Genomic DNA, 57,671 nt, shown 5'->3' on the forward strand with positions numbered 1-57,671 from the left:
ACCGTCAGCCGCATCCCGGACGCCCATTCGACCAGCGCCAACCGAGGACCGGCGTACTCGAGAACCATCGCCTCGTGCACCATGGTCAGTTCCAGATGCGTTGCCGGGTTGTCGACCGGCAGCCGTCCCGTCTCGGCGACGATGACGATCACCAGCGCGACGAAGGCGAGCACCGCGGTCAAGGACAGGACGTGATCGGGGTGGGTGACCGTACTTGTCACCAGGGCACCCAGATTGGACGATCCGGCCGGAATGGACAGCGCGAACACCGCCAGCAGAATCGTCGGCTCGACCAGCGCGGCGATGGTGATTTCGCGGCTTGCGCCCATACCACCGAACGAGGTCCCCGTGTCGATGCCGGCCAGGGTAAGCGCGACGGTGCCCAGGAAAAGCAGGCCGACCACGGCGAACAGGTCGGCGCTGAAATCCAGGGGCGACCCGGTCGCGACAATCGGCGCGATCGCCGCGATCAGCAGGGCGGTGCCGGCGACGACCGCGGGCGCGGCGGCGAACACGATTGTCGTACCGATTGGCCTGACGTGTTGCTTACCAAGCTGTTTGATCAGATCGCGGCACGGCTGCAGCAATCCGCCGCCCGCGCGGCCCTCCCAGTGGGCGCGCACTTGACGCGTCACACCGACCACCAGCGGCGCGCCGGCCATCACCACGCCGAGCTGAGCCGCCCCGGCGACGTAGGACATCGCGTTCACTTGGCCGCCACCAACACGATCAGCACGCCCAGCGCACCGTAGGCCAAGTACAGGTGCACGCTTCCGGTGTGGGCCCGCCGCATCAGGCCGGCCACGGCGCCGACGGCGGCGACCACCGGGGTGTACAAACGCTGTTCGATCGCGTCGGTGATCGCGGTCCGGTAGGCGATCCTGTCGACCATGTACCGTGACTCGGCCGTCGGGGTGACTTCGATATCGGTGTCGGGGCGCAGCACGTCGGCGAAAACTCGCTGCAACGGCTCGGCGAAGGACGTGGCCGTGTATTGCATGCGCTCGGTGAGATCGTCTGCGCCACAAGCCCATAACGGCCGCACGACCGGTGCCGGTCGGCGCCGCGAACGCAGCCGGGCCAACCCGGACGCCAACAGCGCGGCGCCGACCACGCCCGCGACGATCACGCCGGGCGCGATCGAGCCGGGCAGGCCGGGTAGTCGCACCACGGTGCCGAAGTCGGTGAACCCGACGGCCTTTCCGAACGGCAAGGTTGCGACGGTCGTCCGCACCACCGGAGCGAGGACGCCCGGCGCCACCGCGAGTATCAGGCAGGCGCCCGCCGCGGCCGCCATGCCGGCACGCATGCTGATCGGCGCCTCGGCCGCGGCGGCGGCCTGGCTGGAGCGGGGGCGGGCCAAGAATCCGATTCCGAATGCTTTTGCCATGGCGGCGACGCTCAAGCCGGTGGCGAGTGCGACCACGCCGACCGCCAATGGTGTCGTCAAAGCCACCATCGGGTCGTGTGCGGGCGGGGCGTGAACCAGGGACTGCACCAGTAGCCACTCGCCGACGAAGCCGGCGCCGAGCGGCAGCCCGCACGCACCCAGCGCAGCCACCCCGAAGCACACGGTCGTGCTCGGCATCCGGCGGACCAGTCCGCCAAGCAGGTCGAGGTCTCGCAGGTGTGTCGCGGCCAGCACCGATCCGGCCGCGAGGAATCCCAGGCTCTTGAACGCCGCGTGCGCCATCAGATGCACCACCGCGGCGGCCGCGGCGATGGTCGCCGGACCGTAGTCACCGCTGTCCGCGAAAAGCGTTGCGGCACCAAGTGCCAACGTCACCAGGCCCATGTTCTCCGTCGTCGAATACGCCAGCAGCCGTTTGATGTCGGTGGCCACCGAGGCCTGCAGCACCCCGTAGAGCGCGGAGATCCCGCCGACGGCCATCAGCGCTAGCCCCCACCAGCGCGGGCCCGGTCCGAGCAAGCGCAGGTCGAAGCGCACGATGCCGTAGATCCCCAGGTTGACCATCGCCGCACTCATCAGTGCCGACACCGGGCTGGGCGCTTCGGGATGGGCCCGTGGCAGCCAGGCATGCAGCGGCACCAAGCCCGCCTTGGACCCGAAGCCGACGAACGTCAGCACGAACACGGCGGCGCGGACCCCGCCGGATGCCCCGGTGAGTTGGGTGAGCCGGTCGGATCCGCCGGACGCCGCGAGCACGATCAGCCCGACCAGAATGGCGACGAACCCGAGCTGAGTCATCACCGCGTAGGACAGACCAGCCGAACGGACCTGTGCGCGGGTGTATTCGGACAGCACCAGGATCAGCGACGTGATCGCCATCAACTCCCACGCCACCAGAAAGGTCGGTACCGATCCCGCGGCCGGCACCAGCTCCATCGCGGCGACGAACACCGGCAGCACCGCGAGCGTGACCCCGCCCAGCTGCTCACGTCTGGCGTACCCGATCAGGTAGCAGCCCACCGGTACGGCGACCGCGCCCGTCAGCGCGAGAAAGAAACCGCCCAGTGGGTCGAGTTCGATCCGCACCCCGGACAGCGGCAGCAGCCAGTCGAGTTGTACCGGGCGTAGCAAGCCGAACATGGCCTGCAGGCCCAGCCACAGCCCGACCAGGCCCACCGCCGACGTCGCCAGCCCGCCGGCGGGCGCACCGAAACCCAGGCGTGGCAACATGTTTGGCGTCGAGGCGGGAACGACGGTCGGTGTGGTAATCGTCACTTCCCGGTCACCGATCGCAGGGCCGCCACGATTTCGGCGGGGGTGGGCGGGCAGCCCGCAATCTCGACGTCGACGGGCACCACCTCGCCCACCGAACCGGCGACGGCGTACGCATCCTTGAACACCCCTCGGTTCAAGGCGCAATCGCCGCACGCGATCACCACCCGTGGGTGTGGCGTCGCCGCAAGGGTGTTGCGCAGCGGCTCGGCCATGTTGCGCGTGACCACCCCGGTCACCAGCAGCGCATCGGCGTGGCGGGGCGAGGCCACCAGCCGGGCCCCGAATCGTTCCGCGTCGTACACCGGGCCGAACGCGCCCGAAACCTCCACCTCACACCCATTGCACGACCCCGCGTCCACGTGCCGGATCTGCAATGAACCTTTCACTCCCGCAGGCGGTTCGGTTGCCGATGGCGGTGCCGCCGGCGCGGGTTCCACGATCCGGCCGACACGACGGATTTTGGCGAGCCAACCCATGGCGCTAATGGGCCGCGGGGCCGGTGCGCAAATCCTCGAGCACCGCGATCCGATCGGTAAGCACCCGCGCCAGTACCTGGCGAGCCACCGCGAGCAACTCGGCGATATCGGGTGAGGCGATCGAGTAGGTCACGACATTGCCGTCGCGGTCCGCGACGACGACTCCCGCGCGCCGCAACACCGCCAGCTGTTGGGATAGATTCGATGCCTCGAGTCCGACATCGGACACCAACAACTCGCCGACCGAGCGGTCCCGCTCCACCAGCAGCTCGAGAATCCTGATGCGCGCCGGGTGCCCGAGGGTCTTGAAGAAGTCGGCTTTGAGCTTGTAAAGGGGCTTCGATTCCAGCGTCGCTCCTGAAGACTTCAATACTTGTGCAATTGATCAGTTGAAGAACTCATCATACGGCCTGGCCGTTGGCGGTGTGGCCCGGGGCCGACGCGACCGGGGCACCGCGATCCCAGCCGGCCCGCGCCGGTCTCGCTAACCTGTCCCAATGCGATGCAGGCAGGCCGCCCGGGCATGATCCGGTACCTCGCCCGACGGTTCCTCAACTACGTCGTCCTGCTGGTGCTGGCGTCCTTCCTGACTTTTCTGTTGACCTCCCAGACGTTTCATCCGCTCGACAGTTTCGTGCAGCGCCATCCGACGCCGCCACCGGAGGCCATTCACGCCAAGGCCGTCGCGCTGGGCTTGGACAAACCGGTGGTGCTTCGCTACGCCCACTGGATCGGGGGTGTGATCCGCGGTGATTTCGGGATGACGGTCAGCGGCCATCCGGTCTCCGAGGAGCTATGGCGCCGGGTCGGGGTGAGCCTGCGGTTGGTGGTGACGGGTTCGGTGCTGGGCACCCTGATCGGCGTCGTCGCGGGCGCCTGGGGCGCGGTGCGGCAATACCGGCTCAGCGACCGGGTAATCACGGTGTTGTCGCTGATCATCTTGAGCATCCCGTCGTTCGTGCTGGCCAGCCTGCTCATCCTGGGCGCACTGCGGGTCAACATGCTCGCCGGCGTCGGGATCTTTCAATACACGGGTGAGACCTCGCCGCTGCCGCCCAGCGGAACCGTGGACGAGCTGATCGGGCGGTTGCAGCACATGGTGCTGCCGACGCTGACGCTGGCGTTGGGCGCGATCGCGGGTTTCAGCCGCTACCAACGCAATGCGATGCTCGACGTGCTCGGCGAGGACTTCATCCGCACCGCGCGGGCCAAGGGTTTGACCCGTCGGCGCGCGCTGTTCAAGCACGGCCTGCGTACCGCGCTCATCCCAATGGCCACGTTGTTCGCCTATGGCGTGAGCGGGCTGGTCGTCGGCGCGGTGTTCGTCGAGAAAATCTTCGGCTGGCACGGCATGGGCGAATGGGTGGTGTCGGGAATCGCGACCCAGGACGCGAACGTCGTCGCGGCGATCACGCTGTTCTCCGGCGCGGCAGTGCTTTTGGCGGGCCTGCTGTCCGACGTCATCTACGCGGCACTGGATCCGAGGGTGCGGGTGTCATGACCACGCGCACCGGCGTCGACCCGGCCGCGACGTTCACGTCGCGCCGAAACTTGTTGGTTCGCCGCTTTCTTCGCAATAGGCCGGCCGCGGCCGCACTGGTCCTGCTGGCGCTGGCATTCGTCGGTTGCTACGCATTGCCGCCGCTGTTGCCCTACAGCTATCTCGATCTGGACCTGCACGCGCTGCTGCAGCCGCCGTCGACGCGGCACTGGTTCGGCACCAATGCCCTGGGACAGGATCTGCTGGCCCGCACCCTGACCGGGATGCAGAAATCGCTACTGATCGGCGTATGCGTTGCCGTGATCTCGACCACCATCGCCGCGACCGTCGGATCGATCGCCGGTTATTTCGGGGGCTGGCGGGATCGCACGCTGATGTGGCTGGTGGATCTGCTGCTGGTGGTGCCCAGTTTCCTGCTGATCGCCATCGTCACGCCGCGCACCAAGCAGTCGAACAGCGTTCTGTGGCTCATCGTGTTGCTCGCCGCCTTCGGCTGGATGGTCAGCTCACGGATGGTGCGCGGCCTGACCATGAGCTTGCGAGAGCGCGAATTCGTCCGCGCGGCACGGTATATGGGCGTTTCAAGTCGGCGGGTGATCGTTCACCACATCGTGCCGAACGTGGCCTCGATCCTGATCATCGACGCCACCCTGAACGTAGGTTTCGCGATTCTCGCGGAGACCGGGTTGAGCTTTTTGGGGTTCGGCGTTCAGCCGCCGGACGTCTCACTGGGCACCCTGATCGCCGAAGGCACGCCCTCGGCGACCACGTTCCCCTGGGTTTTCCTGTTCCCGGGCGCGGCGTTGGTCGCGATTGTGTTGTGCGCGAACCTCGCCGGTGACGGACTGCGCGACGCCGTCGATCCGTCCGCGCGGCCCGTCCCCCGCAAGCCACGCAAGAAACGAAAGACGGCGGGGCGGCCGCGGTGAGCGCCCTGCTGCAGGTGACCGATCTCGGGGTCACGTTCGACACCGGGGACGTGCGGGTGCCCGCCGTGCGCGGCGCGACGTACCACATCGATCCCGGCGAAGTGCTGGCCATCGTCGGCGAATCCGGCTCGGGCAAAAGCACCGCGGCCATGGCCGTGGTCGGGCTGCTGCCGGAGTACGGACAGGTTTCGGGATCGGTGCGGTTGCAGGGCCGGGAGCTACTCGGGCTTCCCGACCAGGCGATGTCGCAGATCCGCGGCAAGACGATCGGCACCGTGTTCCAGGACCCGATGTCGGCGCTGACGCCGGTCTACACCGTCGGGGACCAAATCGCCGAAGCCATCACCGTCCACCACCGCGACGTCGGCCGGGCAGCCGCGCGCAAGCGGGCGGTGGAGCTGCTCGAGCTTGTCGGCATCGCGCAGCCGGACCGCCGGGCGAAAGCATTCCCGCACGAGTTGTCCGGTGGCGAGCGGCAGCGGGTGGTCATCGCGATCGCGATCGCCAACGATCCGGATCTGCTGATCTGTGACGAGCCGACCACCGCGCTCGACGTGACGGTGCAGGCGCAGATTCTCGACGTGCTGCGGACGGCCCGCGACGTCACCGGCGCCGGTGTGCTGATCATCACCCACGATCTGGGGGTGGTCTCGGAGTTCGCCGACCGCGCGATGGTCATGTACGCCGGGCGTGCCGTCGAGATCGCGACGGTCGACGCGCTGTACCGAGACCGCCGCATGCCCTACACGGTTGGGCTGCTCGGGTCGGTACCGCGGTTGGATGCCGCGCAGGGCACCCGGCTGATCCCGATTCCGGGCGCACCGCCCACCGTCGCCGAGCCGGTGCCCGACGCCTGCCCGTTCGCGCCGCGCTGTCCGCTGGTGATCGAAGAGTGCCGTGCTGCCGAACCGCCGTTGCTTCCCGTCGCGGACGGGCACCGGGCGGCCTGCATTCGCACCGACGACGTCGCGGGTCGCAGTGCCGCCGAAATCTTCGCCGTGTCAACGCATCCGAGCGGCGCGGCCGCGGCGGACGGCGAACGCGACGTGGTGCTACGGGTCACCGACCTCGCCAAGACCTACCCCCTGACCAAGGGCGTCATCTTCCGCCGGAGGATGGGCGAAGTACGGGCCGTAGACGGCATCAGCTTCACCTTGGAGCGCGGCCGCACGTTGGCGATCGTCGGGGAGTCCGGGTCGGGCAAATCGACCACGTTGCAACAGATCCTGGAACTGGCACCTCCGCAGTCGGGCGCTGTCGAGGTGCTGGGCGCCGACGTGGCGGGGCTGAGCCCGCAGCGCCGCCGCGCGCTGCGACGCGACATCCAGGTGGTGTTCCAAGATCCGGTAGCGTCGCTGGATCCCCGGCTTCCCGTTTCCGAGGTCATCGCCGAGCCCCTGCAGGCGAACGGGTTTCGTAAGAGCGAGGCCGACGCGCGAGTCGCGGAGCTGCTGGACATCGTCGGCCTGCGGCACGCCGACGCCGCGCGCTACCCGGCCGAGTTCTCCGGCGGCCAGAAGCAGCGGATCGGCATCGCGCGGGCGCTGGCGTTGCGGCCCAAGATATTGGCGCTCGACGAGCCGGTATCGGCGCTGGACGTGTCGATCCAAGCCGGGATCATCAACCTGCTGCTCGACCTGCAGGACCGCTTCGAGTTGTCATATCTGTTTGTCTCGCATGATCTTTCGGTCGTCAGGCATCTGGCACATCGCGTTGTGGTGCTCTATCGCGGCGCTATCGTCGAGCAGGGCGACAGCGACGAGGTTTTCACCGATCCACAGCACGAGTACACCCAGCGGCTGCTGGCCGCGGTTCCGCGAGCGCATCGGTGATGTCGCGGCTGGTTAGCATCGGCAGGGTGACGGTGATGCCGAGGACCCGCAAGATCGCGGCGCTGGCGATGGCGTCGGTGCTGCTGGTCGCCGGATGCTCCACCGGTTACCAGGACCTGCCCGAGACCCGGGCCGCGCAGCTCGGCGCGGACAGCGACATCAACCCGCAAGATCCCGCCACGCTGCGGGAGGGTGGCGACCTGCGACTACCGCTGACGGCCTTCCCGGACAACTTCAACCAGTTGAACATCGACGGCAACACCTCCGACACCGCCGCGGTGCTCGGGGCCACGCTGCCGGGGGCGTTCATGACCCAGCCCGACGGGACGCTGCGGCTCAACACCGACTACTTCCTCGGTGCCGAACTGACCGGCACCAACCCCCAAACCGTCACATACACAATCAATCCCAAGGCGACCTGGAGCGACGGCACCCCGATCACCTGGGAAGACCTCAAGTCCGAAGTCGAGGCGTGCAACGGTCACGACAAGCGGTACCTGATCGCCAGCCGGGCCGGCTTCGAACGCGTGCGGTCGGTGACCCGCGGAGTCGACGACCGGCAGGCGGTGGTCACCTTCTCCGTTCCATATTCCGAATGGCGGGGGATGTTCGCCGGGGGGATACAGCCCCACCGCATGACGGCCAATCCGGAGGTCTTCAACACCGGTCAGCTCGAGCGTCCGGGGCCGTCGGCCGGCCCGTTCATCGTGTCCACCATCGACCGGACCGCCCAGCGCATCGTGCTGACCCGCAACCCCCGCTGGTGGGGCCGCAAGCCACGGCTGAACTCGATCACCTTCCTGGTGCTCGACGTGTCGGCGATCATCCCCGCGTTGCAGAACAAGGCGATCGACACGGCGGGCATCACCACGCTCGACGATATGGTGACCGCCCAACGCACACCGGGCATCGTGATCCGCCGCGCGCCGGCCCCCACCTGGTTCCACTTGACCTTCAACGGCGCCGCGGGGTCGATCATGGCCGACGAGCGGTTGCGGCTGGCGATTTGTCAGGGCATCGACCGCCAGGCCATCGTCGACGTCGTCCAGCACGGGCTGACCACCCATCCCACGCCGCTGAACAACCACATCTATGTGGCCGGCCAGGTCGGATACCAAAACAACAGCGCACCAGGCGATTACAATCCGGACAAGGCCCGCCGCGACCTAGATGCCATGGGCTGGAAGCTGCACGACGGGGTGCGGGAGAAGGACGGCAAGCAGCTGATCGTGCGCGACGTGCTGTTCGACGCGCCGGCCAACCGCCAGGTCGCGATGGTCGCGCAGAACAGCCTGGCGCAGATCGGCGTGAAGCTGGTCCTCGACGTCAAAGCCGGCAACGGTTTCTTCAGCCAGTACATTGGCGTCGGCGATTTCGATATCGCCCAGTTCGGGTGGGCGGGCAATGCGTTCCCGCTGTCGGCGCTTCCGCAGATCTACACCTCGGACGGCGACAGTAATTTCGGCAAGATCGGCGACGCCGCGATCGATGCAAAGATCGCCGAGACGCTCTCGGAGCTGGACCAGGACAAGGCCCGGGCGCTCGCGAATCAAGTGGACTCGATGATCTGGCGGGAGGGGTTCAACCTGCCGCTGTTCCAGTCGCCCGGCAACCACGCGGTGCGCAGCGATCTGGCCAACTTCGGTGCACCGGGGCTTGCCGACATCGACTACACCGCAATCGGATTCATGCGGACTTGACCCGCCGCTGCAGCGGCAGGGCCGGTAATGCACCCTCGACGATGGCCGCCGCCCGCACCGCCTTCCACAACACCCGCAGGGCGGGACGCGCCGGCAGCATATCCAGCGCGGGTCCCCGTCCGGGTAGCGTGTCGATGTCGCCGCGGCACACCGCCGCGGCGACGGCCAGCGCGGCCGGCTCACGAAAATCCAGCACGCTGTGCGCCGTGGCGGGCAACGCCAGCAGCACCGCGCCGGGTACCAGCGACGCCACCCGCTCGGCCACCGCGCGCGGCGTCACCAGATCTCGGCCGCCGGATATCACGACCGTGGGCCAGTTGAATTTCGGCATCTCGCTTACCAGATCATAGGGTTCACTCTCGAAAGCCTCTGTTACATCCATGATTTCGCGCATCGCAGCGGCGGGATCGAACGGCAGGCCATCCGGTTCGGCCGCATAGTCGAGTTCGCGGAACGCGATGCGGCTGACCAGGTCGACCTCGTGGCGGTAGGCCACGTTGAGGCTGACGATTGCGGACATACGAGACAGGGCCCACCACAGGAGTTTTCGGCCGCTCAACAACAGGTCCAGTTCACGGTCCAGCAGCGACGCCCCACCGTAGGCGTAACTGGTGGTGGCGATCTCTGCCGCCGATCCGGCCAACAGTCCCGCGTCGACCAGCTTGCGGACTTTTGGCACCAGCGCGGCGGTTTCCGGTGTACCGCCGTCGAAGAGCAGGCCGCGAACCGCGTCGCGGACCAGCACGATGTCGTGGCGCGACAGCAGTGGCGAATCGAGAATCATCGCGTGCACCCGGCCGGGGTGACGCACGCCCAGACCGGCCGCGATGTAGCTGCCGTAGGACGTGCCGTAGGTGACGGTGGAGTCGACCCTGGCGTCGTCGAGTACGGCGGCGATGTCGTCCACCACTTGGTCGACGGTGATCGCTTCGGGCGGTAGGTCGGCGCCGGAGTCGTCCTGCCGCGACATTCCGATGCCGCGATGTTCGATCATGATGACGTCGAGCCCGGCGTTGGCCGCGCGGCGGCGCAACCCCTTGTAGACCTGTAGCGAGGCCACACCCGGACCACCGGGGACGATGACCAGCGGATGGGCGGACTTGCGTCCGGTGCGCACGTAGTACAGATCGAACTCGTCGGGGCTGCCCGGAAAGATCGGCCGCCGGACCGGGCGGACGCCGGGCATTCCGGCAAGCTTCTGCCGCACCCGACGCCGTTTCGCGTGTATTGCCATCGCCGCTTATTCTGCCTAGCCCGACGGCGATCAGCAGCACGGCGCTCGGCGCCGCTCGGGTTGTCGTCCTAGACCGTCAAGTCGATGCGGTGCGCACCCTTCACGCCGTCGTAGCGGTCGGGGCTGCAGGTCAATACGATCACCTGCCCGTGCGCGCCGACGGTGTCGAACACCTCGCCCATCTTGGCGAGCCGGTCGGGGTCGGTGAAGCCGAGCGCGTCGTCGACCACCACCGGGACCGCGTCTTCCTTGGCGACCAGGGCGGCACCGGCGAGTCGCGCCAGGATCCCGAGTTGCTCCTTGGCCCCACCCGACAGCGAGTCGTAGGGCACCGTGACGCCGTCGAGGGTTCGGCTGCGGATGCAGAGGTCGCTGTCGATGTCGACTTCGAAAGTCGGCCCGAACACCGGACGACCGAGCCGCTGCAACTCCGTGCGATACGGCTCGACATAGCCCAACCGCGTGGTGTCGCGGTGGCGCGACATCACCGACCGCAGCAGCTGTGCGGCCCGGGCCCGGCTGCCGATCCGTGCGTGCTGGCTGGCCGCATGCTCACGCTCCGTCTGCGCGGCATCGAGCTGGCCCTGCCGGCCTTCACTGCCGAAAACCGAGAGCTCGATGGCCAATTCGCGCAGCTGCACGGTCGCCTCATCGTGGCGGCGGCGCAGCGATTCGGCGGCCTCGGTGGCCGCGGCCAGTTCGGCCGTCACGGCTTCCGGCGCCGCGGCGGCCAGTTGCCGGTCCAGTTCGTCGGCCCGCTGCTGCGCCGCCGCTGCGGCGCGTTGGCCGGTCTGTGCCGACGCGGCCAGGTCCTCGTCGCTCACCGAGGAGCGCTCGTGAACGAGCTGGTCGGCGGCCCTGCTGAATTCGGCTTGCTGGGTCGCCACGTCGTTGCGTAACACCGTTGCGGTGGTGGAGGTTTCGGTGAGTCGGGTGTCGGAGGCCACGGCGTCGCGACGGCGGGCCTCGCAGTCGGCGGTCGCGGTGAGCAGGGCTGCTTGCGCGGCGTCGAGTTCGGCGCGGGCGGTGTCGATATCGACGGCGAAAAGGTCGGGCTCGGCCGGTTGATCGGCACGCAGCCGGGCCAGCCGTTCCCGTAGCAGGTCGATGTCGTCGTCGCCACACACCCCGGACAGGGTCGCGGTCAGTTGATCGCGGCTGCTCTGCAATTCACGGCGACGCTGGTCGGCCGATCGCGCGGCGGCCAGATCAGCGACCCCACCGGCCGCCAACGCGGCAGCCAATTCATGTTGTGCCGCAGCGTGTTTCGCCTGAACGTCGAGCGCGGTCGCGCCGGGGGTGATCCGCGCGGTCAGCACACCGGGAATCTCGATCTCGGTGGGACCGGTGCAAGTGGTGGACCAGGTCTTTCCGGCCGCCAACGATACGTGGTGTTGCCCGACGATGAGTTCGGTCGCGGCGACGGCGGTGAAGTCGATTGCCGCAGAGATTAACTCGAGCTGGTCGCCGGTCCGGTCGACGGCCGCGGCGGCACTTTCGATCCGCCCAAGCAGCTCCTCGGTGACGACGATCCGGTCCAGCTCGGCGGTGATGCGGTCGCGGTCGCGCTGGATCGTGTCGATCTTGGCCAGTCGTGCGGCCAGGCGATCGATCTCGTCGCGGCCGCACAGTTGATCGACGGTGTGCCGTGCAACATCGGCCCGGGCCTGCAGGTCGGCCACGACCTGGGTGGCCTGCCGCAGCGCGGCCCCGGCCGCGTCGGCCTCGGCACGCGCCGCGGACTCGGCCTCCACGGCTTGCTGTGCGGCGGCCTCCGCGGCGGCGACGGCCGCTGCGCGGGCGTCGATGTCGGCCACCAGTCGCAGCCGCCCGGTGTGTGCGGCGGTGGCGGCGTTGCTGGTGGCGGCCGCGGCGGACGCGACCAACGTGGCTTCCCGCGCTTGGCGGGTGAGGTCGGCGATCTTGTCTGCCGCGGCCCGTGCGCAGGCCAGTCGCGGCCCCGTCGCGACTTGCAGCTGCGACAACTCGGCGACCTGCGCGGTCAGCGCGGCGTGGCGACGCACCCGGTCGTCGACCTCGTCGACCGCCGCCTGGCACTCGGCAACGGCGGCCTCCACCTGGTCCAGCCGGGAGATGGCCGTGGCCCACTCGCCGGTGGGCCGTCCGGTGCCGGTGAAATAACGGGCATATTCCGCGTCGATCCGCTCGATCAGCAGTGGCTCGTTGCCCGACAGCGCGGCCTGGTCGCCGGCCGCGACGTCGAGTGCGCGCGACAGCGCATCGCAACCGGACAGGTCGACCGGGGAGGTCGAGGTGGCCTGCAGGACGCGCTGCGCATGCCACAGATCGTTGTCCACCGTCTCCGCGAGCATCACACGTACCCGGTCGTGCGCTTCATCACCGGTCAGTTGCTCGCGGCGCGGCGCCAGCACGGTCAACTCCGTCTCACACTTTTTGTGGAAACGCTTGCGGTACACGAATCGGTATGTACCGCAGCTGATTTCAGCCGTGACCTCGGAACCGACATCGCTGTTGGTTGGCTTGACCTGCTTGACTTCCTTTTTGGTCGAGCGGTCCCTTGACTCCAGAAGCAGGTCCAGCGCCTCGATCATGGACGACTTGCCGATCTCGTTGGCGCCGCTGACCACGACCACCCCGCGGTCGGGGAATTCGATCTCGCGGTGCCGGATTCCCCGGTAGTTCGTCAGGACCAGCCGGTGCAGCTTCATGCCGCGCCCCGATCGGTCAGCCGCAGCAAAAGCGCCAGCGCGGCCTGGGCGTCGCCGGCCGAATCGGGATCCTCGCCGCGGGCCGTGGCGACCAGCTCTTCGACCGCCGCTGCGGCGAACCCGCCGATGCCGAGATCGGTGAACTCGCCGTCGGCGGGGATGACGGCCAGCTCCGTGTGCCGTTCCCACATGCCCAGGTACGCGAACAGCCGCCCATAACGGTCCAGGCAGGCATCCAGCGCGGCTCGGTCCGTCACCGTCAGCGACCCCGTCAGTGCCAGCCGCACCACGGTGCGGTCCTTCTCGGTCATCAGGTCGAGATTCATGTCGAGATCGGCGATGTCGCGGCTGTTGTCGACCTGACGGTGCAGCGTGACGAACCGCCAGTGCCCTACTCGATGCGGTGTCACCGACACGGCGTTGGCTTCATCGATGTCGACGACCAGCACGTGCCCGGGGTTGGATTCCACGTCGTCGAAGTTGGTGACTTCTGGCGACCCGGAGTACCAGATGCGGCCGCTGTCGCCGACCTGGGTGAGCGAATGCTTGTCCCCGAGCGCGGCGTAGTGCACCACGCCGTGCGTGAGTGCGTGCTGCAGCGCGGCCAGCCGGATCAGCGACGGCTTGTCGCGGTCGGGATCGAGGACGTCGACGCCGCCGTGCGCGACGAGCACGCGGGTGGTTGGACTCTGGCCGGCCTCGATGCCGTCGAGGACCTCGGCGACCAGGTCGGTGGTCGGCGCCTTGGACCGCCATGGCGCCGCGACGATCTCGACACCGGGCCGCACGTGATGGATGCCGGGCCGGTCGAGCACGATGACGTTATCCGGGCATTCGGCCTTGAACAAGGCACCGGTGAACACCGACGACGCGTCGAGGGGATCGTGGTTGCCGGGCAACAGATAGACCGGAATCCCGATGGCGCGCATGGCTTCCAGCGATTGACCGATCACCTGGGGAGCGAGTTGGTTGTGTTCGAAAACGTCGCCGGCAACCACGACGAACTCCGCGCCCACCTCGGCGGCCAGGGCGCCCAGGCCGGCCACCGCATCGCGGCGGGCGGCCGAGTACCGCGGCTGGGCGTCCCCGGCAAGGAAGTGCCGGGTCATGCCCAGCTGCCAGTCGGCGGTGTGCAGGAATCGCATCCCGGCGCTCCCTTCGGAATTGGCGTGGCTATCAGGGCACCGCGAAGTCTAAGTGGGTTCACCGACAACTCCGGGGACGCGCACCGGCATGCCTCGACGCAGTATCGGCGGGTGTGTCGTTGTGCCCGGCTTTGAGCGACTTTCGCCGTGGTTGCACACTGGTGAAATTTCTCGTGTCACTTTCGTTTCTGCAGTCACAACGCGCGGTTTTGTGTCGGTGACCCGGCCTAGCTTCGGGGTATGAGTACAGCCCTGGTCGATGGTGCTGGCGCTGGCGGAGTTGACGCCGGCGTCGATGATGAGGCGGACGCCGGCGTCGATGATGAGGCGGATGCGTTCGATGCGTTGGAGGCTGCCCTGCACGGGGTGCTCGGCTTGGACACGACCCGGCTGAACACCCGGCAGCGGCTGCAGCGGTTGGGGCGCTACGAACGGATCCGCCGCATGTTGCCCGCCGGGGAGCATGCGCTGATCAACCAGCTGGCCCGCGAGGCCACCCCGGCGGAGTTGGGCTGCCCTTTATCGCAGGCGGTCGCCGACTGGACCCAGATCAGCCGCGCCGAAGCTGGCCGCCGCGTGCGCGAGGCCGCCGACCTGGGCCCGCGGTGCGCGTTGACCGGCGCGCCGTTGGCCCCGGTGCTGCCCGCCACCGCCAGGGCCCAAGCCGAGGGACGGTTGGGGCCTGAGCATGTGGCGGTGATCCGCCGCTTTTATCACCGCCTGCCCGGCTGGATCGACGACGACACCCGCAGCCACGCCGAAACTCACCTCGCCACCCTGGGCACTCAGTACCGCCCCGATCAACTGGCCCGGCTCGCCGACAAGCTCGCTGACTGTCTCAACCCCGACGGCAGCCACAGCGACGACGACCGCGCCCACCGCCGCGCCCTGACCCTGGGTAAACAGCAACCCGACGGGATGTCGGCGGTCAGCGGCTGGTTGACCCCGGAGCTACGCGCCACCCTGGAAGCCGTCCTGGCGAAGTTGGCCGCCCCCGGCATGTGCAACCCCACCGACGAGCAACCCACGGTGGACGGATCGCCGGGTCAGGATGCCATCGACGGCGACGTCCGCAGCGCGGCGCAACGCCACCACGACGGTCTCAACGCCGCCCTGCGCGCGGTCCTGGCCAGCGGGGAGCTCGGCCAGCACAACGGGCTGCCGGCCACCATCATCGTGTCGACCACCCTGACCGAATTACAGGCCGTGCAGGGCCACGGCAGCACCGGTGCGGGGACCCGGCTGCCGATCAGCGACGTGATCCGGCTGGCCCGCCATGCGTACCACTACCTGGCCGTCTTCGACGGCGCCAAGCCCGTGGCGCTGTATCACACCAAACGCTTGGCCTCACCCGGCCAACGCATCGTGCTCTACGCCAAAGACCGCGGCTGCTCGGCGCCCGGCTGCGACGTCGGCGGCTACTACTGCGAGGTGCACCATGTCACCGACTACGCCACCTGCCGAGAAACCGACATCGACAACCTCACCCTGGCCTGCGGACCACACCACCGCCTCCTGCAACCCCAAGGCTGGACCACCCGCCGAAACACCAACGGCCACACCGAATGGATCCCACCACCCCACCAGGACCGCGGCCAACCCCGCACCAACACCTATCACCACCCCGAACGACAGCTCACCGACGACACCGACACCGGCGGCGTCACCTAACGTGATGCGGGTGAGCGAATCTCGGCGGACCCTGTTGTTGATGCGGCACGCGAAATCCGGCTACCCGCCCGGAGTCGCGGACCACGACCGGCCATTGGCGCCGCGCGGGATACGGGAAGCGGGGCTGGGCGGTGACTGGCTGCGGGTCAACCAGCCGAGGATCGATCTCGTGTTGTGCTCCACGGCGACCCGCGCCCGGCAGACGCTGTCCCACACGGGCGTTGACGCCCCGGTGCAGTACCGCGACCGCCTCTACGACACCACACCGGGGACGGTGATCGACGAGATCAACGCGGTCGCCGACACGGTCGGTACCCTGCTCGTCGTCGGGCACGAACCGACCATGTCCGCGCTGGCACTGGGGCTGACAACCGATGACGACGCGAACAACGCCGCGAGGCAACGCATTTCAGAAAAGTACCCGACGTCGGGCATCGCGGTACTTGGGCTGATCGGCGAGTGGGGCGACTTACAACCGGGCCGGGCCGCTTTGAACTGCTTCTACGTTCCGCGCTGAAGCCGCTACGAGTTCGTCGACAACGTCAGCTCCATCAGCTTGATGGCCTGACCGCACGCATCGATACCGGGCGCCTGCGGGTTGACCCACCAGCCGACCACTCCGGCGGCGTCGCTGGCCACTCCACACGCGCCGTTCGGATCGTCCGGACGCATCACGATCGAATTCACGCCCGCGATCGCCCGGCTTTCCACCTTGTACTTGAGGAACTCGGCCACCTTGCGCTCTTCGCTCAGGCTGCCCTGCTCGAACCAAAACCGGGTGATGTCGATCAGGCCGGCGGGATTGGCCGCCTGCCAGCGGCAGATCGCGCCGACGAACGTGCTCTGGATGTCCAGCGGGTCCGCACCCACGGTCTTGGCCAGGATGTCACTGGTCAACACCTCGCACTCCTTGAGCAGGTTGGGATATTGCTGCTGCGAGTTGTTGTTGCGGGGCACACTGCCCGAACCCGCCTTGACGGCGTTACCGCCGATCGACCTCGAGCAACCGGTCAACACAATCAGCGCGCTGAGCACAACGACGGCCGCCGTTCGGATGCGTCTTGTCATCATTTCGCGTTCGCAATCGATTGGCGAGTCAGTTCGCGGGCAATGTCACACGGCGGCGGGAAGGGCTTTTGGCTGAAGCTGATTGACCACTCGATGAAGTCGTCCTGGAACTGGATCCCGACCTCGCACAGCGAATCGCCCAGGTTCGGCTCGTTGCCGACCGCGATGAAGCCGCTGTGCCCGTTGATGGTGATGTCGTCGACGGTGGCACGCGACAACTCCTCGGTCTTGCGTTCCCGCCCGATCGGGCTGCCGCGATACCAGGAGAACGAGAAATGCGGCCCGAGAATGCCGCCCCCGGCCAGCCACTGGCAGCCCACCGAATTGCGCGCGGTGTTGATCAGGCCGCTCACCTTGGTCAGTTCCGCCACCGTCTGATCGCTGACGCCGCCGCACTGCGGAAACATCGGCCCGTGATGCCCCTCGGCGTCGCCCGGCGCCGACGACGACGTGCCTGGCGGTTTGTTGTCGCCGGAACCGGAGCAGCCCGCCAGCGACGGGACCAGGATCGTCACGGCCGTCATGGCCAGCGCCGCGAGGTTACGACGCACCGCTACCCTGCTTCCGCTCAGCTTGCTGCTGGTCCACACGATGCACTGTAGCGGCAGCCCAGCGGGTCAACCACCGACACGCCACCTGATCAGGCATTTTCGGTGCGCTCGGCGGATGGCGCACCCGCACGCAACCGTCCGGCGGTGCGCACCACCGCGCCGCGCGCCATATGCGACAGTTACCAAATGCTTCTGGCACTGCTGCGCCAGTACATCCGGCCGTACCGCCGGCTGGTGGCGGCGCTGCTGGTGCTCCAAACGATCAGCACCCTGGCAACGCTGTACCTGCCGACACTCAACGCCGCGATCATCGATGACGGCGTCGCCAAGAGTGACACCGCGACGATCGTCAGGCTCGGCATCCTGATGCTGGCAGTCACCGGGCTGCAGGTGCTGTGTTCGGTCGGCGCCACCTACTTCGGGTCGCGGACCGGAATGGGGTTCGGCCGCGACCTGCGCATGGCCATGTTCGAACACGTCACCACGTTCTCCGAACACGAGACCGCCCGATTCGGCGCCCCGACGCTACTCACCCGCAGCACCAACGACGTCCGGCAGATCCAGTACCTGGTGCAGATGGCCGGCACGGTGCTGGTGACGGCGCCGATCATGTGCATCGGCGGAATCTTCATGGCCATCCACCAGGAGGCCACGCTGACGTGGCTGCTGCTGGTCAGCGTCCCGATTTTGGGCGTGGCCAACTACTGGATCATGTCGCACATGCTGCCGCTGTTCCGCAGCATGCAGGCCCTGATCGACGGCATCAACCGGGTGGTGCGCGACCAGCTGTCCGGGGTGCGGGTGGTTCGGGCGTTCACCCGTGAAGACTTTGAGCGCGACCGGTTTTCGCGCGCCAACGCCGCCCTGTCCAACGCGGCCCTGACGGCGGGCAACTGGCAAGCGTTGATGCTGCCGGTGACGACGCTGACCATCAACCTGTCCAGCGTCGCGCTGATCTGGTTCGGCGGACTGCGCATCGATCGCGGTCAGATGCAGGTCGGTTCGCTGACCGCGTTCCTGGCCTACTTCACCCAGATCCTGATGGCGGTGCTGGTCGCGACGATGACACTGGTGGTGTTGCCGCGAGCGTCGGTGTGCGCCGAGCGAATCACCGAAGTGATGTCGACCCGCGCCGCGGTCGCCAGCCCGCAGCACCCGAAGCTTCCGGCGCACCCACTCACCGGCGTGGTGCGTCTGGACGCAGCGACATTCACCTACCCGGGGGCCGAGCGGCCGGTGCTGCACGATATTTCGCTGACCGCCCGGCCCGGCACCACCACCGCGATCGTCGGCAGCACCGGCTCGGGCAAATCGACATTGGTGTCGCTGATCTGCCGGCTTTACGACGTGACCGCCGGCGCGGTGCTGCTCGATGACCTCGACGTCCGCGACTACGACACCGAACGGCTTTGGGCAGCAATCGGATTGGTGCCACAGCGCGGCTACCTCTTCTCCGGCACACTGGCAGAGAATCTGCGAATGGGCGCGGTGCCGGGTAGGGCCGTGACCGACGACGACATGTGGGAAGCGTTGCGCGTGGCGGCGGCCGACGATTTCGTCCGTGCACATCCCGACGGGCTGCACCTGCGCGTCGCCCAGGCCGGCATGAACTTCTCCGGCGGACAACGGCAGCGGCTGGCGATCGCCCGGGCCGTGATCCGCCGCCCGGCAATCTATCTTTTCGACGACGCGTTCTCCGCGCTGGATGTGCATACCGAGGCGCGGGTCCGCGCCGCGTTGCGCGAGGTTTCCGGTGACGCCACCACCATCGTTGTCACGCAGCGGATTTCGACCGCCTCGCGGGCCGACCACATCGTCGTCATCGACGATGGGGAGCTGGTGGGCTCGGGCACTCACGAGTCGTTGCTCGACTCCTGCCCGACCTACGCGGAATTCGCGGACTCCCAGTCGGTGGACGCGGTGCGATCCGACCACGTCGGGGGCACCCCGTGACCACGGCGACCACTCCACGCACGCCGGCGACCCGTTCGCGCGACTTTTGGGGTACCGCCGCGCGACTGGTGCAACGCCTTGCGCCACAACGGAACCTGAGCATCGCCGTGATTGCCCTGGGCCTGGCCGGCACCGCCATCGGGGTCGTCGTGCCGCGGATCCTCGGCCACGCCACGGATCTACTCTTCAACGGCGTAATCGGCCGCGGCCTGCCGGCGGGACTCACCAAGTACCAGGCCGTTGCCCAGGCCCGCGGCCGCGGTGAAAGCACCTTCGCCGACCTGTTGTCCGGGATGAACGTGGTCCCCGGCCGCGGGGTGGAATTCGGAGCCGTCGCACGAACATTGGCCATCGCGTTGGCCCTGTACCTCATTGCCGCACTGCTGATTTGGGCCCAATCGCGGCTGCTCAACCTGACCCTGCAACGCACCATGGTCGCGCTGCGCAACGACGTCGAAGACAAAGTTCACCGGCTGCCACTGTCCTACTTCGACGGGCGGCTGCGCGGCGAACTGCTGAGCCGGATGACCAACGACATCGACAACGTCCAATCGTCGCTGTCGATGACGATCAACCAACTGCTCACGGCGATCCTGACCGTCGTGGCGGTGCTGGCGATGATGCTGTCGATCTCCCCGCTGCTGACCCTGATCGTGCTGCTGGCCGTGCCGCTCTCGCTGCTGGCGACCCGGGCGATCACCCGCCGCTCGCACCGGCTCTTCGCGGCCCAGTGGACCAGCATCGGCCGCCTCAATGCCCACATCGAGGAGACCTACAGCGGGTTCACCGTCGTCAAGACGTTCGGTCACCGGGCCGCGGCGCGCGAACAATTCCGCGCCCTCAACGACGACGTCTACGACGCAAGCTTCGGATCCCAGTTCTTCTCCGGACTGGTGGCGCCCGCCACGACATTCATCGGCAACCTGGGATACGTCGCGGTCGCGGTGCTCGGCGGGCTGCAGGTGGCGACCGGACAGCTCACCCTCGGCAGCATCCAGGCGTTCATTCAGTACGTCCGCCAGTTCAACACGCCGTTGAGTCAGGTGGCCGGAATGTACAACACCCTGCAATCCGGGGTGGCCAGCGCGGAGCGGGTGTTCGCCCTGCTCGACGAGCCCGAGGAAACACCCGACCCGCCGATCGCCGGTGAGCCGGAGCGACCCAACGGGCAGGCATTCGCCGGACGGGTGGAGTTTGCGCACGTCAGCTTCGCCTATCAACCCGGCATCCCGGTCATCCACGACGTGTCGATGACGGTGGTGCCGGGCAGCACCGTCGCGATCGTCGGGCCGACCGGGGCCGGAAAAACCACACTGGTGAACCTGCTGATGCGGTTCTACGAACCCGATTCCGGACGGATCCTCGTCGACGGCATCGACATCGCCTCGATGAGCAGACAAGCCCTGCGCTCGCGCATCGGCATGGTGCTGCAGGACAGTTGGCTGTTCGACGGGACCATCGCCGAGAACATCGCCTACGGACGGCCCGACGCCACCCCCGACGAAGTGATCGAGGCGGCCACCGCGTCCTACGTGGACCGCTTCGTGCACACGCTGCCGAACGGCTACCAGACCCGGGTCAGCGGGGGCGGCGAGAACATCAGCGCCGGCGAAAAGCAGCTGATCACGATCGCACGCGCGTTTCTCGCCCGCCCGCAACTGCTGATCCTCGACGAAGCCACCAGCTCGGTGGACACCCGCACCGAGGCGCTGATTCAGCGCGCCATGCGCGAACTTCGCCGTGATCGCACCAGTTTCGTTATTGCACACCGACTTTCGACGATACGCGATGCAGATCTGATCGTGGTTCTCGAGGCCGGACGCATCGTCGAGCAGGGCAACCACGGCGACCTCATGGCGCGGCGAGGCGCCTACTATGCGATGAGCCGGGCGTAGTTCGGCCTACCTGAGGCGTTACTGAAACGACGCCAAGAAGTTATTGAGGATCCATTTAGGCGCGGTGCTGACCCTAGTCGCATCAGCACCCCAACCGAACCTGAAAAGGATCACCGCAATGTTGACTCACCGCGTCGAGACCATCAAAACCGTCAAGACCATTGCTAGCACCATGATCGGCGCCGCCGCCGTCGGGCTTGTCGCACTAAGCACCGCCGGCACCGCCGCGGCCACCACCGCGGACGACGCGTTCATCTCCCAGATGGACGGCCTTGGCATCTCCTTCAGCTCCCCCGCCGAAGCGGTCCGGGAAGGCCACCCGGTGTGCCGGGAACTGGCTTCCGGCAAGACCGGGACCGACGTCGCCACCGAGGTCCTCAAGCAGACGAACCTGACCAGTCACCAGGCGGCCTACTTCGTGGTCGACGCGACCAAGGCCTACTGCCCGCAGTACGCCTGGCAACTCACCTAAGCGCCCACCAACCCGAATGGGGGGATCTCGGTAACCGGGATCCCCCCATTCACCCCCCGGTCACGGTTGCCGGTGACCCGGGGCAAGCCGGTCGCGGCGCAAATTTTTGAAAACGCGCGGCTGAAATTCCGCCTCAACCAGAGGAATTCGCTGCCACGATCCTTAGCCCGCGCTGTTGCTTTGCTGCACCGCGATTTGCTATTCAAGAAGCAGCCGTGGCCGATCCCAAGGAGATGTCGATGAAGCTCTCGCCTCGCACCGTCACCGCCACCGCGGCCACCGCGCTCGCCCTCGTCCTGGTTATCGGTGGCTGTTCGGGCAATTCCAACGGCGGTAAGCCGCCCGCGACGACGGCCACCACGTCCAGCCGCGAAGCGGCCACGTTGCTCAAGCAGGCCGCCGACGCCATGGCCAAGGTCACCGGGATGCACGTGACCGTGACCGTGCAAGGCGACGTGCCAAACCTGCGGGTGACCAAGCTCGAGGGCGACATCTCCAGCACCCCGCAGACCGTGGCCACCGGCAACGCATCGCTGATCGTCGGCAAGACAGCCCAACAGGCAAAGTTCGTCTACGTCGACGGGCACTTGTATTCCGACCTGGGACAACCCGGCACCTACACCGACTTCGGCAACGGTGCCTCGATCTACAACGTGTCGGTGCTGCTCGACCCCAACAAGGGTCTGGCCAACGTGTTGGCCAAGCTGCAGGGCGGCTCGGTGGCGGGCACCGAACAGGTCAGTGGCGTGGCGACCACCAAGATCAGCGGCAACTCCTCCGCCGACGACATCGCCACGCTGGCCGGATCCAAGCTGACCGCCGAAAGCGTCACGACGGTGCCGACCACGGTCTGGATCGCCGCGGACGGCTCCGCGCATCTGGTGCAGCTGCAGATCCGCCCGACGAATGACACCTCGGTGACGCTGACCATGTCCGATTGGGGCAAGACCGTCACCGCAACCAAGCCCAGCTGACACACCGCCCCGGTGCGACACCGTGAATCGCAATCCGCTGCAACCGCCGGACCGCCGGCCTTCGGAAAGGAATCACCAATGGGGATGATTACTCGTCGACGGCGGTTCACGTTGGCCGCTGCTGGTTTCGTCGCCGCCGCCGCGGTCGGCGTCGGGTTGGCGCCCGCGGCCGGTGCAGCCGACGAACATGGCGCAATCGCCTACTCCAGCAACGGTTCCTGGGGCCGCGCCTGGGACTACCCGACCCGAGCGGCCGCCGAGGCCACCGCGGTCAAGAACTGCGCCTACCGGGATTGCAAAGTGCTCACCAGCTTCACCGAGTGCGGCGCCGTCGCGACCAACGGCAGAGCCTTCAGGGCGGTGTCGGACCCACCCTGGCCTCGGCGATGCGCGACGCGCTGACTAAACTCGGTGGGGGCGTTATCGACACGTGGGCCTGCAACTAGCCGATCACCGACCGGCACCGACCTCCGATACGCCGAGAACCCAAACTCTTGCCGTTGTCCCGACGCTGCTGAAGCTGACGGGAGATCCACGCCGAGCTGGCTGCACCTCAACGACGGCGGCACCCGCAGGCCGCGACGAGCACGCCATACCCGCGGATACGTTGGGTTCTGCTGGCGGAAAAGACATTTCAGTGCCGGATCCGGCCGCACGGTTGTCGTGGCGCGGCACACCGAGCATTCGGTTTTGACCGAATCGACGGAATTGTGGCGCCGGCATCGATCCCCGGGTGGCCCTGGCCGCGGCGCCCCCGGGTTATCGGCTCAGCGTCGCCGAAAACAATTGCGACATAGGGCGGTTCATCACCGAGAAGACCGCGGGCGTGCATGCCGCCGCCTCCGGCCGGTTCGAGCAAGCCAGTCAGCACCTGTCGGTGGCGCTGGCACAATGGCGGGGACCGGTACTCGAGGATCTGCGCGATTTCCAGTTCGTCGACAGCTTCGCCACCTCCTTGGTGGAGGAGAAAATCTTGGTCCACACCGCCAAGGCCGAGGCCGAAATCGCTTGCGGACGTGCCGCCACCGTGATCACCGAACTGGAAGCGCTGACCGCGGAGCACCCCTACCGGGAGCCGCTGTGGGCCCAGTTGATCACGGCCTACTACTTGACCGACCGCCAGTCCGACGCGCTGGCCGCCTACCGCCGGGTGAAAACGACCCTCGCCGAGGAACTGGGCATCGATCCCGGCCCCACACTTCGCGACCTCAACGAACGGATCCTGCGTCAAGAGCCGCTGGACGCCAAGAAATCCGCGCGAACGACGGCCGTCGGAACCGTCACCCTGCTGGACCAACGCACCAAAGTGCCCATCGGAAAACCGCTCGCCTATCTGCGCGAACCGTCCGGCCGCAGCTACCCGCTGCGCGCGGCCGAGACCAGGATCGGACGCCTCAGCGACAACGACATCATCCTGGCCAGCGCCAACGTGAGCCGCCATCACGCCGTCATCGTCGACACCGGCACCAGCTTCGTCATCAACGACCTACGGTCCTCCAACGGAGTGCATGTGCAACACCAGCGGATCCGGTCTGCCGCCACCGTCAAAGACGGCGATCACATCCGGATCTGCGACCACGAATTCATCTTCGAGATCCCCCACGACACTGACTCCAAATAGCCTAAACCAACTGTCGCACAAGTAATTTCACCGATTTGACGGCCGCACACACCAGACCTACTGGGCGCCAACGGCATGAGGTGCCCGCCCGTCACATTTCGCTCTCGCAATTTCGCTGCCCGCAAGTCGCTTACGGCTTACCGTGATGGTTGCTGGTCGCGGTGGTTACGGGACGGGGATCCGGCGAAAATTGTTGATATGGTCGGCGGGTCCGCGGTTGGTTTGGAGGATCAACGATGAGCGACGCGCAGGACTCACGGGTGGGGGCGATGTTCGGCCCCTACCACCTGAAACGGCTGCTCGGACGCGGTGGCATGGGCGAGGTCTACGAGGCCGAACACACCGTCAAGGAGTGGACGGTCGCGGTCAAGGTGATGGCCACAGAATTCAGCAAGGACCCCGTCTTTCGGGAGCGGATGCGCCGTGAAGCGCGCACCGCCGGCCGTTTGCAGGAACCGCACGTCGTTCCCATCCACGACTACGGCGAAATCGACGGGCAGATGTTCATGGAGATGCACCTGATCGAGGGCATCGATCTGGACGACATGCTCAAAAGGTTCGGGCCGCTGGCGCCGCCCCGGGCGGTGGCCATCATCACCCAGATCGCCTCGGCCCTCGACGCCGCCCACGCCGCCGGCGTCATGCACCGTGACATCAAGCCACCCAACATCCTGATCACCCGCGACGACTTCGCCTACCTGGTCGATTTCGGCATCGCCAGCGCGACCACCGACGAGAAACTCACCCAGCTCGGCACCGCGGTGGGCACCTGGAAATACATGGCGCCCGAACGGTTTTCCAACGGCGAGGTGACCTACCGGGCCGACATCTACGCGCTGGCGTGCGTGCTGTACGAATGCCTGACGGGCACGCCACCGTATCGCGCGAGCACCGCCGGTGAGTTGGTCAGGGCGCATACCAGCGACGCCATCCCGCGGGCCAGCGACGAGCGTTCGGGAATTCCCAAGGCCTTCGACGCGGTGATCGCGCGCGGCATGGCCAAGAAACCCGAGGACCGCTACGCCAGCGCCGGCGACCTCGCCCTGGCCGCGCACGAGGCCCTCAGCACGCCGGACCAAGACCACGCCGACAACATCTTGCGCCGCAGCCGCGAGGCCACCCTGGCCGCCGGCACCGCACTGGACCCGCCACCCACCGCGCCGGCCACGGCCCAGCCGCCGATCAATACGCCCCAGCCGCCGCGTCCGAGGCTAGGTCCGGTGGCACCGCACCACGCCCCCAGCCCGTGGCCGGGTGCCGGCTCGGGGGCGCCCGACAACGGCCCCGTCCCCGCCCCGGCCCAGCACGTCTCCCGCCCGCAGTACTACCAAGGCGGCGGCGGCAACTGGACCCCCACACCGCCGGGCGGTCCCGCGCACTGGGGCCCGACCCAGCAGCCCCGCACACCCAAACGCAATCCCTGGCCGATCGTGGTCGGGGTGTGCGCGCTGGTCATGGTCCTCGTGCTGGCCGTCGTCGGCATCTACATCGCGACGCAGCACGAGGACAACCCGGCACCGCAACCCACCGCCGCGCCGACAACCACGGTGACGCCCAAGACGTCCAGCGCGCCCAGCACTTCCAGCACGATTTCCACCCCGCCCGGGGACGTGGAAAGCCAGCTGCTGTCGATCGTGCCGCCGGGCTACCCGAGCGGCGTGTGCACCCCGGCCACGCCCAAACCGAACAGCGTCTGGTCGGAGGCGTTGGCGATCGTGGACTGCGATCAGAACACCAACCCCGGCGGGCCGTCCAAGGCTCGCTACGCCCTGTTCCCCAATCCGGCCGTTCTCAAAGACGCTTTCGATGCCGATGTCAAATTGCTGCAGATGGTGACGTGTCCCGGCGGAACCACGAATCCCGAACCGTGGCAACATCCCAGCGCCCCCAAGGTGGACGTCGGGATGATTGCGTGCGGCACCTATGAAAACCACCCGAACATGGTCTGGAGCAATCAGCAACGGCTGCTGCTGTGCGACGTCTTCGGCGACCCCCCGACCATCGAGGAACTGCACACCTGGTGGACGAAGTACGGTGGTTGACCTGAACCGCATCGCATGACGCTAAAGATCAACGAGCCCAACAACATTGGCTAGCTAACGCAGCGGAGGCTACCCGTGGACGACAGGACCGAATTGGTCACCACCATTCCCCGGCTGGAACTGCGGTCCGGTGCCCGCGCCTGGCAGGCCACCGGTAACAGGTCCTGGAACATCGGCCGCGCCTACGAGTCCGACATCCAACTGGAAAACCCCCGGGTGTCGCGCCACCACGCGGTGCTGCAACCGACGCCCGCGGGCTGGGTGCTGGTCAATCGCAGCCGCAACGGGATGTTCGTGAACGGCCGACGTGTCGAGAGCCTGACGATCGACCGGCCCGTCACCGTGCGGCTCGGGTCGGCGTCGTCCGGGGCGGCGCTCGAGGTCTACCCGATCGCCCAACCGCCCGCCCCCGCGCGCACGCAAACCGTTGCGCCGCCGACCCAACCGGTCGGTGAGACGACGGTCGCCCGGCCACCGACCGCGGTGTACAACATGGGCCAGGTCGACATCCGGATCGGCCGCGCCACCGACAACCAAGTCGTCCTCGACGACCTCCTGGTCTCTCGGCAGCACGCGGTGTTGCGGCGCACCGGCCACCAATGGGAACTCGTCGACAACAACAGCGCCAACGGCACCTACGTCAACGGCAACCGGATCGTCCGAGCGCTCATCGGACCCAACGACATCGTCGGCATCGGCCACCAACTGCTGCACCTTTCCGGTGACCAGCTTGTCGAATACGTTGACACCGGCGACATCTCCTACGCGGCGTCCAACCTGCGGGTCGTCACCAACAAGGGCAAGACGTTACTCAGCGACGTCAGCTTCGCCCTGCCGCAGCGCTGCTTCATGGCGGTGGTGGGGCCGAGCGGCGCCGGGAAATCCACACTGCTGGGCGCGTTGACCGGCTTCAGCCCGGCCAGCAGCGGCGAGGTGCGCTACGACAATCGTGACCTCTACCAGAACTACGCCGAGCTCCGCCATCGCATCGGGTTCGTACCGCAGGACGACATCCTGCATACGCCGCTGACCGTGCACAGGGCACTGAATTATGCTGCGCGGCTGCGGTTTCCACAGGAAGTCTCCGCCGCCGAGCGAAAGCAGCGCATCGACGAGGTGCTGACCGAACTGGGGCTGGCGGCCCATGCCAATCAGCGAATCGACAGCCTGTCCGGCGGACAACGCAAACGGACCAGCGTGGCCCTGGAACTGTTGACCAAGCCCTCGCTGCTGTTCCTCGACGAACCCACCTCCGGCCTCGATCCCGGTTACGAGAAATCCGTCATGCAGACGCTGCGGGCGCTGGCCGACGACGGCCGCTCGGTCGTGGTGGTCACCCACAACACCGCGCAGCTGAACCTGTGCGACCGGCTGCTCATCCTGGCGCCGGGCGGGCGGCTGGCCTACTTCGGTCCGCCGCAGCAGGCCCTGGGCTACTTCAACTGCCGCGACTTTGCCGACCTGTTCAACCTGCTCGAGCACGACACCACCACCGACTGGACCGGCCGATACGTCGCCTCGCCGATCCACACCGCCCTCACCGGGCCTCACCCCGCGCTCAAAGCGCCGCGACCGGCGCCGCCGGCCAGCCGGCCGGTCGCCCAGCAGAGCGCGTTCGCCCAATTCACCACGCTGTGCCGGCGGTACCTGGCGGTGATCGCCGCCGATCGTCAGTACTCGGTGACGCTGTTGGTGCTGCCGCTGCTGCTGAGCCTGTTCGCGCATGCCGTCCCGGGTCGCGCCGGGCTGTCACTGACCAAGGCCATCGAGACGAAGTCCACCCAGCCGTCGCAACTGCTGGTGCTGCTGATCATCGGCGGCGCACTGATGGGCTGCGCCGCCTCGATCCGCGAGATCGTCAAAGAACGGGCCATCTATCAACGCGAACACGGGATAGGGCGGTCCCGCGGCGCCTACCTGGCCTCCAAATTGGCGGTCCTCACCGCATTGACGACGCTGCAGGGCCTGATTCTCGGATTTCTTGGGGCGGTGGGTCTGCCCCCGCCGGATCAAGCCGTCGTGCTGCCCTGGCCCCGGGTCGAGGTGGCCGTCGCGGTCGTCGCCGTCACCGTGGTCTCGATGATGATCGGTCTGCTGATCTCGGCGGCGATCGGCAATGCCGATCGCGGCATGCCGATGCTCGTGCTGGTGGTCATGGCCGAATTGGTGCTGTGCGGCGGCATGTTCGGGGTCAAGGGGCGCATCCCGCTGGAGCAGTTGGCGTGGTTGTCACCGTCGCGCTGGGCCTACGCGATGGCCGCCTCGACCATCGACCTCAACGATCTGCGCCGGACCGCGGGCGGCGACGAGGACCCGATCTGGGACTACGCACCGAGCAGCTGGTGGATGGCCGCGGGCGCATGCGGCGCCCAGGCGGTCGTGTTGGCGATCCTGATCGCGGCTCAACTCAAACAGCTTGACCCACAACGCAAATCGGGCAGGTGAGGGGCGCTGTGGGTGTTTGGCGACCAACGGCAGCACGCTGACCGCCCACCGCCCGAACGTCACCTGAACCGACAGCATTCGGTAGCCGACGTAATAGACCCCGTACGAGCACATCCGCGCGGTCCCGGCAGTGGTGGGCATTGAGAGTCCCTGCGCTGGCATGGCTTGCCCTATCCTTGATGAATCCTTGGACGCAACCGACATTCGGGGCCGCCGATGTTTGCCGTGATCGAATGAATGGGCGGGCGCGCAGCCATGGCCGTCGGGGGGTTTCGCCGGCGGGATGTTGATATGGTCGGCGGGTCCGCGGTTGGTTTGGAGGGTCAACGATGAGCGACGAGCAGGCCTCACGGGCGGGGTCGACATTCGGGCCCTACCACCTAAAACGGCTGCTCGGGCGTGGCGGAATGGGCGAGGTTTACGAGGCCGAACACACCGTCAAGGAGTGGACGGTCGCGGTCAAGCTGATGTCGGACCAGTCCAGCGCGGACCCGGTGTTCCGGGAGCGGATGAAGCGCGAAGCGCGCACCGCGGGCCGTTTGCAGGAACCGCACGTCGTTCCGATCCACGACTACGGCGAGATCGACGGAAAAATGTTCATGGAGATGCGCCTCGTCGAGGGCACCGACCTGGACAGCCTGCTGAAACGGTATGGCCCGCTGACGCCGCCGCGCGCGGTGGCCATCATCACCCAGATCGCCTCGGCCCTCGACGCCGCCCACGCCGCCGGCGTCATGCATCGTGATGTCAAGCCGCCCAACATCTTGGTCACCCGTGACGACTTCGCCTACCTGGTCGATTTCGGCATCGCCAGCGCGACCACCGACGAGAAACTCACCCAGCTCGGCACCGCGGTGGGCACCTGGAAATACATGGCCCCGGAGCGGTTCACCAACGCCGAGGTGACCTACCGGGCCGACATCTACGCGCTGGCGTGCGTATTGCACGAATGCCTGACCGGTGCGGCCCCGTATCGCGCGGACAGCGCCGGCGTGCTGGTCCGGGCCCACATGAACGACCCGATTCCGCAGCCCAGCGCGGTACGGACCGGCATTCCTAAGACGTTCGACGCGGTGATCGCGCGCGGCATGGCCAAAAAACCCGCGGAGCGCTACGCCAGCGCCGGCGACCTGGCGCTGGCCGCACACGAGGCGCTGAGCACCCCGGATCAAGACCACGCCTCCGACATCCTGCGCCGCAGCCAGGAAGCCACCCTGCCCGGCGATCCGAAACTCGTCCAACCGCCGACGGTCGCGGGCACCCAGGCGGCTCCGCCGCCGCCGCGGGTGAACACGCCGCCGACCCCCTATCCGCGCCCAGGACCGAGTGCCGCGCCGGCCGCAGCACACCATCCACCGAGCCCCCGGCCCTGGGCGCCCGAGAGCGGGCCCGTGCCGACCCCGGCCCCGGCGTATTTCCAAGGCGGCGGCGGTAATTGGGGTGGCCCGCCCCCGGGCACTCTGCCGCCGGTCCAGCCGGTCGGACACCCACCGTGGGGAGTGGGACAGCCGCCCAAACCCAAGCGCAATCCCTGGCCGATCATCGCCGCGGTCGCGGTGGTGGTGGTCGTCGTCGTCAGCGCCGTAGCGATTTGGCTGATCATCCCCGACCCCAAGCCGCCACCCGACCCGGTCGCGGCCACCCAGCTGAACTCCTTGCTGCTGAGCCCCTCGGAGATCAACGCGATCATGGGCGCGACGAACATCCAGCCCGGCAAGCCGATCACGTCGATGGGTACCGCGTCGATGACGGTGTCGATCCCGGACTGTCAGGGCGCGCTGTACACGACCCAGGACCGGGTGTATGCCGGGAGCGGCTACACCGGGATCAACGGGTTGGTGTCGTCGGAACCGGGTGACAACAACGACCACTGGGTCAACCAGGCGGTGGTGGCCTATCCGACCGCCGACAAGGCCGAGGCGTTTCTACAAAGCGAAGCCGGCAAATGGAAAAGCTGTGCCGGACAGACGGTGACGGTGACGAACTCGAGCAACAAGACCTATCGGTGGACTTTCGCCCAAATTCAGGGCAGCCCACCGAAGATCTCGGTGCTGCAGACGCAGGAAGGCGCCGACGGGTGGGAGTGCGAGCACGCGATGGGCGTGGCGAACAACGTGGTGGTCGACATCAACGCGTGCGGGTACCACATCAGCGACCAAGCCGGCCAGATCGCCGACAAGATCGTCGAGAAGATCAACGACATCTAGCGACGTCCGCCCGCCCCGAAAGGGTTGCGGCGGTGGCCAATCCGTTTACTGCTGCGGATCGGGCCCCTGCGCGCGCAGCTCGTCGACCGCCGACATGGCGTCGCGCAGCTTGGCCAACCACTCTTCGGTGTGCTCACCGACGAGTCTGACCGACCACGCGAGTGCGTCGGAGCGTGACCGGGCGACACCGGCGTCGACCAACGTGTCGAGCACCTGACGTTCCGGTTGCTTCAATCGAGTCATCACCGGAACGGCAATGTGGGTGAACAGAATTCGCTCCGTGCCGTCTTCGGAAGCAACGTCCACACCCCAGGAAACCTTGCGCCCGTAGCGATCCTGAGCCTCATCGGCGATACACATGCGTTCGGAACGCGTCTCTTCGCGGAAGCGCGACGCCCGCCCCTCGGCGCGCGGCCCGCTTTCTTGCTTGCCGGCTTGCCCCGCCAGCTTGCCGATGACGGTGATCTCCTCGCGATCGACTATGACGATCGGGTCGCCGTCGAACCAGTCCTGGGGCACGCGGCCGGCGAACCATTCCGCCGCTCCGCTGGCGTCGGGTTGCTGTGCTTGCTGCCAGCCGCCGGGGCGACCGTAACGCCGCCCATGCGTGTGCTGTGATTTCATGATTACATCATTACACCGTTGCCACAGGGCGTACCACCGATTCGCCCACGGCGAACACCCTTCGCGATCCGCGCTGTATGCGGGCACCGGAAAACCGTTGATATGGCCCGCTCAACGGCGTATTTTTGACAACGAAGCAGGCCCGGAAGCGGCCGTTCAAAGTGTCGGCAGCGGGGAAGGAGCCGGCCGCGTCGGACCGTGTCAGACGCCCCCAGCGCCGCCCGGGCCTGCCCACATGTCCGGCCCCGGGTCAGTCGGAGCCGCGCGAGCCACCGCGGCGAATGCGGAACAATTTGACCTCATTCTTCACGCCCTTGAGCCGGCGCGCGCCCGCGAACGACGCTGCGTAGTCCCCGGCGTCGGCGACCGCCTGCCACACCGTTTCCGACGCCAGGACGGTACCCGGCCGCGCCACGGCGGTGACCCGGCTGGCCACGTTGACCGGGCTGCCGAACCAGTCGCCGGCGCGGCTCACCGCCATCCCGGCCGAGACGCCGGCCCGCAGCCGCGGAAAGTCGTTGTCGGTGTCCACGGCCTCGACGAGCTTCAGCACGACATCGAGCAGCGGCTCGGGCTCCGGGCAGACGAACATCACCGCGTCGCCGATCGTCTTGATGAACCGCACCGGCGGCACCGTCACGTCGCGGGCCAGGCTCGCCAACCTGCCGGCGAGCTGACCGAGCTCCTCGGCCGACAGCTCCTCGCCCAGCCGGGTGAAGCCGACCAGGTCGGCGAAGCCGACGGTGACCTGACGCGCGCCGGGCAACGGCTTGCCCGCGGCCCGCTCGGCCGCGTCGATCGCCTCGGTCTCCATCATGTGGCGCAGCTGCATGAACAGCATCCGCTCGAGCATCGGACCGAGCTGCGGAACGATCTGGCTGACCAGCTCCTTGGACGCCTTGGCGATCTCCAACTCGGTCGCTCCTGGGCGCAGGATGGCCGCCAATGCCGCGTACCGCATGACCTCGGCGGCACTCGACAAGCCCTCGGCGAGCACCCGCACGACCAGCACCACTTGGTCGGGGTTGAGTCCCAGTTCCACGAAACGTTGGGCGAAGGCGGCCGCCTCGCCGTCGGCGCGCATGTGAATCGCCGCGTCCGGGTCGTCGACCCTGGCCAGGCCGATCGCGCGCTGCACCCGTTGCAGCAGCACCAGGTCTATGTTGTGCTTTTCGCTGATTTCGCGCGCCGACACGTAGCTGCCGTCGTCGCCGATCAGGTGGCGGCTGGCCAGCAGCAGCGGAGGGTTCGCGCTCCGGATCTCTTCGGCGGTGATGCCCTGGTCCAACAGCCAACCCACCAGCTCGGCACGTTCGCGGCGCGCGGCGCCCTCGAGTCCGTCGAGCAGATCGTCGATGTTCTGCGAGACCGCGTCGTCCACGTGGCCAACGTACAACGCTGACGCGCGATGATGTGAGGGATGACCGCTACTCCCCTGCTGCACGGCTTGCCGCCCGTCGTCGACGACCGAGCCCGGGTGCTGATTCTGGGCTCCTTCCCCAGCGCCCAGTCGCTGGTGGCCGGCCAGTACTATGCCAACCCGCGAAATGCGTTCTGGCACATCGCCGGCGAGCTATTGGGCTTCGACCCGGCCGCGCCATACGACCACCGCCTGACCGCGCTGCAAGCGCGCGGCATCGCGTTGTGGGACGTCCTGCGCAGCTGCCGCCGAGTCGGTAGCGCAGATTCCGCAATCGACCCGAAATCCTTGGCGGTCAACGACTTTGCCGACTTCTACGCGGGCCACCCCGGCATCGTGCGGGTCTACTTCAACGGCGCCAAAGCAGAAGTGGTGTATCGCCGGCGGGCGCACGCGCCGCCGCGACTCGGCTACCAGCGGCTGCCGTCGACCAGTCCCGCACACGCCACCAGACCGGGTGTCAAGCTGGCGGCGTGGCGCGCCATACTCGAGGACAACCCATCATGACACCGGCGGCCGGCGGTGCGCCCATGGTCGGGCCGCCTCGATCTGCGCCGACAACGACAACAGCGTCGCTTCGTCGTAGGGCCGGCCGACGAGTTGCACCGACAACGGTAGGCCGGCGCCGTCGAAATCCCACGGCACCACCGCGGCGGGCTGACCGGTGAAATTCCAGACCGGAAAGTACGGAACCTGTTGGGCCACAGCCAACAGCGTCGACACCCAACCCCGGTGGCGGTAGGCGCCGATGCGCGACGGGCCGGCCGCGGTGCCCGGCGTGAGCACGACGTCGACATCGTCGAAGATCGACTGGATCCTGGCGGCCACCCGCTCTTCGGCGCCGCGCAGGGCAGCGATGCGTCGATCGGAAACGAACGACCCCGCGCGCGCCATGTTGCGGGTGCGCGCCTCGAGCCGCTCCGGGTACGCCTGCGCGTCGGCGTCGTCGCTGATGCCCCGCAGATACCGGGGCAGGAAGTTCCCGTAGATCTGGGCCAGCGGATAGTCAGGGTCTGCGGTGACGACCTCGTGACCCAGCTCGCGCAGTAACGCACCGGCCTTCTCGACGGCCGCCAACTGTTGCCGCCCCACTCGCACCGGAAACGTTGGAACCTTGGTACTCAACGCAATTCGCAACTTGCCCGGCTCTCGGGTCGCCGCGGCAACGAATTCTCCGTCGGAGCCTGGCGCCGACGCGGTGACGTCGAGAAATATTGCCGCGTCCAACACCGACCGGGCGATCGGACCGTTGACGCTCAGGCCATGCCAGGCGTTGTCGTGCGGCTCCAACGAGACCCGGTCACGTTGCGGCTTGACCCCGAACAGGCCACACCAGGACGACGGGATGCGAATCGAACCGCCACCGTCGGAACCCAGCGCCAGCGGCGCCAGCCCGGCGGCGACCGCGGCGGCGCTCCCCCCGCTGCTGCCGCCGGGGGTGCGGCCGAGATGCCACGGGTTGCGGGTGGCGCCGAACGTCAGCGACTCGGTGAACGGGAAGATCATCAGCTCGGGCACCTGGGTCTTGCCGAGGATCACCGCACCCGCGGCCCGCAGCCGCCGCACCACCTCGGCGTCGGAGGACACCGCGGGGCCGTGCCCACCGCTACCGCACGCCGTCACCTCGCCGGCGACGTCGACATCGTCCTTGATCGCAATCGGCACGCCGAGCAGCGGCAGTCGCTCGCCCGCCTCGAGAAGCTCCTGGGCCGCCGCGGCATCCTCGCGGGCACTGTCCGCCAGCACCACGCGATAGCAACGCAGTTTGCTGTCCAGCCGCGCGATCCGGTCCAGGTACACCTCGAGCAGGTCCGGAGCTCTGACCTCGCCGGTGGCGAGCATTCGTGCCAACGCCCCCGCGCCGGTGAAGGCAAGTTCGCGAGCATCCACTGCGGCAGCGTAACTCCGACTGGCACCAACCAGTACCGTGTCGACATGTCCTGCGTGTTCTGTGCGGTCATCGCCGGCCAGGCCCCGGCAATCCGGATCTGTGAAGACGACGAGTACCTGGCGATCCTCGACATTCGCCCGTTCACCCGAGGACACACGCTGGTGATCCCGAAGCGGCACAGCGTCGATTTGACCGACACCCCGCCGGAGACGCTGGCCGGGATGATCGCGGTGGGCCAGCGGATCGCCCGGGCCGCCCGGGCCACGGAACTGGCCGACGCGACCAACATCGGCATCAACGACGGCGGCGCCGCGTTCCAGACGGTTTTCCACATCCATCTGCACGTGCTGCCGCGCCGCAACGGCGACAAGCTGTCGGTGGCCAAGGGGATGTTGCTGCGCCGCGACCCGGACCGCGAGGCCACCGGGCAGATTCTGCGTGACGCGCTGGCACGCATCGACGCCAGTCAGTAGAACTGAGGTCATGAGCAACCTCACCACGCTGGAGCGGCTCATTCTGGCTCCGCTGCTGCGTCTGCACGACTCGCTGTACCGCAAGACCGACGGCCGGATCGGCCACCACGTCCCTGGCATGCCGGGCAGTCTGCTGTTGCACACCATCGGCGCCAAGACCGGTCAGCAGCGCTCGTCCACCCTGACCTACGCCAAGGACGGCGACTCGTATCTGATCGTGGCGTCCTACGGCGGCAGCGACAGCGCGCCCGGCTGGTACCACAACCTGCGAAAACGCCCCGAGTGCGAGATCAACGTGGGCCCGCGGCGATTTCCGGTCACCGCCCGCATCATCACCCCGGATGACGCCGACTACTCACGGGTGTGGGACATCGTGAACAAGAACAACTCCAACCGGTACAACGGCTATCAGATCCGCACGTCGCGCCCGATCCCGGTCGTCGCGCTGACCCCCACCTGATCGCACCAACCTGCACAAAAGCACGAGCTAAGCAGGCGGGGCCGTTTATTCTGCCCTAGCAGTGGTGGCGCCTCCATTCGTTCACCTGGGGAGCAGATCGGCCGGAGCAGCAATGAAGCGCTGGACGGGTAATCCGTGGCGGCGCTTCGGGCTGTCCGCGCACGCCGGTTGGCTCGTCGTTGCCGGCTACCTGTTCGCCGGGCTGCTGATCGTCATCGCCTCGGTTCGAGATCTCGAAGGCGTGTACGCGACCCGGCCCGTCGACGAGGTCGCGTTGGCCGGCAGCCTGTTGTTCGGTGCGGTCTGCGGGCTGCGCGCCGCCCGTCACGCGCGCGGACGTCGCAGATACGGCTGGTTGGCGATGGTCACGGCCCAGCTGGGGTGGGCGGTCGGCGAGATCATCTGGGCGTTTTACGACGTGCGTTCCCAGCTCGATCACGCCACCCATCCGGCGGCGGCCGAGATCGTGCTGTTGTTGTGGCCGTTGGGCGCCATGACGTCATTGGTGCTGTTGTCCAACCTGTCCCGGCACAGTTCTCGGCGACTGGTGCTGGACGGGCTCATCCTGGTCAGCTCGTTGCTGGTGATCTCCTGGGTGTTCGTGCTGGACAAGCAGCTGCATCACGACAACGGCTCCCGAATCGCGACGGTTGCCCAGGTGGTCAACGACGGCATCCTGATGACGACGGCGATCCTGATGCTGTCGCGGGGCCGACCCGGGGAGCGGCCGAGCCGGGCCCTGGTGGCCGGGGGCATCGCGACGATCAGCATCGCCGACATCACGATGGTGTTCGACACCGGGATAGGCAGTTACCACGTCAGCGATCTGGGCGACCTGGGCCGGGTGGCCGGGTTGGCGATGATCGCGCTGGCCGCCCTGGCCAGCGTCCGTGAACCGCCCGCCAGCGACACGGCGTCGCGAAGCGAGGCACTGTCGCGTGCGCTGCTGTGGTTGCCCTACCTTCCGCTCTCGCTGGCCGCGATCGTCGGTTGGGGCACGGTCGCCCGGGCCGAGCACGGCGTGCTGACGGCGCTGCTGGGCATCCTCGTCGCCTCGGTACTGGCCCGGCAGTTCATCGCGCTCGCCGAGAACCAGGACCTGTTGGCGGTGGTCGCGCGCGAAGCATTCCGGGACAGCCTCACCGGCCTGGCCAACCGCGCGCACTTCCTGCATCGATTGGAAGATGCCGTCGCGGCCCGGCAAGAAGACAGCCACCCGATCGCGGTGCTGTGCCTCGACCTGGACAACTTCAAAGCGGTCAACGACGGGCTGGGTCACCCGGCCGGCGACGAACTTCTCATCCGGGTCGCCGGGCGGCTCACCGCGGCCTTGCACGACCGGGGCCTGATCGCGCGTCTCGGCGGCGACGAATTCGCGGTACTGCTCGAGGCTTCGGTCGAGGAGTCCCGCGCGGCCGCGCACGACGTGCTCGAGGCGTTTCGTGCCCCGATCGTGATCGACGGCGTCCCCATTGCTGTCCGGCCGAGCATCGGTTTCACCGTCGCCACGGCCGGCTCGGCCTGCACCGTCGACCAGCTGCTGCGGCATGCAGACTTGGCCATGTACACCGCCAAACGCGAAGGCGGCCAATGCGTTCGCAGCTTCGTGCCCGACCTTCCGCTCTCGTACAGCTTCGCCCGCTCGACCGAAACATTGGCAGCCGCGGCACCGCCGGACCGGTCCGACTGGTTGCCGATCTCCGCCGCAGCCTCGGGCTATTCACCGTCGGTGCGGGCGGTTACCCCGGCCCGGACCGCTCGCACCGAAACGCCGCCGAGGGCGGTACCGCCCGGCCAGCCGCGGGACGGGACCGACGACACCCATTGGCCGCCGATGCCAGTCCGCATTGCCCTGGTGTTGCTGACGGTCAGCGTGCTGGCCTTCACCGCCACCGCGTTGGCCGGGATCAACGCCACCGACGACACGTCCTTCACCACGTGGTTCTATGCCGCGCTGACCCTGGTGGCCGCCGGGTTGATCGCGGTACGCGCGCACCGGATCACGACCGATCGGTGGGCCTGGGCGCTGATCGCGGGCGGCATGACCTGTTCTGGCATCGGCGACGTCGTCTACGCGCTGCGGCTACCCGTCGGGCAGACACCGTCCGTCGCCGACGCGGAATACCTTGCGTTCTATCCGCTCATCTACGGCGGCGTGCTGTTGCTCCTGCGTTCACGCTTGGCGGCGGTGCCGATCCCGATCCGGCTCGATCCGTTGCTCTGCGGCATGGCCATGGCGGCGGTGGGTGTCGCGCTCGAGGCGGGCCCGTTGCACTCGGCAACCGCGCGCGAGACCGTCCCGGTTGGTTCCCTGTATCCGTGGGGCGATCTGATCCTGCTGGCGCTGGCCGCCGGCATACTGCCAGTAGTGGGTTGGCGCAACGAGTTTCGCTTGCTCATGGTGGTTGCCGGGTTGCTCGGATTCGCCGTCGCCGACACCGCCGAGTTGGTCGAGACCGCGGCGGGTGGCAACCGAGTCGGCGCCACGCTGGCCGCCGCGTGGCCCGCCGCGGCGCTTTTGCTGGCAATGGCCAGCTGGGTGCCCGTATCGGTGCCGGCACGGGCGTTGCAACGTGGGTTCGGCTCCTACGCAGTACCGGTGGCGTGTACCGTCGTCGCTCTAAGCGTTGCGGTGATCGACGAAAACTCGTATTTGGCAACGACATTCGCCGCACTGAGTTTGCTGGCCGCAACGGTGCGGTTCTCGCTGACGCTGCGCGATGCCAGCATGATCGCCGAAAACTACAAGCACGCCATGACCGACGAGCTGACGACGTTGCCCAACCGTCGCTCGTTGGCGACGGCGCTTTCCGCGCTGTCCGAATCGGCGTCACCGGCGGATCCCGATTCGGCGCGCAAGACGTCGTCACGCAAGGCACTGCTGTTGGTGAAGCTCTACGAGATTCACCAGATCAGCGACTCAATCGGTCGCCGTTTCGGCGATGAGTTGTTGCGCCACATCGCCGAACGCCTTGCCGCCAGTGTGCGTCAGGACGATCTGCTCGCCCGGGTGGGCGACGACGAATTCGCCATCCTGCTGACCGAGGGATCCGACCTCATCGGCGCGCGCGCTCAGGCGGGCCGGCTGCTGGAAGCCCTGGGCGAACCGTTCGCGATGGATCCGCTCACCCTGCGCGTCGACGCGCGTATCGCCATTGCGCTATGCCCCGACCATTGCGAGCATCCGCACGAGCTGCTCAGCCGCGCCGAGGCGGCGATGCCGCACGCCAAATCCGCGATGAGCAAGATCGCGGTGTACGACTCGACGTTCGAGGTGTACCGCGAAACCGACCCCAACGTCATCGAGGAACTGCGCGCCGCACTGTTCGAAGGCGATCAGCCGACGCTGTACTACCAGCCCAAAATCAACGCCGTCGACGGCAGCGTGCACAGCGTCGAGGCGCTGCTGCGCTGGAACCATCCCACCCGCGGTGTGCTGCTGCCGGAAGACTTCCTGCCCGCCGCCGAACGCACCGGGCTGATGCGCAAGATCGCCGACCGCACCCTCAAACTCGCGCTCGCACAGATCCAGTACTGGCGCGAAAGGGGCATCGCCTCGTCGGTCGCGGTGAACCTCGCCACCACGAACCTGCTGGACCTCGAGCTGGTCGGCACGATCGAACGACTGCTGTGGGCCCGCGGTCTACCCGCCAACGCGCTGATCGTGGAGATCACCGAGAGCGCCCTGGTCGACTCGGCGCGGTCCCGCAACACGGTGGCCGAACTGCAGCAACTCGGGGTCCGCGTCTCCCTTGACGACTACGGAACCGGATGGTCGTCGCTGGCACGCCTGCAAGACGTCTCGGTCGACGAGCTGAAACTCGACCGGATCTTCGTGGCACGGCTGGCCCAGGACGCCCGGTCGGTCGCGATTGTGCGCTCGACGGTGGCGCTGGCCGACAGCCTGGGCGCGGATCTGGTCGCCGAGGGCGTCGAGGACGACGTCACCCTGGCCGCGCTGCACCGCTTCGGCTGCACCATCACCCAAGGGTTCGTGCACAGCCGGCCGCTGCCGCCCAGCGAACTCGAGGAGTGGATCGCCAGCCGCGCGAACCAAACCGAGCAGGCAGGCGTCGCCGATTGAGCGCTAGAACAGTTCCTTGGCCAGCAGCTCCAGCGTCGTGACCCGTCCCGGCGCGGTCGCCGGGTCGGTGCCTTTGCGGGCGGACGCGACCGGGTTCACCATCACCTCGTCGACGCCGAACCGCTCGGCGAGACCGCGCACCTGCTCGGCCGCCTCGGCGGGGCTGCCGAGCACCGCACGTCGCAGCCCGCTCTCCACCATGTGTTCCTGCTGCGGGGTCAGCTCAGCCACCTGGGCTTCCTCCACCAACGGGACCGGCCCCAGCGATGCACCGGTCCGCAGCCGCGCCATCATCTGCAGGTTCGGCAGCATCAAAGCCGTTGCCTCGTCGCGTGTTTCGGCTACCGAGGCATTGACCGTCAAGAATGTGACGGGCTCGGGGGTCAGTGCGCTGGGCACGAATCGGGAGCGGTAGACCTCGAGCGCCTCTTCGGTTCCGTTGCCCGAGAAGTGATGTGCGAAGACATACGGCAACCCCTTGGCCGCCGCCAGATGTGCCGAATACATCGATGAGCCCAGCAGCCACAGCCGCGGTTCGCTGGCCGCGGCCGGGGTGGCCTTGAGCCGGTAGTCGCCGGAACGCAGCGGGAGCAGCACGCCACGCGCGCTCATCAACGCGGCCACGTCGTCGAGGTACTCGGGGAAGTTCTCGATGTCGCGATCCTGTTCGGCGGCCGAGCGGGCATCGCGCAGCGCGTACGACGTGACCGGGTCGGATCCGGGAGCGCGGCCGATACCGAGGTCGATGCGCCCGGGGGCGGCGGCCTCCAGCAACGCGAACTGCTCGGCGACCGCCAGCGGGGCGTGGTTGGGCAGCATCACGCCACCGGATCCCAGCCGCACCCGCGACGTCTGCGCGGCCAGGTAAGCCAGCAGCACCGGCGGGCTGGTCGCCCCCACCGACGGCATGTTGTGGTGTTCGGCAACCCAGTAACGCGTAAAGCCCAGCCGGTCGGCGGCCTGCGCCAGCTGCACGGTGGCCGCCAGCGCATCCGCGGTCGACTGGTCGGTGCGCACCGGGACGAGGTCAAGGACGGAAAGACGCACGACCGAGACAACGCTGCCGCGTGGGGGAACGTTCCCGATCAGTAGTTGCTGAGCGCCAGCGAGTTCACGATGGCCTCGAACTGTTCCTGCGAGATCGGCGCACCGCCGGGGATGTTGTCGGTGGCCAGAAACTGGGTGCGTTCGGTGTAGCCGTGGAAGCGCTTGAAATAGTTCGTGAACGCCACGCCGTGGTCGACCCAGTCGCCCTGAGTCGCGCGTTTGAGTTCGCCGGCCAGGATGTAGGCGCCCAGCAACGCGACGCTGGTGCCCTGGCCCGACAGCGGCGAGCAGCAGTACGCGGCGTCGCCCACCAGCGCCACCCGTCCGATCGACCAGTGGTCCATCACGATCTGCGCCATCTCGTCGAAGTAGAAGTCCGGCGCGCCGCGCATGAAGGTCAGCAGCTGCGGCCGCACCCAGCCGTCGTCGGCCATCCGCCGTTCGATCTCGGCGTACTGAGCTTCGATGTCGCGGTAGTCGATCCGCAGTTCGGGGTCCATGAAGCCCAGCATGGCGCGCGCCTCGGTGTTGTGCCGGGCGCTGTACACCCCGGCCATCGTGGTGTCGCCGTAATGCCATTTCTGCCAGAAGTCGAGGTCCAGGAAGTTGGGCACCGTGAAGATCGCGGCGTGCGTGCCCAACCGCTTGATGAACCGCTCCTCCGGACCGAAAACCAGCCGGCGCACGTTGGAGTGCAGGCCGTCGGCGCCGATCACCAGATCGAAGCTGCGGGCCGGCGCGCGTTCGAAGGTCACCTCGACGCCGGACCCGCGGTTGTCCAGCGTGGCGATGGTGTCGTCGAAAAGGTATTCGGTGTCGGGTTGTGTTGCACCGTACAGCAATTCGACCAGGTCGTCGCGCAGCAGCTCGATGTCGGGGCTGTCGATGGGGCCGCCGGTGGGTGTCGACTCGGTGTCCCGGGACAGCTCATTACCGTCGCGGTCGACGACGGAAGACCCCCGGATGCCCGTCTTGCGGTCCGCGGCCGCGCTCAGCAGCCCCATGCGGTCCAGCACCGTCAGCGCCGGGCCGCGCACGTCGATGGCCTGCCCGCCCGGACGCAGCCCCGGGTGCCGCTCCACCACGGTGACCGAAAAGCCGTGCCGGGCAAGCCAATATCCCAATGTTGTACCGGCGACGCTGGCCCCGGAAATCAATACTTCGGTCACCGGATCCCTGCCAGCTCCTTCGCTTTGATGAAGATGTCGTCGAGCATTGCGGGCGTAAGCCTACCGGTGAACATGTTTTGCTGGCTCGGGTGGTAGCAACCCAGCAGCCGGGCACCGGACGCCAGCGTGGCAACGACGCCGTGGCCGAACCGCGGCTTGGGCGTCCCCCGAATCGCTTGCACTTCCGGGGCGCCGGGCAGTCGCAGCGCGATCTGCCAGCCGAACCCGCCCAGCGCCACCACGACGCGGACATGCTCGCTGACCAGCCGCCATTCAGATTCCAGCCACGGCCAGCAGGTGTCGCGCTCCACCGGGGTGGGCACGTTGGCCGGTGGCGCGCACTTGACCGGCGCGGAGATTCGAACCTGCTCGGTTCGCAGGCCGTCCGCGGCGTCGACGCTGATCGGTTGGTTCACCAGACCGGCCCGGTACAAAGCGGCGTAAAGCTGGTCGCCGGAGCGGTCACCGGTGAACATGCGGCCGGTTCGGTTGGCACCGTGGGCCGCCGGTGCCAACCCCACGATGAAGATCCGCGGGCGCTGCGATCCCCACCCCGGGACCGGTCGGCCCCAATACGGTTGGTCGGCAAACGCGCGACGCTTGGTCACAGCAACATCCTCACGCCAGGTGACCAGGCGGGGGCAGGCCCGACAGACGCTGACCCGGGCGTCCAGTTCCGGGACCGAGCCGGCCGACCCAGCCAGCGCCCGAACCTGTGCCGCATCGGTGGCCGTGGCGGTCAGTGGCGTGGCCGGATCGCCGGGCCACCCGCTGCCCGGTGGCACCGGCGACTCGAACGCCACCCCGGTGTTCGGATGAACAAGCACCTAAACATCCTGCATTCCGCCCTGGCGACCACGAAATCGGTGGCTGCAGCCGCCGGTTTGCGGTTAAATCTCCCCGGCGATAGTCATGACACCTTCCAGCCGCTTTCCGGCACTGCTGATCCTGTTGGCCACGCTGGCGGCGACGGCGGGTACCGGCATTTCGTTGGTCGCCTTCCCCTGGCTGGCGCTGCAGCACCACCACAGCGCGCGCGACGCGTCGCTGGTGGCCGCCGCGGTGACGCTGCCGCTGGTGGGGTCCACCCTGGTCGCGGGCACCGCCGTCGACTATTTCGGGCGGCGCAGGGTTTCGCTGGTCTGCGACGCGCTGTCCGGCATGGCCGTGGCCGCCGTCCCCGTCCTCGCCTGGTGCATCGGCGCGGACGCGGTCAACGTCCCCGCGCTCGCCGCGCTGGCCTGCTGCTCGGCAGCGTTCGACCCGGCCGGGACCACCGCCCGCCAGTCGATGTTGCCCGAGGCGGCGGCCCGGGCCGGCTGGTCGTTGGATCGCACCAACGGCGTCTACGAAGCCATCCTGAATCTGGCCTACATCGTGGGGCCGGGGATCGGCGGCCTGATGATCGCCGCGGTTGGTGGCGTCAACACGATGTGGCTGACGGCCGGCTGCTTCGGGGTGTCGTTCCTCGCCATCGGCGCACTGCGGCTTGCGGGTACCGGCGTGCCGCACCACACCGCCCGTCCCGGGGGGCTGGTGTCCGGCGTCGCCGAAGGGCTGCGTTTCGTCTGGAACGTACGGGTGCTGCGGACGCTCGGACTGATCGACCTGGTGGTGACGGCGCTATACCTACCGATGGAAAGCGTCCTGTTTCCCAAGTACTTCAGCGACCACCGGCAGCCCGCCCAGTTGGGTTGGGCGCTGATGGCGCTGGGGGTCGGCGGTGTGGTTGGTGCGCTGGGCTATGCGGCCCTGTCGAAGCACACCCGCAGGCGCACCGCGGTGCTGACCGCGACCCTGATCTTCGGCGCCGCCTCGGTCGGCATCGCCTTCCTGCCGCCGCTGCCGGTGATCCTGGTGTTGTGCGCGGTGACCGGTCTGGTCTACGGACCGATCCAGCCCATCTACAACTACGTGATGCAGACGCGGACGCCGCAGCAGCTGCGCGGCCGGGTGGTCGGGGTGATGACCGGCCTCACCTTCGCCGCCGGCCCGTTGGGTCTTCTGGTGGCCGGACCGCTCGCCGACGCCGCCGGGCTGCGGGTGACATTTCTGGCGCTGGCGGTGCCGATCCTGCTGGTCGGTCTGCTCGCGTGCGGCCTGCCGTCGCTGCGCGACCTCGACCGCGAAGCCGAGTTTGCTGAGGGTTGCGCAACGTAAAATCGCTGCGTGAGTATCACAGTCAACGCAGACATCATGGCCGACCTGATCGCCAGCCTGCCCGAGGGGACGGTGGTCACCGATCCGGCGATCACCGACGGCTACCGACACGATCGCGCCTTCGACCCCTCCGCGGGCACCCCCCTGGCCGTGGTCCGGCCGCGCCGCACCGAAGAAGTGCAGACGGTGATGCGCTGGGCCACCGCACACCAGGTGCCCGTGGTGGCCCGCGGAGCCGGCACGGGCCTGTCCGGCGGAGCCACGGCGCTGGCGAACGGGATCGTGTTGTCGACGGAGAAGATGCGCGACATCACCGTCGACCCCGTCACCCGCACCGCGGTATGCCAGCCCGGCCTGCTCAACGCCGAGGTGAAAAAGGCGGTCGCGCAATACGGGCTGTGGTATCCGCCCGACCCGTCGTCGTACGAGATCTGCAGCATCGGCGGCAACATCGCGACCAACGCGGGTGGTATCTGCTGCGTAAAGTACGGCGTCACAACCGATTACGTGCTGGGCATGCAGGTTGTGCTGGCCGACGGCACCGCCATCCGGCTGGGCGGTGCGCGGCTGAAGGATGTCGCGGGCCTGAGCCTGACCAAGCTGTTCGTCGGTAGTGAAGGCACGCTGGGCATCGTCACCGAGGTGACGCTGCGGCTGCTGCCCGCCCAGAACACGTCGAGCGTCGTAGTGGCCACATTCGCGTCGCTGGAATCAGCGGTGGACGCGGTGCTCGGGGTCACCGCCCGGCTGCGGCCCTCGATGCTGGAATTCATGGACAAGGTGTCGATCAACGCCGTCGAGGACACCCTGCGCATGGATCTCGACCGCGGGGCCGCCGCGATGCTGGTGGCCGGCTCCGACGAGCGGGGCCGGACGGGCAACGAGGACGCCGAGCTGATCGCGGCGGTGTTCGCTGAAAACAAGGCAACGGACGTTTTCAGCACCAGCGACCCGGACGAGGGTGAGGCGTTCGTCGTCGCGCGGCGGTTCTGCATCCCCGCGGTCGAGGCCAAGGGTTCCCTGCTGCTCGAAGACGTCGGGGTGCCGCTACCCGCGCTGGGCAGCCTGGTCACCGGGGTGGCAGACATCGCCGAGCGCCACGACCTGATGATCTCGGTGATCGCGCACGCGGGCGACGGCAATACCCACCCGTTGATCGTCTATGACGCAGCCGACGCCGAGATGACCGAGCGGGCCAACCGCGCGTTCGGCGAGATCATGGATCTGGCCATCGGGCTGGGCGGCACGATCACCGGTGAACACGGGGTGGGCCGGCTGAAGCGGCCGTGGCTGGACGGTTATCTGGGGCCCGACGTGATGATGCTCAATCAGCGCATCAAGCACGCGCTCGACCCGCTCGGCATCCTCAACCCCGGGTCGGCGATCTAGTTCCTCCGGTGCTCGGCGGGTGGCCCGCCCGCGATCGGCAGTTGACAATATACGACTAGTGTCGTACCAATGAGACATGACACCGGTTATGTCTCATACCCCGCCGGTCACGTTCCAGCTGGCCACCGCCGACACCTGGGCCACGCCGTGGTCGATGTATCGCGCGTTGCGCGACCACGACCCGGTGCACCACGTGGTGCCCCCGAAGCATCCCGATCACGATTACTACGTGCTGTCCCGGCACGCCGATGTCTGGTCGGCGGCCCGGGACCACGGCACGTTCTCCTCCGCGCAGGGACTCACGGTCAATTACGGCGACCTGGAGATGATTGGGCTGCAAGACAATCCTCCATTCGTCATGCAGGACCCCCCGTCACACACCGAGTTCCGCAAGCTGGTCTCGCGCGGGTTCACGCCCCGCCAGGTCGAGGCGATCGAGCCCAAGGTCCGCGAGTTCGTCGCGCAGCGCATCGAGAAGCTGCGCGCCGACGGTGGCGGCGATATCGTGGCCGAGCTCTTCAAGCCGCTGCCCTCGATGGTGGTCGCCCATTATCTTGGTGTGCCCGAGGAGGATTGGGATCAATTCGACGGGTGGACCCAGGCCATCGTGGCGGCCAACACCGCCGACGGGGGCGTCGCGGGTGCGCTGGACACGGTCGGTGACGCGGTCGGGACGATGATGGCCTACTTCACCAGGCTGATCGAGCGCCGGCGGACCGACCCCGCCGACGACACCATTTCACACCTGGTCGCCGCCGGGGTGGGCGGCACCGACGGCGACGTCTCGGGCACGCTGTCGATTCTGGCGTTCACCTTCACAATGGTCACCGGTGGCAATGACACCGTGACGGGCATGCTCGGCGGTTCGATGCCGCTGCTGCACGAGCGGCCAGACCAGCGAAAGTTGTTGGCGGACAATCCCGCACTGATCGGCGACGCGGTCGAGGAGCTGTTGCGGCTGACCTCGCCGGTGCAAGGACTGGCCCGCACCGTCACCCGAGACGTGACGATCGGCGACACCGCCATCCCGGTCGGTCGCCGGGTGCTGCTGTTGTACGGGTCGGCCAACCGCGACGAACGCCAGTACGGCCCGGATGCCGACGAACTGGACATCACCCGGTGCCCACGCAACATCCTGACCTTCAGCCACGGCGCCCACCACTGCCTCGGCGCCGCCGCGGCCCGGATGCAGTCCCGTGTCGCGCTGTCCGAATTGCTGTCCCGTTGCCCGGATTTCGACGTCGACGCGAAGGCGATCGGGTGGGCGGGCGGCAACTACGTGCGCCGCCCGTTGTCGGTACCGATCACCATGCACCGCTGATGCCGAGCAACGACTGGCTTGGCAGCGGCCGCAGCGAGGCCGCCGTCGACCGAATTCTCGACGCGGCCGAGCGGTTGTACACCGAGCGTGACTCGGATTCCATCGGAATGAATGAAATCGCAAGGGCCGCAGGTTGTTCCCGTGCGACGCTGTACCGGTATTTCGACAATCGTGAGGCGCTGCGCACCGCATACATCCACCGGGAGACACATCGGCTGGGCCGGCAGATCGCCGCCCGGACCGCGGCCGTCGAGGATCCGCGGGAACGACTGATCGCGAGCATCCTCGTCACGTTGGCGATGGTGCGGGAGAGCCCCGCACTGTCATCCTGGTTCGCCAGCACCCGCCCGCCGGTGGCTGGTGAGCTGGCGGAAGAATCGGACGTGATCGCCGCCCTGGCAACGGCATTCCTGCACTCGCTGGGCCCTGACGATCCCGCCGTGTTGCAGCGCCGGGCCCGCTGGACGGTCCGGGTGATCATCTCACTGCTGATGTTTCCGGGCCGCAACGCGGACGAGGAGCGGGCGATGATCGAGGAATTTCTCGTCCCGATCATCGCCCCGGCAAGCGCCCGCCGTTAGCTGGCAGCCATCCCCCTCTGCGGGTTCAGGCCACCCAGTAGGCCTGCGCCTTAATGGCTTTGCGCGGGATACCGAAGTCCTCCCGTAGTGCCCTGGCAACCGAGCGGGTGGTGCGACTGTCGCAGGCCACCCAGCCGAAGTGGTCACCGGCGTCGAAGGCCGCGGATCGGACGGCCTCCAGCAACCCCTGTCCGTTGTTCGTGCGCGGCACCCAGGTGATGTCGGGTCCCGGCGTCACCGGCAGGTCGCGGTCCTCCTCGCGGGCGGCCTCGATGAACACGTACGCCGGAGCGTCCTCGATCGCGGCCAGCAGCGAGTTGATCGCCGGCAACGACGCGCAATCCCCGACGATGACGTAGCCGGCGGGAGCCGGATCCGGTATTGCGAACCTGCTGCCCAGCACCGTCGCCTCGATCGTGTCCCCGGGCCGGGCGGCGGCCGCCCATCGCGAGGCGATGCCGTCGTGTAGGGCGAACTCGACGCTGACGGTGTCGGCGACCGGGTCGGGGTCGACCAAGGTGTAGCCACGCTGGTGCAGCTTGTCGCCGTCGGCGAACCACATCCGGATCCACATGGTCGGGTGCACATCGTGGGGTGCGAGCAGCCCGCCGGCATCGAAATCGAGCCGCAGATAATGCGGGCCGATCTCGCGGCGGCCGGTGACGGTGAGCCGGTAGTCCCCGGCGCCCATCAACCTCAACACCGCACCCGCCCAGCCCCGTGATGCCCGCTGTTCGCCCATCGCCGTGCGCCTCCCTACCCGTCAACGACAGTGAGGTTAGGGTAACCTAACCCAGCTGTCAATCAGCCGGGCACGCGTGTGCAGCGGTGCAACAACCACGCCGGCGGGATCGTCACCGCCAGCGTCGCGACGAACAGATGCAGCATGGGACCCGTATAGACGTGCGCCCGAACGATGTAGACCATGGCGAACTCCATGGTCACCAGATGGATCAGGAAGATTTCGTAGGAGATTTCGCCCAGCCACACCATCGGACGGCTGGCCAGTAGCTGGGCGTACCAACCGCGGTTGCCCAGTGCCAGCGGCGCCACCGCCAGCGTGGCGATCACGGCGTAGAAGACGGTCTTGACGACGGCCTCCATCATCGAGGCCGGCGACGTGGTCGGGGCGCCGCCGATCGGGGTGGCGACGATGAAATAGCAGACGATCGCCAGCGGTATCGCCGCGAACGCGTAGCAGCGAACGCCCATCGCCTCCAACACCGCCAGCAGCATGCCTCCGCAGAACCAGGCCAGGTAGGTCGGCAACCACAGCCGCGCGCCGTCGGGAAACCAGTGATCGGTGTGCACCAGAACCAGCCAGGCCGGGCTGATCAGGGCGAGCGCCACCAGGGTAACTAGCACCCGTCGCGGCTGCCATGAACGCCGGCTGATCACCACCAGCAGCAGGTAGGCCAGGAATGGCAGGACGAGGTAGAACGACGCCTCCACCGCCAGGCTCCACATCTGGGTCAGGCCCTGGTGCAGATACTTGCCCAGGTAACCGTCGGTATAGATCTGCGTCAGCGTGAGATTGCGAATCAGGCCAAGCCAGGAGTGTCCCGGATTGGGTCCGGCCTCGCGAAAGTGGTAGAGCACATAGGCGAACAACACCGTGATGACGTAGGCGGGCATGATGCGCCGAACCCGATGCCGCGCATAGCGACTCACCGACGGGGCGGGACCGCCCCGGACGGCCGCCGTCACCCAGGGGCGAAACAACAGGAAGCCGGACAGCACGAAGAAGATCGGCACGCCGATCTCCATCCGGGCGCCGACCAGGCCCCAGTAGCCGTGCGTGTATTTGCCGGTGGTGTAGGCCGCGTGCGTGCCGACCACGAGGATGGCGGCGACCGCGCGGATGCCGGTCAGGGAGGCCACCCTGTCGACATGCGAGACCTGCTCGAGTCCGCCCTGGGCGTCCCGCTCGTCGGAAAGGGTCATTCGCCGTCTCTTCGGCGTGGTTTCGCACCGCCGCGCCGGGGCTTGTCCGACGACTTGCCGGACCCACGGTCTGGCCGAAGGTCGATCAGCACACCCGAGATGCGGGTGCGTTCAAGCTTTTTCAGTGTCGCACGAGGCAACTTCGCGGGCAGTTCTACCAGCGAGAAATCCGGACCGATGGCGATGTGGCCGAAATCGCTGCGATGCAGTCCGCCCTCGTTGGCGATGGCGCCGACGATCGCCCCCGGTCCGATTTTGTGACGCTTGCCAACGGCGATGCGGTAGGTCTGGAATGGCCTTGTTTCCCTTGACGTTTCGGACCTCTCCCGGCGCTCCCCGTCGCGGTCGGGCCGCTCTCGGCGCCGGGCCGGCGGTTCGGGCGCCATCAGGAACTCTTCGCCGTCGCGCGACTGCACCGCCAGCGCGGCGGCAATGTCGGCCATCGGGACGTTGTGTTCGCGTTCGTAGTCCTGCACCAGCTTGCGGAACAGGTCGAGCCCCGGGCTGCCCAGCGCGCCGGTGATGGAGTCGGCGAATTTCGCCATCCGTTGCGCGTTGACGTCTTCGACGGTGGGCAGTTCGGCTTCGGTCAGCGTCTGCCGCGTCGCCTTTTCGATCGCCTTGAGCAGATGGCGTTCCCGCGGCGACACGAACAACACCGCGGTACCTGAACGACCGGCCCGGCCGGTGCGTCCGATGCGGTGGACGTAGGACTCGGTGTCATGCGGAATGTCGTAGTTCAGCACGTGCGATATGCGTTCCACATCGAGGCCCCGCGCCGCGACATCGGTGGCGACCAAGATGTCGATGCTGCCGTCGCGCAGTGCGGCGATGGTGCGCTCGCGCTGGGCCTGCGCGATGTCCCCGTTGATGGCCGCAGCGGAAAAGCCACGCGCTCTAAGCTTTTCGGCGACCTCCTCGGTCGCCTGCTTGGTGCGAACGAAGATGATCATCGCCTCGAACCGCTCGACTTCCAGAATGCGGGTCAGCGCGTCCATCTTGCGTGGCCCGGCCACCTGTATGTAACGCTGCGAAATATTCTCGGCGGTAGCGGTTTTCGCCTTGGAGGTGACCTCGAACGGATCGTGCAGGTACTTCGCGCTCAGCTTGCGAATCGCCGACGGCATGGTCGCCGAGAACAGGGCCACCTGTTTGTATTCCGGCGTTTCGGACAGAATGCGCTCGACGTCCTCGGCGAAACCCATCGCGAGCATCTCGTCGGCCTCGTCGAGCACCAGATAGTCCACCCGCGACAGATCGAGGGTGCCGCGTTCGAGATGGTCGATCACGCGGCCGGGCGTGCCGACCACCACCTGGGCGCCGCGCTTGAGACCGGCCAGTTGCACGGTGTAGGACGAGCCGCCGTAGATGGGCAGCACGTTGATCTGCGGCAGGTGAGCGCCGTAGCGCCCGAACGCCTCGGCGACCTGCAGGGCCAGTTCGCGGGTGGGCGCCAGCACCAGGGCCTGGGTCGCCTTGCTGGTCACATCGATCTTGGACAGGATCGGGATCGCGAAGGCGGCGGTCTTGCCGGTTCCGGTCTGCGCCAGCCCGACGACGTCGGAGCCGGCCATCAGCGCCGGGATCGTCGCCCCCTGGATCCCCGTCGGCGATTCGTATCCGACGTCGGCGATGGCCCGCAAGACGGAGGGGTGGATCTGCAGGTCGGCAAACGACGTAGCGGCCGCATCGGGCGAACCGTCGGGGACTGTCATCGTGCATGCAGTTTAGTGGTGACCGCGAGCGCAGCGCAGCTGGGCGCAGCGCGTCACCACCCACAGCCCCGCGGTGACCGCGAGCGCAGCACAGCTGGGCGCCGTGGGCGATCGCGCGAATTGCGGCGCGGCACGCGGAGTGCCTGTCCCACCCGTGCGCGCGATCCCGGTACGGTGGCGCGATGTGTGGTGCCTACCCTGTCGTGCCGAGCCGCTGACCGCTGGCGTTCTGGTAGCCATGACGTTGTCCGGCTGCGGTTCGGGGGACTCGACGGTCGCGAAGACACCCCAAGCCACGACCACGGCCACCCCGTCGATCACCGCTCCCCCCACTCCCATCCCGGCCGCGTCGCCCGCCACCAGCGCACCGGCCGACCCATGCGCGGTCAACCTGGCCTCGCCCACCATCGCCAAGGTGGTGTCCGATCTGCCGCGCGACCCGCGCAGTCAACAGGCCTGGAACCCCGAGCCGCTGGCGGGCAATTACAACCAATGCGCCCAGCTCTCCGCAGTGATCATCAAGGCCAACACCAACGAAGCCAACCCGACCACCCGGGCGGTGCTGTTTCATCTCGGCCAGTTCATCCCGCAGGGGGTGCCGGATACCTACGGATTCAACGGCATCGACGCGTCGCAGACCACCGGCGACACCGTGGCGTTGACCTACCCCAGCGGGATCGCCGGGTTGAACACCAACGTCCGATTCCATTGGAACGGCAACTCCGTAGAGCTGATCGGCAACACCACGGGTCGCTGAACGGGCGCACCGCCGCAACCGGCCGCCGTGTCGGTGCTCTCCCCTACAGTGGCTGCTGTGTTCGTCACCGGCGACAGCGTCGTCTACAGCGCGTCGGACCTGGCCGCCGCCGCCCGATGCGAATACGCCTTGCTCCGGGACTTCGATGCCAAGCTCGGCCGGGGCCCCGCGGTCACCGTCGAGGACGAACTGCTGGCACGCACCGCCGCCCTTGGTGACGAGCACGAGCACCGCGAGCTGGACCGGCTGCGCCAAGAGTTCCCCGACGGCGTCGCGGTCATCGGTCGCCCGGCCTATACCTTGGCCGGGCTGACCGCCGCCGCGCAGGCAACGCGGCGCGCCATCGCCGAGCGCGCACCGGTGGTGTACCAGGCGGCGATGTTCGACGGCCGGTTCGTCGGGTTCGCCGACTTTTTGGTCCGCGACGGCGATCAGTACCGACTGGTCGACACCAAGCTCGCCCGCACCCCCAAAGTCACCGCGCTGCTGCAGTTGGCGGCCTACGCCGACACGCTGACCGGCCTGGGGGTCTCGGTCGCCGACGAGGCCGAATTGCGGCTCGGCGACGGCTCGGTAATGCGGTATCGCGTCGGCGATCTGATCCCCGTCTTCCGGTCGCAGCGCGCGCTTCTGCAGCGGCTGCTCGACGGGCATTACGCGGGCGGCACGGCGGTCAGTTGGGACGACATGGCAGTACGGGCGTGTTTTCGCTGCCCGCTGTGCACGGAGCAAGTACGAGCCAGCGACGACCTCCTGCTGGTCGCCGGCATGCGAATCAGCCAGCGCAACAAGATCATCGACGCCGGAATCAGCACGGTAGCCGACCTCGCCGAGCACCGTGGGCCGGTACCCGACCTGGCGGCCAGTGCGCTGGAGAAGCTGATCGCCCAGGCGAAAATTCAAGTCCTGCAACGTGATACCGCCACTGCTCAGTTCGAGGTCGTCGATCCCCGGCCGCTGGCCCTGCTGCCGGAGCCCGACCCGGGTGACCTGTTCTTCGACTTCGAGGGCGATCCGCTGTGGACCGCCGACGGTCAGGACTGGGGCCTGGAGTACCTGTTCGGCGTCTTGCACGCCGGCGGCAAGTTCCAGCCGCTGTGGGCACACGACCGCGCCGACGAACGCAGGGCGCTGATCGACTTTTTGGCGCTGGTGGCCAAGCGCCGCAAACGTCACCCCAACATGCACATCTACCACTACGCACCGTATGAGAAGACCGCCCTGCTGCGGCTGGCCGGCCGGTACGGCGTCGGCGAGGATCAGGTTGACGAGCTGCTGCGGTGCGGGGTGCTTGTGGACTTGTATCCGTTGGTGCGCAAGAGCATTCGGGTGGGCGCGGAGTCGTTCAGCCTCAAGGCGCTCGAACCGCTGTACATGGGGGCGCAGCTGCGCGAGGGAGACGTCACCACCGCCGCAGACTCGATCACGTCCTATGCCCGGTATTGCGAACTGCGCGACGCGGGCCGCATCGACGAGGCCCAAACCGTGCTTAAGGATATCGAGGACTACAACCACTACGACTGTCGGTCGACGCAGGAACTGCGTAACTGGCTACTGGTGCGCGCCTGGGAATCCGGCGTCACACCCATTGGGGCCCAACCGGTTTCCGACGGCAACACCGTCGACGACCAGGACCAGCTGGCGGCGCGGCTGGCCGCGTTCGCCGGTGATCCCGCCGTGAACCCACGCACACCGGCGCAGGTCGCGGTCGCGCTGGTGAGCGCAGCGCGCGGCTACCATCGCCGCGAGGACAAGCCCTTCTGGTGGGCCCATTTCGACCGGCTGAACTTTCCGGTCGACGAATGGGCGGACAACACCGACGTCTTCGTCGCCGAAACGGCGTCGGTGAGCGTCGACTGGCACATACCCCCGCGTGCCCGCAAGCGACAGCGCCGCGTCACGATGCGCGGCGAACTGGCCCGCGGCGACCTGATGACCGAGGTGTTCGCGCTCTATGACCCGCCGGCCCCGGCGAGCATGAGCGACAACCCCGATCGGCGGGCGGCCGGCCGGGCCAGGGTGGTCGAGGTTGACGACCCGGCGGTGCCCAGCGAGGTCGTCATCGCCGAGCGAGTGGGCAACGACGGCAACACTTTCGACCAGCTTCCGTTCGCGCTGACCCCGGGGCCACCCATCGCCACGACCGCGATGCGCGAATCGATCGAATCGACCGCGGCCGCAGTGGCGGCCGGGCTGCCGCAACTGCCCCGCACCGCGATCATCGACGTCCTGCTGCGCCGCGCGCCCCGCACCCGCGGGGGTGGACCGCTGCCGCGTGGCTCCGACGCCATCGCCGACATCACCGAGGCCACGCTGGCTCTCGACTCGTCCTACCTGGCGGTGCACGGACCGCCCGGAACCGGGAAGACCTACACCGCCGCGCAGGTGATCACCCGGCTGGTCACCGAGCGCAACTGGCGCGTCGGCGTGGTGGCGCAGTCGCACGCGACGGTGGAAAACCTGCTGACCGCGGTGATCGACGCCGGCCTGGAATCCGGCCGGGTCGCCAAGAAGAAGTACGACAACCGCGCGGCACGGTGGCAGCAGATCGACAGCAGCGAGTACGCCGCCTTCATCTCAACCACCGTTGGTTGCGTAATCGGCGGCACCGCTTGGGATTTCGCCAATGCCAATCGGGTAACGCCGGGCAGCCTGGACCTGCTGGTGATCGACGAAGCGGGCCAGTTTTGTTTGGCCAACACGATTGCGGTGGCACCGGCGGCGGCCAACCTGCTGCTGCTCGGCGACCCGCAGCAGCTTCCGCAGGTCAGCCAGGGCACCCATCCCGAGCCGGTCGACACGTCCGCGCTCGAGTGGCTGGTCGACGGCCAGCGCACGCTGCCCGACGAGCGCGGTTACTTTCTGGACCGCTCCTACCGGATGCATCCGGCGGTGTGCGCGGCGGTGTCCGAGCTGGCCTATGAAGGCCGGCTGCACTCCCACGACGAACGCACCGCCGCACGCCGGCTCGACGGTTGCCGGCCGGGCGTGCGGACGCTGTCGGTTGTCCACCGGAGCAATTCGATCGAAAGCCCCGAGGAGGCCGACGCGATCGTCGACCAGATCCGGCAATTGCTCGGATCCTGCTGGACCGACGAGCACGGCACCAGGCCGCTGGCCGCCTCGGACGTGCTGGTGCTGGCGCCCTACAACGCCCAGGTGTCGCTGATACGCCGACGGTTGGCGGCGGCGGGTCTGGACGCGGTCCGAGTTGGAACCGTGGACAAATTCCAGGGCGGGCAAGCGGCGGTGGTCTTCATCTCCATGACGGCCTCCTCGATCGAGGAAGTGCCGCGCGGAATTTCTTTCCTGCTCAACAGAAACCGGCTCAACGTGGCGGTCAGCCGGGCGCAATACGCCGCGATCATCGTACGCTCGGAGCTGCTCACCGAGTACCTGCCCACCACCCCCGCCGGTCTGCTGGAGCTAGGCGCGTTTCTCGCGTTGACCGCCGGCGACTGAGGCGGCGCGGATCCCGGCTACCTGCTGGCATGCCGGCCGTAGCTGGCTGAGTCGTCGCCCGGGCCCCACGCCTGATGCTGGCCGTATCCGCCGTCGGGGCCCAATCGACGAAACCCCGTCGCGCCGTTGACCCGTCGTTCGGTGGCGATGATCACCGGCCGGCGACCGGGTTGGACGGCGGGACCGGACAGGTGCGGCGGAAGCTCGACGACAGGACGCGTATGCGGACCCCCGTCGGCGCGGGAACCGTTGTGGGCGAACGCTGTCGGAGCCGACGGCGACATGCCCTCGCCGGCGCGCCGGGGCGCGATCGGCTCGCGCTGTGCAGCGGGCCGGATGTCCGGCTCACGGCGCAGAATGAGTTCGACGTAGGTGTCGTCGTCTTCGTAGCCTTCGTAGCCTTCGCAGCCTTCGTAGCTGCCGTAGCGGCCGTAGTCGTCGTCGCTTTCCGCCCGCGCCCCGCCAGATCGCGCCCGGCTCGCCAGCGCAGGGACGAACCCGAGCAAAAACAGTGCGGCGGCGATCCCGAACAGTGCGATGAACGCGGGCAAGAGCATCGATTCAGACATCGCGGCCGCGAACGGCGCGCGCACGAACTCGGGCAGCTGCAGCAGCGTCGCGCCGGTGTCCGCGTCCTGCGCCGTCTGGTACCGCGGCATCTCGGCACCGATCCGCCAGGTCATGAACGCAGCCATGGCCGCGCTGCCCAGCACCGCGCCGACTTGGCGGACGGCGTTATAGACCGCGGAGCCGGTACCGGCCAGCTCCGGTGGCAGGTTGCGGGTCGCGGTGGCCGTCAGCGGCGACCACACGAACGCCATCCCGACACCCACCGCGCCGAAGATCACTACCAACCGCCAGATTGGCGTGGCCGGCGACATGTCGAAGGAAAGCCAGGTCAGCGCGATCGCCAGCATCGAGAAGCCGAACCCGATCACCGGCCGCGGGTGGTAACGGTCGACAATGCGGCCGACGAACGGCGCAAGCACACCGTTCGCGATCGCCATCGGGGCGATCAGCAGCGCCGAACGCGTCGGCGACAGCCCGTACACCGACTGCGTGTAAAAGGTCAGCGGCAGCATCATCGCCGTGGCCACGAACGAGGTGATGGCGACCCCGACATTGCACAGACTGAAATCGCGGTCGGCGAATACGTTCAGCGGGATCAGCGGCTCCCGCGTGTTCATCGACTGCCAGTAGACGAAGACCGAGAAGAATCCGGCGCCGGCGACGATGGTCGCCCAAATCCACGGCTGCCAATGAGCGGCCTGCCCCTGCTGCAGACCGAACACGATCAAGAACATGCCGACCCCGGACAAAACGACGCCGACCAGATCGAACCGGTGCCCCTGCGTGGGTAGCACCGGGACCAGCCGCGCCGCCAACGCCAACCCGACGACGCCGATTGGGACATTGACGAAAAAGATCCATTCCCAACCCAGTCCGTCGACCAGCACACCGCCGGCCAGCGGACCTACCAGGCTGGCGACCCCGGCGGTGGCGCCCCACAGGCTGACCGCCACCCCGCGTCGCTCCGGCGGGAAGATGCGGGTGATGGTCGACAAGGTCTGCGGGGTGAGCACCCCGGCGCCGATCCCCTGAACCACCCGGGCGGCGATCAGCATGCCGGCGCTGCCGGACAATCCGCACCACAGCGAGGCGGCGGTGAACACCACCAGACCGATCAAATAGAGGTTCTTCGTGCCAAACCGGTCGCCTAGCCGGCCCGCCACCAGCAGCACCACGGCGTAGCCCAGCAGGTAGGCGCTGGTGACCCACACCACCGCGTCGTACCCGATGTGCAGGTCGGCCATGATGGTCGGGTTGGCGATCGCGACGATGGTCGCATCGACCATGATCATGAAGAAGCCGACCATCATCGCCCACAGCGCGTGCCAAGGGTTCCGGCCGCGCGACAGGCTTGACGGGAAGAAGCGCCTAACCCCGGCCGGTGCGGCACGACTGGGCCCCGCGCGCCGGGCGTGCCCGGACAACCCGCGCCTGGCCGTGGTCATGCAGTCACCTCGCTTCAGCGCCCGATCGCCGGCCCCCGCCGTGAGCAGGTGAGCTAGCGCACGCGCA

At 67.8% G+C, this 57,671-nt stretch carries 42 protein-coding genes and 2 pseudogenes (1 of these 44 only partly in view); 25 read left to right on the plus strand and 19 right to left on the minus strand.

Translation table 11 applies throughout. The annotated features are described in order from the left end of the window. The 4 genes in view from AWC25_RS15780 to AWC25_RS15795 are tightly spaced (at most 41 nt apart) and all read right to left on the minus strand, a layout consistent with a single transcriptional unit that may run on beyond the window. A protein-coding gene (locus AWC25_RS15780; RefSeq protein WP_069399322.1) for a respiratory chain complex I subunit 1 family protein crosses the window boundary here: on the minus strand, positions 1–701 show its 5' portion. Its footprint begins 250 nt before the window's first position; the window shows 701 of its 951 coding nt (coding positions 1–701); it begins with the start codon at positions 699–701; the stop codon falls past the left edge of the window. Positions 702–706: 5 nt separating this feature from the next. After that, positions 707–2,641, minus strand: coding sequence for a proton-conducting transporter transmembrane domain-containing protein (locus AWC25_RS15785; RefSeq protein ID WP_069399271.1), 1,935 nt, complete (start codon positions 2,639–2,641; stop codon positions 707–709). Between the two features lie 41 nt (positions 2,642–2,682). Beyond that, on the minus strand, positions 2,683–3,162 hold the full coding sequence (locus tag AWC25_RS15790; protein ID WP_069399270.1) for an NADH-quinone oxidoreductase subunit B family protein: 480 nt from the start codon (positions 3,160–3,162) through the stop codon (positions 2,683–2,685). Positions 3,163–3,166: 4 nt separating this feature from the next. Next, the gene (locus AWC25_RS15795; RefSeq protein WP_069399321.1) at positions 3,167–3,511 is read right to left on the minus strand and encodes a lsr2/espR transcriptional regulator; all 345 of its coding nucleotides are present in this window, start codon (positions 3,509–3,511) and stop codon (positions 3,167–3,169) included. 174 nt (positions 3,512–3,685) lie between these two features. On the opposite strand from AWC25_RS15795, the gene AWC25_RS15800 reads away from it, so the two are divergent. From AWC25_RS15800 to AWC25_RS15815, 4 genes are read left to right on the plus strand one after another with little or no spacing between them, the layout of a single operon-like run. Continuing rightward, the gene (locus AWC25_RS15800) at positions 3,686–4,663 is read left to right on the plus strand and encodes an ABC transporter permease (RefSeq protein ID WP_069399269.1); all 978 of its coding nucleotides are present in this window, start codon (positions 3,686–3,688) and stop codon (positions 4,661–4,663) included. Continuing rightward, positions 4,660–5,592 carry an ABC transporter permease gene (locus tag AWC25_RS15805; protein ID WP_069399268.1) on the plus strand — a complete coding sequence of 311 codons (933 nt, stop codon included), beginning with the start codon at positions 4,660–4,662 and terminating at the stop codon, positions 5,590–5,592. The genes AWC25_RS15800 and AWC25_RS15805 overlap by 4 nt, the downstream gene beginning before the upstream one ends. Beyond that, positions 5,589–7,424 carry a dipeptide ABC transporter ATP-binding protein gene (locus AWC25_RS15810; protein WP_085167061.1) on the plus strand — a complete coding sequence of 612 codons (1,836 nt, stop codon included), beginning with the start codon at positions 5,589–5,591 and terminating at the stop codon, positions 7,422–7,424. Before AWC25_RS15805 ends, AWC25_RS15810 begins: the two co-directional genes overlap by 4 nt. A gap of 35 nt (positions 7,425–7,459) precedes the next feature. Then, complete coding sequence (locus AWC25_RS15815) at positions 7,460–9,124, plus strand: ABC transporter family substrate-binding protein (protein WP_085167080.1); 1,665 nt, start codon at positions 7,460–7,462, stop codon at positions 9,122–9,124. On the opposite strand, the gene AWC25_RS15820 is transcribed toward AWC25_RS15815, so the two are convergent. From AWC25_RS15820 to AWC25_RS15830, 3 genes are all read right to left on the minus strand, one after another. Next, positions 9,111–10,358 (minus strand): alpha/beta hydrolase, encoded by a 1,248-nt coding sequence (locus AWC25_RS15820; protein WP_085167062.1) that lies wholly within the window; start codon positions 10,356–10,358, stop codon positions 9,111–9,113. The two genes, AWC25_RS15815 and AWC25_RS15820, sit on opposite strands and share 14 nt — an antisense overlap. A 68-nt stretch (positions 10,359–10,426) precedes the next feature. Then, positions 10,427–13,048 carry an AAA family ATPase gene (locus tag AWC25_RS15825; RefSeq protein ID WP_085167063.1) on the minus strand — a complete coding sequence of 874 codons (2,622 nt, stop codon included), beginning with the start codon at positions 13,046–13,048 and terminating at the stop codon, positions 10,427–10,429. After that, positions 13,045–14,193 carry a metallophosphoesterase family protein gene (locus tag AWC25_RS15830; protein WP_069399264.1) on the minus strand — a complete coding sequence of 383 codons (1,149 nt, stop codon included), beginning with the start codon at positions 14,191–14,193 and terminating at the stop codon, positions 13,045–13,047. Before AWC25_RS15830 ends, AWC25_RS15825 begins: the two co-directional genes overlap by 4 nt. A gap of 240 nt (positions 14,194–14,433) precedes the next feature. Here AWC25_RS15830 and AWC25_RS15835 point away from each other — a divergent pair, with 240 nt between their 5' ends. Continuing rightward, positions 14,434–15,864: an HNH endonuclease signature motif containing protein gene (locus AWC25_RS15835; protein ID WP_085167064.1), complete on the plus strand. Its 1,431-nt coding sequence runs from the start codon at positions 14,434–14,436 to the stop codon at positions 15,862–15,864. 4 nt (positions 15,865–15,868) lie between these two features. Then, positions 15,869–16,381: a SixA phosphatase family protein gene (locus tag AWC25_RS15840; RefSeq protein WP_198166601.1), complete on the plus strand. Its 513-nt coding sequence runs from the start codon at positions 15,869–15,871 to the stop codon at positions 16,379–16,381. Between the two features lie 5 nt (positions 16,382–16,386). Here AWC25_RS15840 and AWC25_RS15845 read toward each other — a convergent pair whose 3' ends face one another. Together AWC25_RS15845 and AWC25_RS15850 are read right to left on the minus strand one after the other, a co-directional pair. After that, the gene (locus AWC25_RS15845; protein WP_169717134.1) at positions 16,387–16,932 is read right to left on the minus strand and encodes a DUF3558 domain-containing protein; all 546 of its coding nucleotides are present in this window, start codon (positions 16,930–16,932) and stop codon (positions 16,387–16,389) included. After that, positions 16,932–17,456 (minus strand): DUF3558 domain-containing protein, encoded by a 525-nt coding sequence (locus tag AWC25_RS15850; RefSeq protein WP_142278873.1) that lies wholly within the window; start codon positions 17,454–17,456, stop codon positions 16,932–16,934. The genes AWC25_RS15845 and AWC25_RS15850 overlap by 1 nt, the downstream gene beginning before the upstream one ends. A 213-nt stretch (positions 17,457–17,669) precedes the next feature. On the opposite strand from AWC25_RS15850, the gene AWC25_RS15855 reads away from it, so the two are divergent. The 9 genes and pseudogenes from AWC25_RS15855 (at position 17,670) to AWC25_RS15895 (ending at position 31,092) form a co-directional block, all read left to right on the plus strand. Next, entirely contained in the window at positions 17,670–19,436 is a 1,767-nt protein-coding gene (locus AWC25_RS15855) for an ABC transporter ATP-binding protein (protein ID WP_085167081.1), read from the plus strand. Then, complete coding sequence (locus AWC25_RS15860; RefSeq protein ID WP_085167065.1) at positions 19,433–21,331, plus strand: ABC transporter ATP-binding protein; 1,899 nt, start codon at positions 19,433–19,435, stop codon at positions 21,329–21,331. Before AWC25_RS15855 ends, AWC25_RS15860 begins: the two co-directional genes overlap by 4 nt. 118 nt (positions 21,332–21,449) lie before the next feature. Further along, positions 21,450–21,803 carry a DUF732 domain-containing protein gene (locus AWC25_RS15865; RefSeq protein WP_069399261.1) on the plus strand — a complete coding sequence of 118 codons (354 nt, stop codon included), beginning with the start codon at positions 21,450–21,452 and terminating at the stop codon, positions 21,801–21,803. A 239-nt stretch (positions 21,804–22,042) separates the two neighbouring features. Next, positions 22,043–22,777 carry an LppX_LprAFG lipoprotein gene (locus AWC25_RS15870; protein WP_069399315.1) on the plus strand — a complete coding sequence of 245 codons (735 nt, stop codon included), beginning with the start codon at positions 22,043–22,045 and terminating at the stop codon, positions 22,775–22,777. An 84-nt stretch (positions 22,778–22,861) separates the two neighbouring features. Continuing rightward, positions 22,862–23,223, plus strand: a pseudogene (locus AWC25_RS15875) (DUF4189 domain-containing protein). Between the two features lie 266 nt (positions 23,224–23,489). Beyond that, a pseudogene (locus AWC25_RS15880) lies at positions 23,490–24,398 on the plus strand (BTAD domain-containing putative transcriptional regulator); the annotation flags it as partial. Positions 24,399–24,634: 236 nt separating this feature from the next. Beyond that, a complete protein-coding gene (locus AWC25_RS15885; protein ID WP_085167066.1) occupies positions 24,635–26,440 on the plus strand; it encodes a serine/threonine-protein kinase in 1,806 nt (601 codons plus the stop codon). A gap of 75 nt (positions 26,441–26,515) precedes the next feature. Beyond that, the gene (locus tag AWC25_RS15890) at positions 26,516–28,885 is read left to right on the plus strand and encodes an FHA domain-containing protein (protein WP_085167067.1); all 2,370 of its coding nucleotides are present in this window, start codon (positions 26,516–26,518) and stop codon (positions 28,883–28,885) included. A 329-nt stretch (positions 28,886–29,214) separates the two neighbouring features. Then, complete coding sequence (locus AWC25_RS15895; protein ID WP_069399257.1) at positions 29,215–31,092, plus strand: serine/threonine-protein kinase PknH/PknJ; 1,878 nt, start codon at positions 29,215–29,217, stop codon at positions 31,090–31,092. A gap of 45 nt (positions 31,093–31,137) precedes the next feature. Here the strand turns inward: AWC25_RS15895 and AWC25_RS15900 are convergent, their stop codons facing one another. Together AWC25_RS15900 and AWC25_RS15905 are read right to left on the minus strand one after the other, a co-directional pair. Beyond that, complete coding sequence (locus AWC25_RS15900; RefSeq protein ID WP_069399256.1) at positions 31,138–31,716, minus strand: hypothetical protein; 579 nt, start codon at positions 31,714–31,716, stop codon at positions 31,138–31,140. A gap of 250 nt (positions 31,717–31,966) precedes the next feature. Further along, positions 31,967–33,097, minus strand: coding sequence for an adenylate/guanylate cyclase domain-containing protein (locus AWC25_RS15905; protein ID WP_372513482.1), 1,131 nt, complete (start codon positions 33,095–33,097; stop codon positions 31,967–31,969). Positions 33,098–33,136: 39 nt separating this feature from the next. On the opposite strand from AWC25_RS15905, the gene AWC25_RS15910 reads away from it, so the two are divergent. Continuing rightward, entirely contained in the window at positions 33,137–33,643 is a 507-nt protein-coding gene (locus AWC25_RS15910) for a DNA-deoxyinosine glycosylase (RefSeq protein ID WP_069399254.1), read from the plus strand. On the opposite strand, the gene AWC25_RS15915 is transcribed toward AWC25_RS15910, so the two are convergent. Continuing rightward, complete coding sequence (locus AWC25_RS15915) at positions 33,638–35,026, minus strand: amidase (RefSeq protein WP_084229180.1); 1,389 nt, start codon at positions 35,024–35,026, stop codon at positions 33,638–33,640. The two genes, AWC25_RS15910 and AWC25_RS15915, sit on opposite strands and share 6 nt — an antisense overlap. A 45-nt stretch (positions 35,027–35,071) precedes the next feature. Here AWC25_RS15915 and AWC25_RS15920 point away from each other — a divergent pair, with 45 nt between their 5' ends. The 3 genes from AWC25_RS15920 (at position 35,072) to AWC25_RS15930 (ending at position 40,044) form a co-directional block, all read left to right on the plus strand. Next, positions 35,072–35,500 (plus strand): HIT family protein, encoded by a 429-nt coding sequence (locus AWC25_RS15920; RefSeq protein ID WP_069399253.1) that lies wholly within the window; start codon positions 35,072–35,074, stop codon positions 35,498–35,500. Positions 35,501–35,510: 10 nt separating this feature from the next. Further along, the gene (locus AWC25_RS15925; RefSeq protein ID WP_069399252.1) at positions 35,511–35,960 is read left to right on the plus strand and encodes a nitroreductase family deazaflavin-dependent oxidoreductase; all 450 of its coding nucleotides are present in this window, start codon (positions 35,511–35,513) and stop codon (positions 35,958–35,960) included. A 112-nt stretch (positions 35,961–36,072) separates the two neighbouring features. Continuing rightward, positions 36,073–40,044 carry a bifunctional diguanylate cyclase/phosphodiesterase gene (locus AWC25_RS15930; RefSeq protein ID WP_084229179.1) on the plus strand — a complete coding sequence of 1,324 codons (3,972 nt, stop codon included), beginning with the start codon at positions 36,073–36,075 and terminating at the stop codon, positions 40,042–40,044. A gap of 3 nt (positions 40,045–40,047) precedes the next feature. On the opposite strand, the gene AWC25_RS15935 is transcribed toward AWC25_RS15930, so the two are convergent. Genes AWC25_RS15935 through AWC25_RS15945 form a run of 3 tightly spaced genes read right to left on the minus strand, consistent with a single transcriptional unit; the run spans position 40,048 to position 43,087 of the window. After that, positions 40,048–41,091 (minus strand): LLM class flavin-dependent oxidoreductase, encoded by a 1,044-nt coding sequence (locus AWC25_RS15935; RefSeq protein ID WP_069399251.1) that lies wholly within the window; start codon positions 41,089–41,091, stop codon positions 40,048–40,050. Positions 41,092–41,129: 38 nt separating this feature from the next. Then, entirely contained in the window at positions 41,130–42,260 is a 1,131-nt protein-coding gene (locus AWC25_RS15940; protein WP_069399250.1) for an FAD-binding protein, read from the minus strand. Continuing rightward, positions 42,257–43,087, minus strand: a complete 831-nt coding sequence (locus AWC25_RS15945; protein ID WP_069399249.1) for a uracil-DNA glycosylase — start codon at positions 43,085–43,087, stop codon at positions 42,257–42,259. Before AWC25_RS15945 ends, AWC25_RS15940 begins: the two co-directional genes overlap by 4 nt. 85 nt (positions 43,088–43,172) lie before the next feature. Here AWC25_RS15945 and tap point away from each other — a divergent pair, with 85 nt between their 5' ends. The 4 genes from tap to AWC25_RS15965 all read left to right on the plus strand — a co-directional run bounded on the left by tap (position 43,173) and on the right by AWC25_RS15965 (position 47,711). After that, the gene (gene tap / locus AWC25_RS15950; RefSeq protein ID WP_085167068.1) at positions 43,173–44,420 is read left to right on the plus strand and encodes a multidrug efflux MFS transporter Tap; all 1,248 of its coding nucleotides are present in this window, start codon (positions 43,173–43,175) and stop codon (positions 44,418–44,420) included. A gap of 36 nt (positions 44,421–44,456) precedes the next feature. Beyond that, positions 44,457–45,809, plus strand: a complete 1,353-nt coding sequence (locus tag AWC25_RS15955; RefSeq protein ID WP_069399248.1) for an FAD-binding oxidoreductase — start codon at positions 44,457–44,459, stop codon at positions 45,807–45,809. Positions 45,810–45,885: 76 nt separating this feature from the next. Further along, positions 45,886–47,130 carry a cytochrome P450 gene (locus AWC25_RS15960; RefSeq protein ID WP_169717135.1) on the plus strand — a complete coding sequence of 415 codons (1,245 nt, stop codon included), beginning with the start codon at positions 45,886–45,888 and terminating at the stop codon, positions 47,128–47,130. Further along, positions 47,130–47,711, plus strand: coding sequence for a TetR/AcrR family transcriptional regulator (locus tag AWC25_RS15965; protein WP_069399246.1), 582 nt, complete (start codon positions 47,130–47,132; stop codon positions 47,709–47,711). Before AWC25_RS15960 ends, AWC25_RS15965 begins: the two co-directional genes overlap by 1 nt. Positions 47,712–47,736: 25 nt before the next feature. On the opposite strand, the gene AWC25_RS15970 is transcribed toward AWC25_RS15965, so the two are convergent. From AWC25_RS15970 to AWC25_RS15980, 3 genes are all read right to left on the minus strand, one after another. After that, positions 47,737–48,453, minus strand: a complete 717-nt coding sequence (locus AWC25_RS15970) for a siderophore-interacting protein (protein WP_069399245.1) — start codon at positions 48,451–48,453, stop codon at positions 47,737–47,739. Positions 48,454–48,515: 62 nt separating this feature from the next. Continuing rightward, positions 48,516–49,655, minus strand: coding sequence for an acyltransferase family protein (locus tag AWC25_RS15975; RefSeq protein ID WP_085167069.1), 1,140 nt, complete (start codon positions 49,653–49,655; stop codon positions 48,516–48,518). Next, positions 49,652–51,370, minus strand: coding sequence for a DEAD/DEAH box helicase (locus AWC25_RS15980; protein WP_069399243.1), 1,719 nt, complete (start codon positions 51,368–51,370; stop codon positions 49,652–49,654). The genes AWC25_RS15975 and AWC25_RS15980 overlap by 4 nt, the downstream gene beginning before the upstream one ends. 184 nt (positions 51,371–51,554) lie before the next feature. On the opposite strand from AWC25_RS15980, the gene AWC25_RS15985 reads away from it, so the two are divergent. Together AWC25_RS15985 and AWC25_RS15990 are read left to right on the plus strand one after the other, a co-directional pair. Then, positions 51,555–52,127 carry an LppP/LprE family lipoprotein gene (locus tag AWC25_RS15985; RefSeq protein ID WP_069399312.1) on the plus strand — a complete coding sequence of 191 codons (573 nt, stop codon included), beginning with the start codon at positions 51,555–51,557 and terminating at the stop codon, positions 52,125–52,127. A 57-nt stretch (positions 52,128–52,184) separates the two neighbouring features. Continuing rightward, positions 52,185–55,589: a TM0106 family RecB-like putative nuclease gene (locus tag AWC25_RS15990; RefSeq protein ID WP_085167070.1), complete on the plus strand. Its 3,405-nt coding sequence runs from the start codon at positions 52,185–52,187 to the stop codon at positions 55,587–55,589. A 17-nt stretch (positions 55,590–55,606) separates the two neighbouring features. Here the strand turns inward: AWC25_RS15990 and AWC25_RS15995 are convergent, their stop codons facing one another. Then, positions 55,607–57,604: an MFS transporter gene (locus tag AWC25_RS15995; RefSeq protein ID WP_085167071.1), complete on the minus strand. Its 1,998-nt coding sequence runs from the start codon at positions 57,602–57,604 to the stop codon at positions 55,607–55,609. Between the last annotated feature and the right edge of the window lie 67 nt (positions 57,605–57,671).

It is taken from the genome of Mycobacterium sherrisii, from assembly GCF_002102355.1.
Lineage (GTDB): Bacteria > Actinomycetota > Actinomycetes > Mycobacteriales > Mycobacteriaceae > Mycobacterium > Mycobacterium sherrisii.

Coding starts and splice junctions, on each gene's coding strand:
- AWC25_RS15785 (WP_069399271.1), bottom strand. CDS start 2,641: ATGTTGCCACGCCTGGGTTTCGGTGCGCCCGCCGGCGGGCTGGCGACG.
- AWC25_RS15790 (WP_069399270.1), bottom strand. CDS start 3,162: ATGGGTTGGCTCGCCAAAATCCGTCGTGTCGGCCGGATCGTGGAACCC.
- AWC25_RS15800 (WP_069399269.1), top strand. CDS start 3,686: ATGATCCGGTACCTCGCCCGACGGTTCCTCAACTACGTCGTCCTGCTG.
- AWC25_RS15805 (WP_069399268.1), top strand. CDS start 4,660: ATGACCACGCGCACCGGCGTCGACCCGGCCGCGACGTTCACGTCGCGC.
- AWC25_RS15815 (WP_085167080.1), top strand. CDS start 7,460: ATGCCGAGGACCCGCAAGATCGCGGCGCTGGCGATGGCGTCGGTGCTG.
- AWC25_RS15820 (WP_085167062.1), bottom strand. CDS start 10,358: ATGGCAATACACGCGAAACGGCGTCGGGTGCGGCAGAAGCTTGCCGGA.
- AWC25_RS15825 (WP_085167063.1), bottom strand. CDS start 13,048: ATGAAGCTGCACCGGCTGGTCCTGACGAACTACCGGGGAATCCGGCAC.
- AWC25_RS15830 (WP_069399264.1), bottom strand. CDS start 14,193: ATGCGATTCCTGCACACCGCCGACTGGCAGCTGGGCATGACCCGGCAC.
- AWC25_RS15835 (WP_085167064.1), top strand. CDS start 14,434: ATGAGTACAGCCCTGGTCGATGGTGCTGGCGCTGGCGGAGTTGACGCC.
- AWC25_RS15840 (WP_198166601.1), top strand. CDS start 15,869: ATGCGGGTGAGCGAATCTCGGCGGACCCTGTTGTTGATGCGGCACGCG.
- AWC25_RS15845 (WP_169717134.1), bottom strand. CDS start 16,932: ATGACAAGACGCATCCGAACGGCGGCCGTCGTTGTGCTCAGCGCGCTG.
- AWC25_RS15850 (WP_142278873.1), bottom strand. CDS start 17,456: ATGACGGCCGTGACGATCCTGGTCCCGTCGCTGGCGGGCTGCTCCGGT.
- AWC25_RS15855 (WP_085167081.1), top strand. CDS start 17,670: ATGCTTCTGGCACTGCTGCGCCAGTACATCCGGCCGTACCGCCGGCTG.
- AWC25_RS15865 (WP_069399261.1), top strand. CDS start 21,450: ATGTTGACTCACCGCGTCGAGACCATCAAAACCGTCAAGACCATTGCT.
- AWC25_RS15870 (WP_069399315.1), top strand. CDS start 22,043: ATGAAGCTCTCGCCTCGCACCGTCACCGCCACCGCGGCCACCGCGCTC.
- AWC25_RS15885 (WP_085167066.1), top strand. CDS start 24,635: ATGAGCGACGCGCAGGACTCACGGGTGGGGGCGATGTTCGGCCCCTAC.
- AWC25_RS15895 (WP_069399257.1), top strand. CDS start 29,215: ATGAGCGACGAGCAGGCCTCACGGGCGGGGTCGACATTCGGGCCCTAC.
- AWC25_RS15900 (WP_069399256.1), bottom strand. CDS start 31,716: ATGAAATCACAGCACACGCATGGGCGGCGTTACGGTCGCCCCGGCGGC.
- AWC25_RS15910 (WP_069399254.1), top strand. CDS start 33,137: ATGACCGCTACTCCCCTGCTGCACGGCTTGCCGCCCGTCGTCGACGAC.
- AWC25_RS15920 (WP_069399253.1), top strand. CDS start 35,072: ATGTCCTGCGTGTTCTGTGCGGTCATCGCCGGCCAGGCCCCGGCAATC.
- AWC25_RS15925 (WP_069399252.1), top strand. CDS start 35,511: ATGAGCAACCTCACCACGCTGGAGCGGCTCATTCTGGCTCCGCTGCTG.
- AWC25_RS15930 (WP_084229179.1), top strand. CDS start 36,073: ATGAAGCGCTGGACGGGTAATCCGTGGCGGCGCTTCGGGCTGTCCGCG.
- tap (WP_085167068.1), top strand. CDS start 43,173: ATGACACCTTCCAGCCGCTTTCCGGCACTGCTGATCCTGTTGGCCACG.
- AWC25_RS15955 (WP_069399248.1), top strand. CDS start 44,457: ATGGCCGACCTGATCGCCAGCCTGCCCGAGGGGACGGTGGTCACCGAT.
- AWC25_RS15960 (WP_169717135.1), top strand. CDS start 45,886: ATGACACCGGTTATGTCTCATACCCCGCCGGTCACGTTCCAGCTGGCC.
- AWC25_RS15965 (WP_069399246.1), top strand. CDS start 47,130: ATGCCGAGCAACGACTGGCTTGGCAGCGGCCGCAGCGAGGCCGCCGTC.
- AWC25_RS15970 (WP_069399245.1), bottom strand. CDS start 48,453: ATGGGCGAACAGCGGGCATCACGGGGCTGGGCGGGTGCGGTGTTGAGG.
- AWC25_RS15975 (WP_085167069.1), bottom strand. CDS start 49,655: ATGACCCTTTCCGACGAGCGGGACGCCCAGGGCGGACTCGAGCAGGTC.
- AWC25_RS15980 (WP_069399243.1), bottom strand. CDS start 51,370: ATGACAGTCCCCGACGGTTCGCCCGATGCGGCCGCTACGTCGTTTGCC.
- AWC25_RS15995 (WP_085167071.1), bottom strand. CDS start 57,604: ATGACCACGGCCAGGCGCGGGTTGTCCGGGCACGCCCGGCGCGCGGGG.